At 36.6% G+C, this 57,671-nt stretch carries 48 protein-coding genes and 1 pseudogene (1 of these 49 running past the window's edge); 21 read left to right on the top strand and 28 right to left on the bottom strand.

The window, feature by feature from the left end; translation table 11 throughout:
• A protein-coding gene (locus tag LUA91_RS05210; protein WP_231424970.1) for a transposase crosses the window boundary here: on the bottom strand, nt 1-709 show its 5' portion. It extends 329 nt beyond the left edge of the window; the window shows 709 of its 1,038 coding nt (coding positions 1-709); its start codon is at nt 707-709; the stop codon falls past the left edge of the window.
• A 1,382-nt stretch (nt 710-2,091) separates the two neighbouring features.
• Nucleotides 2,092-2,301, bottom strand: a pseudogene (locus LUA91_RS05215) (EVE domain-containing protein); the annotation flags it as partial.
• Nucleotides 2,302-2,550: 249 nt separating this feature from the next.
• Here LUA91_RS05215 and LUA91_RS05220 point away from each other — a divergent pair.
• Complete coding sequence (locus LUA91_RS05220) at nt 2,551-2,991, top strand: hypothetical protein (RefSeq protein ID WP_231424971.1); 441 nt, start codon at nt 2,551-2,553, stop codon at nt 2,989-2,991.
• Between the two features lie 103 nt (nt 2,992-3,094).
• On the opposite strand, the gene LUA91_RS05225 is transcribed toward LUA91_RS05220, so the two are convergent.
• From LUA91_RS05225 to holA, 3 genes are all read right to left on the bottom strand, one after another.
• The gene (locus tag LUA91_RS05225; protein ID WP_231424972.1) at nt 3,095-5,659 is read right to left on the bottom strand and encodes a zinc-dependent metalloprotease; all 2,565 of its coding nucleotides are present in this window, start codon (nt 5,657-5,659) and stop codon (nt 3,095-3,097) included.
• Nucleotides 5,660-5,787: 128 nt separating this feature from the next.
• Nucleotides 5,788-6,147 (bottom strand): VOC family protein, encoded by a 360-nt coding sequence (locus LUA91_RS05230; protein WP_231424973.1) that lies wholly within the window; start codon nt 6,145-6,147, stop codon nt 5,788-5,790.
• A gap of 105 nt (nt 6,148-6,252) precedes the next feature.
• On the bottom strand, nt 6,253-7,275 hold the full coding sequence (holA, locus tag LUA91_RS05235) for a DNA polymerase III subunit delta (RefSeq protein WP_231424974.1): 1,023 nt from the start codon (nt 7,273-7,275) through the stop codon (nt 6,253-6,255).
• A gap of 120 nt (nt 7,276-7,395) precedes the next feature.
• Between holA and LUA91_RS05240 the strand changes: the two genes are divergently transcribed.
• Nucleotides 7,396-7,854, top strand: coding sequence for a type I restriction enzyme HsdR N-terminal domain-containing protein (locus LUA91_RS05240; protein ID WP_231424975.1), 459 nt, complete (start codon nt 7,396-7,398; stop codon nt 7,852-7,854).
• Nucleotides 7,855-7,977: 123 nt separating this feature from the next.
• Here LUA91_RS05240 and LUA91_RS05245 read toward each other — a convergent pair whose 3' ends face one another.
• The 6 genes from LUA91_RS05245 to LUA91_RS05270 form a co-directional block, all read right to left on the bottom strand.
• Complete coding sequence (locus LUA91_RS05245) at nt 7,978-9,171, bottom strand: Gfo/Idh/MocA family protein (RefSeq protein ID WP_231424976.1); 1,194 nt, start codon at nt 9,169-9,171, stop codon at nt 7,978-7,980.
• On the bottom strand, nt 9,172-10,536 hold the full coding sequence (locus LUA91_RS05250) for a DUF1080 domain-containing protein (protein WP_231424977.1): 1,365 nt from the start codon (nt 10,534-10,536) through the stop codon (nt 9,172-9,174). It abuts the gene before it with no gap.
• A 111-nt stretch (nt 10,537-10,647) separates the two neighbouring features.
• On the bottom strand, nt 10,648-12,003 hold the full coding sequence (locus tag LUA91_RS05255; protein ID WP_231424978.1) for a Gfo/Idh/MocA family protein: 1,356 nt from the start codon (nt 12,001-12,003) through the stop codon (nt 10,648-10,650).
• Between the two features lie 218 nt (nt 12,004-12,221).
• Complete coding sequence (locus LUA91_RS05260) at nt 12,222-14,942, bottom strand: valine--tRNA ligase (RefSeq protein ID WP_231424979.1); 2,721 nt, start codon at nt 14,940-14,942, stop codon at nt 12,222-12,224.
• Nucleotides 14,943-15,320: 378 nt separating this feature from the next.
• Nucleotides 15,321-15,953 (bottom strand): Uma2 family endonuclease, encoded by a 633-nt coding sequence (locus LUA91_RS05265; RefSeq protein WP_231424980.1) that lies wholly within the window; start codon nt 15,951-15,953, stop codon nt 15,321-15,323.
• Between the two features lie 28 nt (nt 15,954-15,981).
• Entirely contained in the window at nt 15,982-17,955 is a 1,974-nt protein-coding gene (locus LUA91_RS05270; RefSeq protein WP_231424981.1) for a heavy metal translocating P-type ATPase, read from the bottom strand.
• A 548-nt stretch (nt 17,956-18,503) separates the two neighbouring features.
• On the opposite strand from LUA91_RS05270, the gene LUA91_RS05275 reads away from it, so the two are divergent.
• Both LUA91_RS05275 and LUA91_RS05280 read left to right on the top strand, forming a co-directional pair.
• A complete protein-coding gene (locus LUA91_RS05275) occupies nt 18,504-20,540 on the top strand; it encodes a M13 family metallopeptidase (protein WP_231424982.1) in 2,037 nt (678 codons plus the stop codon).
• A 179-nt stretch (nt 20,541-20,719) separates the two neighbouring features.
• Nucleotides 20,720-21,496 carry a DUF2625 family protein gene (locus tag LUA91_RS05280; protein ID WP_231424983.1) on the top strand — a complete coding sequence of 259 codons (777 nt, stop codon included), beginning with the start codon at nt 20,720-20,722 and terminating at the stop codon, nt 21,494-21,496.
• 36 nt (nt 21,497-21,532) lie between these two features.
• Here the strand turns inward: LUA91_RS05280 and LUA91_RS05285 are convergent, their stop codons facing one another.
• On the bottom strand, nt 21,533-21,871 hold the full coding sequence (locus tag LUA91_RS05285) for an MmcQ/YjbR family DNA-binding protein (RefSeq protein ID WP_231424984.1): 339 nt from the start codon (nt 21,869-21,871) through the stop codon (nt 21,533-21,535).
• A 204-nt stretch (nt 21,872-22,075) separates the two neighbouring features.
• On the opposite strand from LUA91_RS05285, the gene mnmD reads away from it, so the two are divergent.
• The 6 genes from mnmD to LUA91_RS05315 all read left to right on the top strand — a co-directional run bounded on the left by mnmD (nt 22,076) and on the right by LUA91_RS05315 (nt 27,036).
• Nucleotides 22,076-22,744, top strand: a complete 669-nt coding sequence (gene mnmD, locus LUA91_RS05290) for a tRNA (5-methylaminomethyl-2-thiouridine)(34)-methyltransferase MnmD (protein WP_231424985.1) — start codon at nt 22,076-22,078, stop codon at nt 22,742-22,744.
• A 271-nt stretch (nt 22,745-23,015) separates the two neighbouring features.
• Nucleotides 23,016-23,963, top strand: a complete 948-nt coding sequence (locus tag LUA91_RS05295; protein WP_231424986.1) for an aldo/keto reductase — start codon at nt 23,016-23,018, stop codon at nt 23,961-23,963.
• Between the two features lie 78 nt (nt 23,964-24,041).
• Complete coding sequence (locus LUA91_RS05300) at nt 24,042-25,151, top strand: AI-2E family transporter (RefSeq protein WP_231424987.1); 1,110 nt, start codon at nt 24,042-24,044, stop codon at nt 25,149-25,151.
• A gap of 1 nt (nt 25,152) precedes the next feature.
• Nucleotides 25,153-25,449, top strand: a complete 297-nt coding sequence (locus LUA91_RS05305) for a hypothetical protein (RefSeq protein ID WP_231424988.1) — start codon at nt 25,153-25,155, stop codon at nt 25,447-25,449.
• Nucleotides 25,450-25,828: 379 nt separating this feature from the next.
• The gene (gene mazG, locus LUA91_RS05310) at nt 25,829-26,635 is read left to right on the top strand and encodes a nucleoside triphosphate pyrophosphohydrolase (RefSeq protein ID WP_231424989.1); all 807 of its coding nucleotides are present in this window, start codon (nt 25,829-25,831) and stop codon (nt 26,633-26,635) included.
• 2 nt (nt 26,636-26,637) lie between these two features.
• Nucleotides 26,638-27,036 carry a hypothetical protein gene (locus LUA91_RS05315; RefSeq protein ID WP_231424990.1) on the top strand — a complete coding sequence of 133 codons (399 nt, stop codon included), beginning with the start codon at nt 26,638-26,640 and terminating at the stop codon, nt 27,034-27,036.
• On the opposite strand, the gene LUA91_RS05320 is transcribed toward LUA91_RS05315, so the two are convergent.
• Entirely contained in the window at nt 27,033-27,404 is a 372-nt protein-coding gene (locus LUA91_RS05320) for a YchJ family protein (protein ID WP_231424991.1), read from the bottom strand. The genes LUA91_RS05315 and LUA91_RS05320 overlap by 4 nt on opposite strands.
• Before the next feature lie 81 nt (nt 27,405-27,485).
• Here LUA91_RS05320 and LUA91_RS05325 point away from each other — a divergent pair, with 81 nt between their 5' ends.
• Both LUA91_RS05325 and LUA91_RS05330 read left to right on the top strand, forming a co-directional pair.
• Nucleotides 27,486-28,286, top strand: coding sequence for a tRNA pseudouridine(38-40) synthase TruA (locus tag LUA91_RS05325; RefSeq protein ID WP_231424992.1), 801 nt, complete (start codon nt 27,486-27,488; stop codon nt 28,284-28,286).
• 54 nt (nt 28,287-28,340) lie between these two features.
• Nucleotides 28,341-28,751 carry a hypothetical protein gene (locus tag LUA91_RS05330; protein WP_231424993.1) on the top strand — a complete coding sequence of 137 codons (411 nt, stop codon included), beginning with the start codon at nt 28,341-28,343 and terminating at the stop codon, nt 28,749-28,751.
• A gap of 84 nt (nt 28,752-28,835) precedes the next feature.
• Here the strand turns inward: LUA91_RS05330 and gyrB are convergent, their stop codons facing one another.
• On the bottom strand, nt 28,836-30,794 hold the full coding sequence (gyrB, locus tag LUA91_RS05335; protein WP_231424994.1) for a DNA topoisomerase (ATP-hydrolyzing) subunit B: 1,959 nt from the start codon (nt 30,792-30,794) through the stop codon (nt 28,836-28,838).
• Nucleotides 30,795-31,391: 597 nt separating this feature from the next.
• Between gyrB and LUA91_RS05340 the strand changes: the two genes are divergently transcribed.
• On the top strand, nt 31,392-31,991 hold the full coding sequence (locus tag LUA91_RS05340; RefSeq protein WP_231424995.1) for an OmpH family outer membrane protein: 600 nt from the start codon (nt 31,392-31,394) through the stop codon (nt 31,989-31,991).
• A gap of 66 nt (nt 31,992-32,057) precedes the next feature.
• Nucleotides 32,058-32,540, top strand: coding sequence for a nucleoside deaminase (locus tag LUA91_RS05345; protein WP_231424996.1), 483 nt, complete (start codon nt 32,058-32,060; stop codon nt 32,538-32,540).
• 38 nt (nt 32,541-32,578) lie between these two features.
• On the opposite strand, the gene LUA91_RS05350 is transcribed toward LUA91_RS05345, so the two are convergent.
• Nucleotides 32,579-34,498, bottom strand: coding sequence for a redoxin domain-containing protein (locus LUA91_RS05350; protein ID WP_231424997.1), 1,920 nt, complete (start codon nt 34,496-34,498; stop codon nt 32,579-32,581).
• A gap of 108 nt (nt 34,499-34,606) precedes the next feature.
• Between LUA91_RS05350 and LUA91_RS05355 the strand changes: the two genes are divergently transcribed.
• Entirely contained in the window at nt 34,607-35,374 is a 768-nt protein-coding gene (locus LUA91_RS05355; protein WP_231424998.1) for an EcsC family protein, read from the top strand.
• On the opposite strand, the gene LUA91_RS05360 is transcribed toward LUA91_RS05355, so the two are convergent.
• The gene (locus LUA91_RS05360) at nt 35,375-35,776 is read right to left on the bottom strand and encodes an RNA-binding S4 domain-containing protein (protein WP_231424999.1); all 402 of its coding nucleotides are present in this window, start codon (nt 35,774-35,776) and stop codon (nt 35,375-35,377) included.
• 193 nt (nt 35,777-35,969) lie between these two features.
• Here LUA91_RS05360 and LUA91_RS05365 point away from each other — a divergent pair, with 193 nt between their 5' ends.
• Nucleotides 35,970-36,788 (top strand): 2,3,4,5-tetrahydropyridine-2,6-dicarboxylate N-succinyltransferase, encoded by an 819-nt coding sequence (locus tag LUA91_RS05365; RefSeq protein ID WP_231425000.1) that lies wholly within the window; start codon nt 35,970-35,972, stop codon nt 36,786-36,788.
• Between the two features lie 20 nt (nt 36,789-36,808).
• On the top strand, nt 36,809-38,008 hold the full coding sequence (locus LUA91_RS05370) for a glycosyltransferase family 1 protein (protein WP_231425001.1): 1,200 nt from the start codon (nt 36,809-36,811) through the stop codon (nt 38,006-38,008).
• Here LUA91_RS05370 and LUA91_RS05375 read toward each other — a convergent pair whose 3' ends face one another.
• A complete protein-coding gene (locus LUA91_RS05375) occupies nt 38,009-38,584 on the bottom strand; it encodes a DUF4136 domain-containing protein (protein ID WP_231425002.1) in 576 nt (191 codons plus the stop codon). It abuts the gene before it with no gap.
• Nucleotides 38,585-38,779: 195 nt separating this feature from the next.
• Here LUA91_RS05375 and LUA91_RS05380 point away from each other — a divergent pair, with 195 nt between their 5' ends.
• The 4 genes from LUA91_RS05380 to miaA all read left to right on the top strand — a co-directional run bounded on the left by LUA91_RS05380 (nt 38,780) and on the right by miaA (nt 42,598).
• The gene (locus tag LUA91_RS05380; protein WP_231425003.1) at nt 38,780-39,346 is read left to right on the top strand and encodes an L-threonylcarbamoyladenylate synthase; all 567 of its coding nucleotides are present in this window, start codon (nt 38,780-38,782) and stop codon (nt 39,344-39,346) included.
• Between the two features lie 115 nt (nt 39,347-39,461).
• Nucleotides 39,462-40,868, top strand: a complete 1,407-nt coding sequence (locus LUA91_RS05385; RefSeq protein ID WP_231425004.1) for a CCA tRNA nucleotidyltransferase — start codon at nt 39,462-39,464, stop codon at nt 40,866-40,868.
• A 102-nt stretch (nt 40,869-40,970) separates the two neighbouring features.
• On the top strand, nt 40,971-41,615 hold the full coding sequence (locus LUA91_RS05390) for a plasmid pRiA4b ORF-3 family protein (protein WP_231425005.1): 645 nt from the start codon (nt 40,971-40,973) through the stop codon (nt 41,613-41,615).
• Between the two features lie 77 nt (nt 41,616-41,692).
• The gene (gene miaA / locus LUA91_RS05395; protein WP_231425006.1) at nt 41,693-42,598 is read left to right on the top strand and encodes a tRNA (adenosine(37)-N6)-dimethylallyltransferase MiaA; all 906 of its coding nucleotides are present in this window, start codon (nt 41,693-41,695) and stop codon (nt 42,596-42,598) included.
• Nucleotides 42,599-42,650: 52 nt separating this feature from the next.
• Here miaA and LUA91_RS05400 read toward each other — a convergent pair whose 3' ends face one another.
• From LUA91_RS05400 to secE, 11 genes are all read right to left on the bottom strand, one after another.
• Entirely contained in the window at nt 42,651-43,928 is a 1,278-nt protein-coding gene (locus LUA91_RS05400; RefSeq protein ID WP_231425007.1) for an SGNH/GDSL hydrolase family protein, read from the bottom strand.
• An 11-nt stretch (nt 43,929-43,939) separates the two neighbouring features.
• Entirely contained in the window at nt 43,940-45,163 is a 1,224-nt protein-coding gene (locus tag LUA91_RS05405; protein ID WP_231425008.1) for an OmpP1/FadL family transporter, read from the bottom strand.
• Nucleotides 45,164-45,254: 91 nt separating this feature from the next.
• Nucleotides 45,255-45,566: a DUF3467 domain-containing protein gene (locus LUA91_RS05410; protein ID WP_231425009.1), complete on the bottom strand. Its 312-nt coding sequence runs from the start codon at nt 45,564-45,566 to the stop codon at nt 45,255-45,257.
• Nucleotides 45,567-45,983: 417 nt separating this feature from the next.
• Nucleotides 45,984-50,270 carry a DNA-directed RNA polymerase subunit beta' gene (gene rpoC / locus LUA91_RS05415; protein WP_231425010.1) on the bottom strand — a complete coding sequence of 1,429 codons (4,287 nt, stop codon included), beginning with the start codon at nt 50,268-50,270 and terminating at the stop codon, nt 45,984-45,986.
• A 77-nt stretch (nt 50,271-50,347) separates the two neighbouring features.
• Nucleotides 50,348-54,151 carry a DNA-directed RNA polymerase subunit beta gene (gene rpoB, locus LUA91_RS05420; RefSeq protein WP_231425011.1) on the bottom strand — a complete coding sequence of 1,268 codons (3,804 nt, stop codon included), beginning with the start codon at nt 54,149-54,151 and terminating at the stop codon, nt 50,348-50,350.
• Between the two features lie 157 nt (nt 54,152-54,308).
• Nucleotides 54,309-54,686, bottom strand: coding sequence for a 50S ribosomal protein L7/L12 (gene rplL, locus LUA91_RS05425; protein WP_231425012.1), 378 nt, complete (start codon nt 54,684-54,686; stop codon nt 54,309-54,311).
• Between the two features lie 66 nt (nt 54,687-54,752).
• Nucleotides 54,753-55,274, bottom strand: coding sequence for a 50S ribosomal protein L10 (rplJ, locus tag LUA91_RS05430; protein WP_010601096.1), 522 nt, complete (start codon nt 55,272-55,274; stop codon nt 54,753-54,755).
• Nucleotides 55,275-55,276: 2 nt separating this feature from the next.
• The gene (gene rplA, locus LUA91_RS05435) at nt 55,277-55,975 is read right to left on the bottom strand and encodes a 50S ribosomal protein L1 (RefSeq protein ID WP_025143259.1); all 699 of its coding nucleotides are present in this window, start codon (nt 55,973-55,975) and stop codon (nt 55,277-55,279) included.
• Between the two features lie 20 nt (nt 55,976-55,995).
• The gene (rplK, locus tag LUA91_RS05440; protein ID WP_010601094.1) at nt 55,996-56,439 is read right to left on the bottom strand and encodes a 50S ribosomal protein L11; all 444 of its coding nucleotides are present in this window, start codon (nt 56,437-56,439) and stop codon (nt 55,996-55,998) included.
• A 457-nt stretch (nt 56,440-56,896) separates the two neighbouring features.
• Complete coding sequence (nusG, locus tag LUA91_RS05445) at nt 56,897-57,436, bottom strand: transcription termination/antitermination protein NusG (RefSeq protein WP_010601093.1); 540 nt, start codon at nt 57,434-57,436, stop codon at nt 56,897-56,899.
• Between the two features lie 9 nt (nt 57,437-57,445).
• Entirely contained in the window at nt 57,446-57,643 is a 198-nt protein-coding gene (gene secE, locus LUA91_RS05450) for a preprotein translocase subunit SecE (protein ID WP_010601092.1), read from the bottom strand.
• Nucleotides 57,644-57,671 lie beyond the last annotated feature (28 nt).

The raw sequence follows: 57,671 nt of genomic DNA on the forward strand, positions 1-57,671 counted from the left end.
ATTTAAATTCATTGGTATGAATAAGGATCTGTAGTGCAGTAACATCACCAATACCCATAACAGAAAGCATGATTTGCATCAGCCTGTTACAGTGAACATCGTTTTTCCATAGGATCTTGATACGATCATCAATTTGGGGAACTAGATCGTTTATATGATTTATCGAGGGTTGACAAAGATCAATATTTGATTTGGAAATAGATGGGTCAATAAATCCATCATCTTCCTCTAATGGAGTGACCATTATTGTTCTAACTTTAACAATACGTTCACGCAATGTTGATAAACTACTAAGCTCGTCGATAATTTTTCTGCGTGGCACCCATAGTTTTAATTCTTGCAGGTTTTTAATTAAGTATCTGGCAATACGTGCAGCATCTAATTTATCATTTTTACCTCTGATAATACCAAGAGAATTTTTGATGCGTAATGCTGGTTCCACAACAACTTTAGCTTTCATTTTTGCTAAAGTTTTTATGAGAATTAAACCATAAACGCCTGTTACTTCCATTCCAAAAACTGTATACCTAAGTTTAAAGTTAGGAACTTGCTTCAAACCAGATATAAATTCTGTTATTGATTCCACATTATTGCCAACTTTCCCGTTAAAAACATTACCACCACCATATCTTAAGCAATAGTTGAAAGTAGCTTTCGAGATATCAACACCAATAAAAAATTTAATTCTTGATAGCTTGTTTGACCCCATAATCTCAGATAAGAATCAAATCACTCTAAAGTCCTTAAATCTTTTATAGGTTTCACTAAGTTTGTAGAAAGGTCGCTTCTTCCATCATTAAGTAATCATCTTAGGGCTTAATATTGACAATAAATCTATTTTTAAACTATAATATAAGTCGCTCCCCAAAACAACCTTTATGATTGGTTGAGTGATTTGATAGTTTAAGATACGAAAAATCTATGAATACTTTAATAGGCAACAGTTATGATTATCATTAGAAATAACAAACTGTTTAAAATCAAAACGTAACCTGTTAAATAAACAAATAATTGAATTTTGAATATTACCTGATCAAAAGCGCCAATTTCCCGGGCAACATTCGAAATTTGGGTAGCAGTTGCATCCTTCCGCATTAATAAAAAATTAATATCTTGCACTATACTCATTCCCGAAGCCTAGTTATCAGAACCATGGAAAACAATCAAGTTAAGAACAAAATAAAGGAACAGAAAATAGCAGCAATGTATTTAATTTCCTTACCAATCTTCTTATTGGTTTATAATTCTGGGAAACTAGGATCTAAATTTAACAGCACAACTAACTATATTCTAATTGGGTCACTCATAGTTTTAATGACTTGTGGGATCATTAGTCTAATTAATAGTTTTCGTAAGCAAGCGAAAAGTTGAATTCAAAACAAAGATTGTGTTAAATATTAGTACAGTCTTTAACTATGAGAATTCGATCGATTAAACGACAAATTTATGACGATAAATAACTATGTAAAAAGACGAAATATCATGGATTTTTCGTACCTTCATGCGAAGCATTCCGAGTCAATAAGCATGTTGTATCCCTCGTCTTTTTGCTTTCTCCAAACTTCTTCTCGGCTGTTTCCCCTCTTAAAGCTAAAGGAACAAGTTCATCAATAATTTTTCTGAAAATTCGCAAAATTTCTGCTGCAAATGCACTCAAAATCCATTAAATTTTATCTATCTGTTAATTATCCTTTAATTAAAGGGAAGTGACCTTGAAATGGTTCATTGACAGTTTAAATATCTTTCTCCTTTCCTTTTACGAGGTTAATCTTCCAAATAATTTCATTAAATAATGAATATCCAAAACTTAAACTTGCCCCTTAAATAAAGTAATAAGCTTAAATTTTGGATATGTGAAGATAAAAAACTGTTAATAAAATATTTTGATGTTAGTCGGTAATAAAGCTATTATTGTGTGAACATAATTTTTAATTACGTTACCAAAGTCAGCAGGCTTTAGAGTTCTTTAAATAGCGAATACAAATGATTTCAAATGTGAATTTTGTCGACAAAAGAGCCGACAAATAAGCCGACAAAAGGCAGTAAAATAAGTTGATTTAACCTTAAAAAGGGTAAAATTTTGAGTTAAGCTTGATAAAACTCTTTAACCACCTTCGCAATTCCCACCACGTTTTTACCTTCATTACTATGATAAAATAAGACCAGATCACCTTCTTTCATGGCTTTTAAATTATTTCTTGCCTGATAATTGCGAACGCCATCCCAGAATGTTCGTCCATCTTCATTAAATTTTTCCCAACTGTATTTAAAAGGCTCTGATTTGACTAACCAATGATTCATTTATTATCTTTATTTAAATAGCTTTAAAGGCATATTGTTAATTCAATTTTTGGATTGGCAATAAAAAATCTATTAACCATACCGAAAACATTTACAGGCTCAAATATGCCAATTGTTTATTTCTTTTATCCAATACCCAAAACTAGCAAAACCGAGTTAATTTGAAGATACATTTCGTATCAGATGCTGAAATTTTATTTCCTAATGATATATTTATATTTCAGACATGGTAAATTAAATCCTATTGATATGAACCCTAAATGGAGACTCCTTGTAATATCATCAATAACAGTGTTCTTAATTGTAACTTTTTATATATTAACAAAGGACAAATCAGGAGAAGACAGGTTTAAAAAGGGAGTTGAAATTGATTTACCAAATTCATTTAATGTTATAAGGGAGAAATATTATGACATGGGTCAGGATGATATTTTTAATTATGATATAAAACTTGATAAAAAAAGAATGGAGAGTTTTGTTGAAAATATTAAGAAATCAAGATTTTATTTTAAAGACTCTATCGATAATCCTGAATGGGAAAGAAGTTTATATTATAAGAAGCCTTTGAAAGCGATATGGATAAAAACACCAAAGGGATATTTTTTTAAAAGGATCGGGAACCTTGCTTTTTATTCCTTACGTGTTGATACCGTAACAAACGTTTTAAATTTCCAGGAGTCTTTAAATTAATATTAAGCTATTTGCAATAACATTTCTCATTGTTTTGAATTTATTTTTCATAAAAAAAGGCGTTCCTGTTAAAGAAACGCCTTCGATCAAATATTGATTTTAATTAATCTTTCTTCATATCCAATGCAGTTTTGATACGATCAGATAAATCTTGCAAGTGATATTTATTTAAACTAGTTGCCGAAGTTGCACCTGTATCTATCATAGTCCCCAATTCTTTTAATTGACCTTTCACTACAGACAGCACATCAGTTTGAGCAGGTGTTAAACCTTCCTGGTCCGATCTTCCTCTTGTCATCATGGCTGCTGCCGCTGAAGAAATTACTGGTGCTGGTTTTAAAATAGAGATGAGTTTATCTACATATAATTTTTGAAGATTTCTTCTGTATACATCAATTGCTTGATTTGTTTTTAACTCGGTAAAAATCGACTGATTTAAATCGCTAAACAAGTCAGTAATTTTATAAGCCGATTCGCCATCCAAGGCTTCTGCTGAAATTAATTTCCCCAAGGTATTATTACTCAATAATCTATTGATCGTAGAGGTTTGTAAACGACTCAATACCTGTAAGCCATTTTGATCGATATTATCCAAAATTGGCTTATCTAACATCCAAGTTGGCGTTTTAAATAATTGCGTATCTAGAAATGCCATCGCTTCTTTTTGAGTAGCCGCAGGCGTACGTTCATAAACTGATCCTACCTGCTCAACTGTTTTCGGATTTTCATAAATACCGCCAATGTTTTTAGCTACATGACCCATGTAACGACCGAATTGAGTAGTAAGCTGACCATACATATTAGACAGGTTATCGTATCCATCTGCTGGTTCTTTAGTCCATTCCGGCAATCCCTTTAAAATAACTTTTAAGTTTTTAATCCCATAAGTACTTGCTTTCATGGCATTATCCGATAAATCTTCATTTTGCGAATGCGGATCATCAGCATTGGTTTCCGTTCCGAACCATAACCTACGGTTTTTCGCAGATTCGATCGTCATTTTATTTAAAATTGGAACTTCTTGTTGTGCATTTTTAGTTTCAGGAAAATATTTGTAACCCCACTCAATGGCCCATTTATCGTAATCGCCGATGCGAGGGTACAAACCTTTTGCCGAAATTTTATCTTCAGGTTGTGCTACATAATTAAAACGGGCATAATCCATGATGGAAGGTGTATGTCCGTTTGCTTCAACCCATTTTTTATCTCTTAATAATTCTACCGGAACTGTAGAACTAGAGCCATAATTGTGACGCAATCCTAAAGTGTGGCCAACCTCGTGAGAAGAAACGAAGCGAATTAAATCGCCCATCAGCTCATCACTGAAAGTCATTTTTCGTGCTCTTGGATCTACCGCAGCTGTTTGGATCATATACCAATCATGAACCAACTTTTGAACGTTGTGAAACCAGTTGATGTGACTTTCCATTATCTCGCCACTTCTTGGATCAGAAATACTTGGTCCGCTGGCATTTGCAATTTCTGATGGTTTGTAAACAATTGCCGAGTTGCGGGCATCATCAATACTCCATGTAGAATCCTGTTTGTAAGTTGGAGCTTCTTTGGCCATAATGGCATTCTTGAAACCTGCTTTTTCAAAAGCCTTTGCCCAATCATCTACACCTGCTTTTAAATAAGGTACCCATTTTTTAGGTGTCGCCGGATCAATATAAAATACGATTGGCTTGGTTGGTTCTACCAATTCACCACGTTTATATTTGGCCATATCTTGCGGTTTTGGCTCTAATCTCCAGCGTTTTATCAATTCAATTTCTTTTACACCTTGAGGATTTAAATCAAAATCGGTATAACCAACTGCAAAATATCCCACACGAGGATCAAAATAACGGGCTTTCATTGGCACTTTCGGAAGAATAACCAACGAAGTGTTCAATTCGATTGTTGAAGAACCAGCGGAAGCCGCTCCACCACCCATTGTTGGCATCGAAGCTCCAAACGGTGATTGAGCCGCAGTTAAACTATATGTTTTAACAGTGCTAATTTCTACATTGGTAGGAAAACTACGGATGTTTTGAATGTAACTTCTATCTGCCTGCTGTGTGCCCAACCTAAAACGTGTTTTAGCCATTGGTGAACTGAAATAGAAGATATCATTATCACTATTTAAGTAATCTGTAATATCGATAACACTTCCTTTTTTATCAGGTGTGTAAGCAGCAATGTTAAAAGAAGCTGCAATGGCTTGTATATTCGAGTTTCTTAAGGACTGATACATAGAAGCTGTGCTATCAGCGCCATAGGTACGGAAGCTAACTTTACGCATAAAAATCCGGTTGTTAGGTCCTTTTTCAAAACGAATAACAGCACTACCAATTTGATCGCCGGCATATCCTTGTGCAGCCCTAACCTCGGCACCAGATTTTGAAATGCGACTCACCACTAAAATATCCCTACCTAAAGTAGTGTCAGAAATTTCGAAGAAATATTTATCCTCCAGTTTGTGTGTGGTAATCATCCCTTTTCTGGTGGTAGCCTTATTGGTAATTACCTGATCGTAAGGCTTTGGTTGAGCCCTCACACCCGAACCTAGCGCAGCACCAGCTGCACGGCGGGTAGAATCTGCTGGCTGACCGCCAGACCGCACTTGCGCTAGAGCAAAGGAAATAGTGGAAACAGCAATAAAAATACTGAGTAGTGTTCTTTTCATAATAAGTTGAGTTGATTTACCCGTAAATATATGCCTTGCTATGGCTTTGGGATAATTAAAGCAATAACTTTTAGGTTACAATTGATTTTATTCAAAACAGGAATAAAACAACCTACTTATTAAATGGTTTATCCTCCAAATACAGGATTTTCAATCAATCCAATTACATTTCCAAATGGATCGAAAATACTACCTACCCAAACCGGTCCACCTACATTTTTGGGCTCTTCATGAATCTCAACTTCTAATTCCTTCAACCTTTCGAAAACACTTTTTATATCACTAACGCCCCAATAGGTAGTGGAGTGATTACCATTGCTAAAGCCCGAATCATCTGGATCTAAGCCAAGTTCGAAACCACCAATATTGTAGCCCACATAATAAGGTTCATCGAAATACGGTTCAATTTCAAAAACCTTTTTATACCATTCTTTTGCAGCAGTTAAATCGCCAACATAATAAACTATTGTTCTTAATCCTTGTAGCATAGGGTTTAGGGTTTAGGGTTTAGGGTTTAGGGTTTAGGGTTTAGGGTTTAGGGTTTAGGGGCAACTTTGCACATTAAAAATTGTTAATTAAAAGTTTCAAATTGATTAATGAATGATCTTAAAAACAAGCTCCTTTAAAAGCTCTCCGTCATTTACATTTCCAGAACTATTCAGGCCTTTACTTTTTAAATCATATTCGCGAAGTAAACTTATTACCTGGAAAACTTTTCCTGTGTTATAGTTTCTGGCAGCAACCTCATAGTCTTTGATAAAGAAAGGAGGAACGCCTAATGCTGATGCTGCATCTGCCTTGTTCGGAACATAATGATATTTTAAAAGCTTGGTAAAATAGCCACCCAAATTGGCCATAACCATAACGATAGGATTTGCTTTCGGATTGCTGGCAAAATAATTAATAATTTTATTGCACTTCATTACATCGCGTATAGCTAATGCTTTTTGAAGTTCGAATACATTATATTCCTTACTAATGCCAATGTTTTTTTGTACCAAATCTGTATTTATGGTAACATCTTTCGATACATTAAGCATTAGTTTTTCTATTTCATTGGCAATTTTAGAAAGGTCTGTACCTAAATATTCGGCCATTAAGGCTGATGCCTGCTGATCGATATTATACCCTTTCTCTTTAATAAAATCCTCAATCCACGGAACCAACTTATAATCCCGAACTGGGTCCGACTGAAAGATCAGTCCACTTTTGCTGATGGCTTTGTAAATTTTTTTGCGTTTATCAAAATTGGCGTATTTAAAGGCTAAAACCAAAATGGTACTTGGTAATGGTTTCTCAAAGTAATTCAACACAAATTCTGCCTCCTTACTACCTCCATCATCTTTTCCCCATTTTAAATCCTGTGCTTCCTTTACAATTACAACCTGAAAATCCGACATCATAGGGTAACGTTTTGCCGCACCTAAAACTGTAGCCATATCGGTATCTTTTCCATACAAAACCGTTTGGTTAAAGCCCTTTTCGGCATCACTCAACAATTTATCTTCAATATAATCAGTTACCTGATCGATATAATATGATTCCTCGCCATGCAACAAGTAAACAGGTTTAAACTTTCGGGCCTTGATATCTTTAATAATTTCGGAAGCAGTCATTGCAGTAAAATTACAATTTAGCTTTTATCATTTAAGCATATGTTTATAAACAATATTAACTTTGGCCGCTGTTGTATAATTGTTCAAATAGTTAATTATTTAAATTGCAACGCCAAAAAAATGTTTAACCCTACTCCACTTAATCTTCCGCCTTACCCATTTAAAATCACCAGGAAGGATGATGTAATTTTTATTTTTGATGAGTTGCGCAAAAAACATTTGGTGCTATCGCCTGAAGAATGGGTTCGTCAGCATTTTATTCAGCATTTAATTACTAGCAAAAAATTCCCGAAAACATTTATTCAAATTGAAGGCGGTTTGGTATTGAATCAATTGCAAAAGCGAAGCGATATTTTAGTTTATAATGCTGCTGGTGAAAAGCTGATGCTTATTGAGTGTAAAGCACCAAAAGTTAAAATAACAAGGTCGGTTTTTGAGCAGGCATCGCGATACAATTCATTTCACCAAGCTAAATGGATTGTTTTAACCAATGGATTGCAGCATGTTTATGCAAAAATGGATTTAGAAAAAGGCAGTTTTATATTTACTGAGGAAATGCCAGATTATTTGGCGTTGTAAGGAAGTCGTCATTGCGAGAGAGTTTTTCACGATCGCAATGACGAAATATATAAATTTCAGTGATAGTAACAAAGGATCTGCCTACAATGAAAAAGATCCTTCAGGTTTCAGGATGACAATAACTTACAAATCGTAATCCCGTTTCCACAATTGTTTATTACCAGAATAAATCGCTTCGTTACACATGGCTACACAAATGGAAGCTTGAGTACCTGTAGCGATATTGGAAACCGGCAAAACATTATTGATGATCGATTTATAAAATTCATCTAAAGCATAATTAGTTCCATCTTGTGTAGCTTTGTCTAAAATCGGAATACCTCCATCCAGATTCATAACGATTTTAGTTGCTCCTGTTACACCATCAACAATTCCCAACTCTTTTTTGGTAGCCTCTTCAGGATAAAACAAGCCTGTGCTGGTTAACAATGATACTGAACCTTTCGTTCCCTTAATTTTAAACAAATAACCGTCGCGAGCATTGCCACAAGTAGCTCCAAAGTTTCCAATCATGCCTTTATCGTTGTACCTCAGCGTAGCCTGAATGTTATCATACGTTTCTCTACCATCTTTAAAAACATCAATGCCACCTGTCCCGGTAATTTCATCAGGTTGTGTTTCAAATGCCCAATTGATAAAATCTATTTGATGTGATAACAGTTCTGCCGCTAAACCTCCAGAATACGCTTTGTACATCCGCCAATTGATTTGTTTTTCCAGTGATGGGTCAGCTACTGCCCTACGCCAGTTCCAATTTCTATCCCAACGGCAATCGATTTGTGATACTTTACCCAGATAGCCACTTTGAATCATGTCCTTAACTTTAAAATAAAGCGGTGAATAACGATACTGATAACCTACCTGGAAAACCTGTTTTGGATATTGCTTTACCAATTTCTTCAATTCCAATGCCTGGGCAATGTTATAAGTCATCGTTTTTTCTACATAAACATGCTTTCCTGCAAGTACAGCATCTTTGGCGATTTTAAAATGTTCGCTTAAAGGTGTTGCTATAAAAACGGCATCAATCGTTTTATCATCCAGTATTTTTCGATAATCTTTAATTGGTTTAGCCGACGCAGGGACGAATTTTTCGGTCTCTTTCAGGCGAAAATCGAGTAAATCACAATAGGCTATTGTTGCAAATTTTGTAGGCATTGAATTGATAACCGACAAAACACCTTTTCCACGGTCACCACAACCGATCATTGCGATATTTAATACCTGATCAGCTGAAAATGCACCCAAAACTTCTTGACCAATTAATAAACTAGAACCCAGCAAAGCTGACTGTTTGACAAAATACCTTCGATGCATTTATAACTGCTTAATTTTTATGGTTCTAAAATCTACTTTGTTGCCATGATCCTGAAGCAGGATATGTCCTTTCTGTGCTTCACCAAAGTTTTTCCAATCTTTGTATTTACTGATAGCAACCAGTTTTTTAAACTCTTCTGAACCACGAACATACTCTAAAACTTTAACACCATTTAAATAATGTTCTACCTTATTATTTGGATAAACAACCAGGCGGGCATTGTTCCAGCTGCCAATCGACCGTAAATAACGGGCTTCTTTTTTTGCTGTTATTAAATCGTATAGTGAGGCTAACGTGCGGTTTCCATCTCTTCCTAACTTTGCATCAGGATGTAATTCATCATCTAAAACCTGGTATTCCAGGCCAATAGCCGATCCTGTATTTTTTTCGCTCAGGGTTACAAAATACTTTACACCACTATTTGCACCTGGGCTAAGTTTAAATTCGAACGATAGATCAAATGCAGCAAACTCTTCCTTGGTTACAATATCGCCGCCATTGGTCGATTCTCCGCCACTTGATGGTTCTACGCTAATTACACCGTTTGCAATTTTCCAGCCCTTTTCAGGAAAAGTTGTTTTATAGGCACCTATCCAGCCGTTGTTGGTTTTCCCATCAAAAAGCAGCTTATAACCTTCTGATTTTTCGTAAGCTGATAAGGTATTTGGCATTAAATTAACATTGTAAATTCCTTTTGGAAAGGCTTTTGGCTTCAAGCCTTCCGTTTGAATATTGATATTTTTGAAGTAAACTTTTTTACCATCATTTTCTAATACATTGCCAATTCCATGAACCTGTAAACCAATAAATCCAGATTGATCCAAGGTATCGATTACATAAGCTACAGGACTTCCGTTTACCCAGGTTTTAAGTTCGTTACCAATATTTTCTATGCGATAATGATTAAATTCATTCTTTTTATATAACGGTTTTGCCGCTGAATTTAATTCTAAGGGATATAGCCACAATCTCCTGGCTTCATCATAAATACCACCTGTCCAGGCCCTCGCTGTAGGATCGATTTCGACTTGTCTGCCAAAAACCAAACCTTTACCGTTATTGCCTTCTGGCTTTAAATGGCTTCTGGTTTGAATGCCCGAATTGGTACTTTCACCTTCTAATTTCACATCTAATTCGAGAATAAAATCTCCATACTCTTTTTCGGTGATTAAAAAGGAGTTTGGCATTCCTTTAGTCATGGTGCCAACAATTACACCATCTTCTACTTTATATGGTGCGGCACCAGCAACGGCTTTCCAACCGTTTAAGGTTTTACCATCGAAAAGTGGCTTTGATTTTTGCGCAAAGGCAGAAAAACTAATTAATGACAGGGTTAAAATACTGTATTTTTTGAGGTTGAACATGGTTTTGAGTTTGTCGTCATTGCGAAGAATGAAGCAATCTTAATGCTTTGGGTTTAGATAGCGATCATTTTATGATTGCTTCGTACCTCGCAATGACGATGGATTGAATGATTAATATTTAAATACTTTTCCGTTTGCGATTACTTCTTGTCTGCTTTCATCAAAAATTGATTTTGCTCCGGTACGCACCGCGGCGTTCGTCATGATGTTAGCAATTGAATGCGAATAACCTGCCTCAACCGGGGCATTTGGTGTTTTGCGACTACGAACGCATTCCATCCAGTTTCGCATGTGACCAGAAGTTAAAGCATCGCCACCCATATTTGCTCCAGTGGCTGTTTTGATTTCGGTTTTACTTAAATCAAATTCTGGCAAAAGATTGGCCTTCATACCCATTGCAGCGGCTTCTTTTTCTTTTAAACCACCTTTTGGAGAAACTTTATTGGTAATCAAATTTAATTCTCCACCGTTCGAATAGTACACTTCACCTACATCGCCAACACTATTCTGCATTCTCGAGGTAAAAGTTACCTGAAATCCATCTTGGGTATTCGGCTGACCATAATCAAAAACTGCAACCATAGAATCCCAGTTTTTACGACCATCTTTCCAGGTGTAAATTCCACCATTGGCCACCACACTTCTTGGATGTTTTAAACCTGTGAACCAGTGTACGGTATCAATTTGGTGCGACATCCACTGACCAGGCATCCCGGAGGAATACGGCCAGAACAAACGATATTCTAAATATTTCCTTGGATCGAAAGCTTCGTTCGGGCGATTCAATAAAAACCTTTTCCAATCTATATCTTCTTCTTTAAGCTTTGCAACTAAGTCTGGCCTGCGCCATCTACCTGGTTGATTAACATTCCAAACCAAATCTACCGCAGTGATTGGTCCGAATTTTCCCTCCTGAATAAATTTTGCTGCATTAGCATAGTTTTCGCCACTTCTACGCTGAGATCCAATCTGTACAATTCTATCCGTTGCTTTTACAGCTTTTAATGCGGCTTTTGCATCATCCATGGTTTCAGCAAAAGGTTTTTCTACATAAGCATCGCAATTGGCTTTTACCGCTTCAATAGTATGTAAGGCATGTTGAAAATCGGCGGTGCTAATAATAACCGCATCCAAATCTTTCATGGCATACAGCTCTTCATTATTACGGCAAGCTTTGATATCGTGTCCGAATTTATCTTTTAGGTGTGCTATTCCTAAATCTCTTCGGTAGTTCCAAAGATCTGAAAGCCCCACAATATCAAAGTTTAGTTCTTTATTGTGATTTAAGAAACAAGGCAGTAAAGTATCCTTAAACCGATCAGAAAATCCAACTGCACCAACACGAACCCGATCGTTTGCACCAATAATTCGTCCATAGCTTTTTGCACTCATTCCCATTGTTCCAGCATAAGTTGCCGCAGCGAAAATGGCAGATTGTTTAATAAATTTTCTTCTGGAATTTTCCATAGAATAAAATAGGTTTAGATTTAGGTTAGATTGTCACATAACATTAAATAACAAAGCCATTTAATAGCATACAAAATAGGATTTTTAACTTACAGACAAGGTGCGGAATCGTAACAATTTAGAAACGGTTAAAACAGAGTAAAAAACACTTCAAAATAAAAAAGCCCTTTAGAAACTTAATTCTAAAGGGCCGCTTCAAACCACAGGGTTGAAATATTTTATCCTAACATCGCCAAGCTTTCTTCAATAATCTGAATTTTAGCTTCCGCATCTGCTTTTTTATTACGTTCGTTGGTAATAATTTCTGGTTTTGCATTTTGCACAAAACGCTCGTTACTCAATTTTGCATCTACTGATTTTAAGAAACCTTGTAAGTAAATCAAATCAGCATTTAAGCGAACGCGTTCTGCATCAACATCAATATTTTCAGTTAGCGGAATAAAAAACTCATCTTTTCCAGCCATGAAAGCCGTTGCACCAGCAATTTTATCGTTTACAATTTCCGCTTCAGAAACATTAGCCAACTTGAACACAATGTTTAACCACTTTTCGTAATCTATATCAGAATTTACCTTTAAACTTAATGGCAAAGCCTCTTTAGGCGAAATTTGTTTCTGGTTACGAACGTTTCTAATCTCTGCTACAACCGTTTTAATTACCTCTGCATCTTTCAACAATTTCTCATCGATTGCGCCACCTTTCGGGAATTCGGCAACAATACAGCAATCCATTTCGCCACGTTCTGCAAACAGATCATCATGCCATAATTCTTCGGTTAAGAAAGGCATATTTGGGTGCAATAATTTGATAATCTGCTCAAAGAAACCAACCGTAGCTTTATAACTTTCGGCATCAATTGGTTGTTGGTAAGCAGGTTTAACCATTTCTAAATACCAGGCACAGAAATCATCCCAAACCAATTTATAAGTTGTGGTTAACGCTTCCGATAAACGGTATTGTTTAAAGTTTGCTTCAATTTCTACCAAAGCCTCGTTAAAACGGTTTTCGAACCAGCAAATGGCTTGTTTATTCGGATTTTCTAAGCTTTCATCAACTTCCCAACCTTTAACCAGGCGGAATGCGTTCCATATTTTCGAAGCGAAATTACGCCCTTGTTCGCAGTAACTTTCATCGAACATTAAATCATTCCCTGCAGGCGATGACATCAACATCCCAACGCGAACCGCATCAGCACCATATTTCTCAATCAATCCAATCGGATCGGGAGAATTACCTAAAGATTTAGACATTTTACGACCTAACTTATCGCGAACAATACCAGTTAAATAAACATTTGTAAATGGTTTTTTGCCCATAAACTCATGTCCGGCCATAATCATACGTGCCACCCAGAAAAACATAATTTCTGGTGCGGTAACCAAATCATTTGTTGGGTAGTAGTAATTAATATCTTTATTATTTGGGTCTTTAAAACCATCGAAAACAGAAATTGGCCATAACCACGATGAAAACCAGGTATCCATTACATCTTCGTCTTGCCTTAAGAAAGGCTCTAACTGGTGTTTAAATCCAGTTTTCTCACTTTCGTTGGCACTTTCATCCAGATGTTTTTTCTTCCAGAATTCTTCTAAAGCTTCATCTTTGGTTTTAGCAACAACCCAGTTTCCTTTATCATCGTACCAGGCTGGAATACGTTGTCCCCACCAAAGCTGACGAGAAATATTCCAATCGCGAACATTTTCCATCCAATGTTTGTAGGTATTCTCAAACTTGTTAGGAATGAGGTTTACGTCGCCATTTAAAACATCATCCAAAGCAGGTTGCGCCATCTCTTTCATCTTCACAAACCACTGCATCGAAAGTTTTGGTTCAATAGCCGCATCCGTACGCTCAGAGAAACCAACCTGCGATTTATAATCTTCAACCTTATCTAAATGACCAGCTTCTTCAAGCATTTTGGCAATCTTTTTACGGGCAACAAACCTGTCTTCACCCACCAAAATAACCGCCAATTCGTTTAAAGTTCCATCATCATTTAAAATATCGGTAACTGGTAAATTGTGTTTAACGCCCAATTCATAATCGTTCAAATCATGTGCTGGTGTAACTTTTAAACAACCTGTACCAAATTCAATATCAACATATTCATCCTCAATAACAGGAATTTCGTGATTAACCAACGGCACAAAAACCTTTTTACCTTTTAAATGAGCAAACCGTTCATCGTTCGGGTTAATACAAATTGCAGCATCGGCCATTATCGTCTCCGGACGCGTAGTTGCAACCACAAGGTAGTCAGGAGTCTGAAGTCCGGAGTCCGAAGATTTGGCGTCTATATCATCCGACTTTCCGACTTTCGGACTAACAATATTATACCTAATGTAATACAACTTTTGGTTTACCTCCTTACGGATTACCTCCTCATCAGAAACCGCCGTTTTACCAGCAGGATCCCAATTTACCATACGAATACCGCGATAAATCCATCCTTTTTTATACAGATGAATAAATGAATCGATCACGGCTTCAGAAAGATCTTCCTCCATCGTAAAACGGGTACGGTCCCAATCGCAACTTGCACCCAGTTTCTTCAACTGCTCTAAAATAATACCACCATATTTCTCTTTCCACTCCCAGGCATATTTTAAAAAATCTTCACGGGAAAGGTCTTTTTTATTGATGCCTTGCTCCTTTAACATCGCTACAACTTTCGCTTCGGTAGCGATTGATGCATGGTCAGTTCCCGGAACCCAGCATGCATTTTTACCTTGCATACGGGCTTTACGAATCAAAACATCTTGAATGGTATTGTTAAGCATATGCCCCATGTGCAGCACTCCAGTAACATTTGGCGGTGGAATTACAATAGTGTAAGGCTCACGCTCATCAGGTTCTGAGTGAAAAAACTTTTTCGATAGCCAATAGCTATACCATTTATCTTCGGTTTCTGCAGGATTGTACTTGGTGGAAATGCTCATGAATTATAATAAAAGCCCAAAAATAGCTAATTAAGCTGAAAGACTAAAGCGCAAAGCTAAAAGTTTGGTACAATACGATTACACTCTCTTTGAGAGGTACCTGCAAGTTAGGAAGCGAATGTTTTTGATTCAGTTGGTGAGGACACCAACCGATAATGTCCGTGCTATTTTTAAACAATAAATTTTTGAATGATGTAGAAGAAAAGTTTATTGAAATCTATTGGTTGGTGTCGTCATCAACCGAAATGCATAAGCCTACTTATAAATTAAAACATAATATCTATAGATTGTCTTCCTGGCTAAATAGCAATCTATTAGCAAAACAACTTACTTGCTAAAGATGAGATATGCTGCATTTCACAATAATGAATATCAGAGTTAATCCAAATCATCAAACACATCATCAAGCAATAATTCAAAACCTGGCAAAACCGATGATGTAATTGTTTCGCTTAGGGTGAAAATTTTTGATGGTTGGAATTTGCCTGAATCATTTAAGGTATAAATTAAAATACTTTGATCACTTTGGCTAACCACCCAGTATTCTCTTACACCAAACTCTTCATAAACCTGGTATTTATTCAGCAACTCTTTTCTATTGTTACCTGGAGATAAAATTTCGATCACAATATCTGGCGCACCAATGCAGCCACGATAATCTAATTTACTCTTATCACAAATTACACAAATATCGGGTTGTAACACTGTAAACACATCCTTATCTGCTTTACTTTCTTTTGGAAAACGAACATCAAAAGGGGCGGAATAAACCTTACAATGTTGACCTTTCAAAAAATTACCAATTTTTATAAAAATGTTTCTTGAAATCTCCTGATGTACCCTCGAGGCAGCAGGACTCATCTTAAAGATTTTACCCTTAATAAGCTCCACACGATCTTCAAAAAGCCAGTTTAGATAATTTGCATAACTATAAGTTAAAGTTGCATCGATTTCGCTGAATTCCCTAACGGGCTCATTAAGTAATTGAGGATATGGAAGTGGCTCTGACATAATCAAATTTACTAATTTTTATAGTCATTTAAAACTTCATTTTTTGAATTCTAACTGCATTCAATATAGCCAGCAAAGCAACACCAACATCGGCAAAAACGGCTTCCCACATAGTAGCCAAGCCACCCGCTCCCAAAATTAAAACAAGTGCTTTTACGGCAAAGGCTAGAACAATATTTTGAATAACCACGCTTTTGGTTGCCTTACCAATTTTAATCGCGGTTGCAATTTTCGAAGGTTGGTCGGTTTGAATCACTACATCTGCTGTTTCGATGGCGGCATCGCTACCCATTGCACCCATTGCAATTCCGATATCGCTTATGGCCAAAACCGGAGTATCGTTTATCCCGTCGCCCACAAAAGCCACCACTTTGCTTTTATCTTTTTTAATCTCTTCGAGTTTTGTCACTTTATCTTCTGGTAGCAAATCGCCGAAATAAGAATCGATTCCTAAAATCCCCGCAACTTTTTTCACAATAGAAGTTTTATCGCCACTTAGCATCACCACTTGTTTTACGCCATTGGCATGCAGTTGATTTATCGCGTCGGTTGCGTCCTCTTTTATTTCATCGGCAATTAAAACATAACCAACATATTTCCCATCAACCGCTACAACCACAATACTTTCTTCTATATCTTTTATTTTAACATCGAAATCAATTTTAAATTTTTCTAAAAGCTTAACATTTCCAGCAAGAACTTCTTTGCCATTCACGGTTCCTTTCAAACCCATTCCCGCGATTTCTTCAATGTTTTCTGCAGGATGTACTTCTTTTTCTCCAACATGCGCAACAATGGCTTTTGCAATTGGATGCGTAGATTTTGCCTCAACCGCAGCAAGCAAATTCAAAAATTCGCTTTCATCAATGCTACTTTCTATTTTTTGAACCTTAAAAACACCTTTTGTAAGTGTTCCAGTTTTATCCATTACCACCACATTCAGCTTGGTAATTAAATCCAGAAAGTTAGAGCCTTTAAACAAAATTCCGTGTGATGATGCAGCACCGATTCCACCGAAATAACCCAGCGGAATGGAAATTACCAAAGCGCAGGGACAGGAAATTACCAGAAAAACCAAAGAACGGTATAACCAGGTTTGGAAATGATAGTCGTTCCCTAAAAATAAAATTGGCAAGGTAACCAAGGCCAATGCTAAAAAGAAAACGATTGGCGTATAAACTTTTGCAAACTTTCGGATAAACAATTCCGTTTTTGCCTTACGCGTGGTGGCATTCTGAACCATCTCCAAAATGCGTGAAAGTGCGCTATCGGCAAAAGCTTTCGTAACTTTTATCTCAATCACTTTATCTAAATTTAGCATTCCTGCTAAAACATTTTCGCCTTTATTAATGGTTTTTGGCTTACTCTCACCAGTTAATGCCGCTGTGTTAAAACTGCTTTTTTCGGATAACATTTTGCCATCCAACGGAATTTTTTCACCAGCCTTAATTTGAATGGTTTCTCCAATTTCTACTTTCTCCGGGTTTACACTTTCGTATTTGCCATTTCTCAAAACATAGGCTTCATCAGCACGAACATCAAGCAAAGCAGAAATATTTCTTTTCGCCCGGTTAACCGCAGCCATTTGAAAAAGTTCGCCAATGGTATAAAAAAGCATTACTGTTACGCCTTCGGGATATTCGCCAATGGCAAAAGCACCAATGGTTGCGATAGACATCAACGAAAACTCGGTAAAAAAGTCTTTAGCTTTGAAGGTTTCCCATACTTCTTTTAAAACCGGAATTCCTACTGGCAAATAAGCTACGATATACCAGTACGGACGAATAGATTTAAAAGCTTCTACCTTAAAAATATTATCGAAAGCAATGCCAATAAGCAGCATGCTTAGAGTAACTATTGCAGGCAAGTAAGTTTTAAATGCTGATGGATCGCCACCATGGTCGTGGTCGTGCTCGTCGCCATCTTCGTGCTGATGTTCATGTTGGTGTTGGTGCGCCTTAGTGCTGCAACAGCTATCTTCTTTATCGTGCGAATGACTCATTTATTTATTATTTTCTATTGAAAGCAATACCTGCCGGCTTAGGTTTCTTTGCTCCCGCCATCGCTGCAAATCCTCGGCCAAAGAAAAATTGGCCTTCGGGTTTTACGCTTTGTTGGGTTTAGGTGGCTTAAATAGTAGTACTATCAAAAGTAAGTTAAACCCGATTGCCGCGAAAACCAAAAGCCTTTTCTGCTTTTGTTGTAGCAAAAAGCGGGGCTAAATATTCCGATAAAATACTAACCGTTCTTTTCCAAATCCTGTAAAGCTACACATGCAATCTCTCAAAAATAATGCTTTATTCTGATTCATTCTTAATAATGAAAATTATTACAACCACACAATAAATTATGTTAAAAAATGTTAATAGTGTAATAAGATTCAAAAATCATGAAATCCCTAAAATTCCATTTCTCGCCAGCTGAATTTATTAGACGCCTCGGTTTAGCAAAAATTTACTATTGGTTTAACAAGTAATATTCTTGGTATATTAACCTACTATTAATTAGTATTTCCTAAATTTCGCTGTTATAACTAACTTAATTAAGCGAATGAAATACCAAAATTTGAAAAGATACTTCGCGGCACTGGGCATAGTTGCTGCCGGCTTTTCTGCAAATGCACAAACCACCAAAAAATTTATCGACCCTGCAAACATGGATTTATCTGTTAAGCCGGGCGATGATTTCTACACTTACGCAAGTGGTACATGGATTAAAAACAATCCTGTTCCAGCTAAAGAAACCCGTTGGGGATCTTTTAATGAACTTCGCGATTTCAACATTAATGCGGTAAAATCTCTGGTAGAAGAAGCTGCTGCTGATAAATCGGCACCTGCCGGATCGGTAAAACGCCGTGTTGGAGATTTCTTTGCTGCAGCAATGGATACTGTAGCGATTGAAAAATTAGGCTACACGCCTATCAAAGCTGATTTAGAAAAAATTAAGCAGATAAAAGATATTCAAGGTGTTTTAGACCAGGTGGCTTATATGCGTGTAAGCGGAATTGGCAGCCCAATGTTTGGTTTGGGTGTAGGCCAGGATCGTAAAAACGTAAATAAATACATGGTAAATATTGGTCAGGGTGGTACAACTTTGCCAGATCGTGATTATTATTTAAAAGACGATGCCCGCAGTGTGAAAATTCGTGAGGCATATAATACATACATCACTACTTTATTTTCTTTAACCGGAAGTACTGCGGAAGAAGCTAAACAAAAGGCAGCAACTGTTTTCAAAATTGAAAAGCAATTTGCAGAAGCACAAATGAGCCGTTTGGAAATGCGTGATCCTTATGCAACCTACAACAAACTTACTGTGGGTGAATTGAGTAGTAAAACGCCAGGAATTAACTGGGCAACTTATTTAACGAAATTCAAAATTAAAGGTCAGGATACGTTATTGGTTTCTTCTCCGAAATTTATGAGCAGCCTTGATGGCATGTTGAAATCGGTTTCGGTAGCTGATTGGAAAACTTACTTAGAATGGAACGTATTAAAAAGTTCAGCAGGCAGCTTAAGTTCTCCTTTTGTTAAGGCAAGTTTTGCTTTTACACAGGCACAAACTGGACAAAAAGTTCAAACACCTCGTTGGCAGCGCATGTCATCGTTAACAGATGGCACTATTGGCGAATTGCTAGGTCAATTATATGTAGCTAAATATTTTAAACCTGAAGCGAAAGCACGCATGGACGCCATGATTGTTAACCTGCGCAAAGCTTTTGAAATCAGAATTAAAGGTTTAGAATGGATGAGCGATGAAACCAAGAAAAAAGCTTTGGAAAAACTTGCTGCCTTCGAACCAAAAGTGGGTTATACCACAAAATGGGAAACTTATACAGGCTTAAACATCAACAAGGCTACATATTTTCAAAATTTGCGTAATGCAAGCGTTTGGGGTTACAATGAAAATGTTGGTAGATTAGGTAAACCGGTAGACCGTACCAAATTCGGTATGACGCCACCAACGGTAAATGCTTCTTACAGCCCAACGATGAATTCGATTACGTTCCCTGCAGGAATTTTGCAATTCCCTTTCTTTGATCCAAATGCAGATGATGCCTTAAATTATGGTGGAATTGGTGCAGTAATCGGCCATGAAATGAGCCATGGTTTCGATGATAGTGGTAGCCAGTATGATGCAAAAGGTAATTTAAAAAACTGGTGGACAGCTGAAGACCGTAAAAAGTTTGAAGAAAAAACCAAAGCTTTGGGCGAGCAATTTGATGCTTACACCGTTTTGGATACGGTTCATGTAATTGGCAAATTAACAATGGGTGAAAACATAGGCGATTTAGGCGGATTAAATGCAGCTTACACGGCTTTTAAAATGACTAAACAAGGTCAGAGCAATGAGAAAATTGATGGTTTTACGCCAGACCAACGTTTCTTCTTGGCTTGGGCACAAGTTTGGAGAGGTAATATTTTACCAGAAAGCGCAGCCCAGTTAATTAAAACTGACCCGCACTCTCCAGGCCCGTACCGTACCATTGGTGCCCCTGTTAATATGGATGCATGGTACACCGCATTCGATGTAAAACCTGGTGATAAATTATATAAAAAACCGGAAGACAGAATTAGAATGTGGTAGTTATGAAGTTGAGGCTTTAAAAATTTAGGGCGAAAGGTCTGATTTAAATCTTCGAATTTCAAAAACATAATTTAAACGTCCCGAAAAAATCGGGACGTTTTTTTTTGATCAAATTAAACACCAGCATTTCGAAAATTCTTAATTATCATTCTATCTTTGAAAAACATAAGCGGTCAATCATGAAAAGCATTTTTAAAACTTTTATTGCTCTTACTTTAACCTTATTCTCTTTAACAACATTTGCGCAGGATAATTTAATAAGTTTAGATGCGCTAATTAATAAAACTGATCCGGCATGGCCATTGGTAAAAAAATGGATTGATTCAGCAAAAAACAAAGTTGAAATTTTACCTGTAGATTCTGCCAAAGCAAAACAAACATTATATAATGCCCAGGTTTCTACATATGCAACCCTGGGTTCGGTAATTTACAATACCGGTGGAATTATGGTTGACAATGGATGGATTAGAATTCTAGGATCGGGAAGTGAACGTTTAAGCAGAGACATTGCTACCTGGAACAAAGAAAAAACGATTAAAGAATACGGTGATAAAATTCCTTATCTGCTAATCGCCGATGATGCCATTGGAGGTTTTTTTGCGATTAATTATGGCGGTTTGGGTCCGGATATTAAAAATGTTTACTACTTAGAGCCGAATACTTTAACCTGGCAACCGCTTGGAGCAGGTTATGGCGAATTTTTAGTTTTTTGCTTTGATAGCGATCTGAATAAATTCTACAAAGGTTTACGCTGGAGCACCTGGAGTCAATTTATCGGTAATCTTGATGGAACCAAAACTTACAGTTTCCGACCCTACTTATGGGAAAAAGATACTGATATTGAAAAGTGCGCCAGAAAGCTTGTAGACATTGAAGCCATGTATCGTTTCAATATTCTAAAATCGAAAGAGCTTAATGCCGATGCCGGGATTAAAAAAGATGATTCTAAACAGTAAAAATATTCTTACAACTTATTAAGTTAAATTAAAGAGTCAGGCATATTTTGATTGTGTTTTCTTTGGCAGTTTAGCCAATACCAATGATCTGGATTCCGCTACTCTAGCTTTTAATTCTTTATCATTTAAAACATCAAGATTTTGTACTTGAATCCATTGTCGTTTAGCCAAATGGTAAGCTTGTGCAATTCCATCTCTGGCTGTTAAAGCATCAAACTCATCCGGATTACATTTGATAGAAAAGCTACTTCCAGTATCAACATCTGCAATAACAAATATTTTTTCTTCTATCATAAAACATAAATGATCCCATTTCATGCCTTCGGTTGTGCCCGGCAGACTTAAACAATATTCTCTGAAAGATTCGATATCCATTTAGGGTTTAGGGTTTAGGGTTTAGGGTTTAGGGTTTAGGGTTTAGGGTTTAGGGTTTAGGGTTTAGGGTTTAGGGTTTAGGGTAAACAATGCCTAATTTTATTATGTTTGCACCAATTATAATTCTAAAACGAAAATAGTAATTCTTCACAAGAATCTTAAAATCCCATCATCTTATTAATCCTGGTCAAAACCCCTTTGCAAATGAATATTATTACTCCAACGGCCGATGGTTCTAACACACTTTACAACGAAACCATCGGAGAACATTACCATAGCAAACACGGCGCTTTACAAGAAAGCAAACATGTATTTATTGATGCAGGATTAAAATTCTCATCTGAAGGTAAATCTGAAATTTCGGTTTTGGAAGTAGGTTTTGGAACGGGCTTAAACTTTATTTTGAGTTTCGAATATTGCACTGAAAATAACATTAAGCTAAATTATACCAGTATCGAAGCCTTTCCACTCACTATTGAAGTAATTAATCAAACGGGTTATTCAAAATATGTTTCATCAGAAATCTGGGGTGATTTTATTGCTAGTTATGATAAAAGTTTAAACGCTAATCAAACTTTATCCTCACTTTGCGATCTTGAAATTCCGCATACCACACTTGCAGATTTTAATACCTATAAGCAATTTGATTTGATTTATTACGATGCTTTTTCAGTACAACACCAGCCCGAAATGTGGAGCGATGAAATAATAGCGCATGCCTGCAGTTTCCTGAAACCTGGCGGAACATTTGTAACCTACGCCATTACAGGCAAACTTAAGCGAGCAGTTAAAGCCAATGGCTTTACCATTGAAAAACTTCCGGGAGCACCTGGTAAAAGAGAAATGTTAAGGGCGGTAAAGGCATTAGATTAACAGTTAATGGAATCTTATACGCTATGCCGGGAAAACTTACATAGTAGCTAAAACTAGTGTATTTAAACCCGGGTGTAGCGGCACCCTTTTAACAATAATCATGGGCTTCAGCGAAAGATAGTTAAAAGGTATAGCGAAACACGGGACTGACGCAAAGATGGAACAGTGAGTTGCTTTCCAAACTTTTTTAATTATTTCTGACAAAAAACATACTGCTTGTAAAAAACCAGGCTTTACTTTGAATTGTTAAACCATGAATAAATTTCATATCATGGAAAAACGAATTTTAGGGAAAACAGATTTAAATATTGCGCCCATTGTATTTGGAGGAAACGTTTTCGGTTGGACAATCGACGAACAAAAATCATTTGAAATATTAGATCACTTTGTTGAAAGTGGCTTCAACTTTATCGATACTGCTGATGTTTATTCGCGGTGGGTACCCGGAAACAAAGGCGGCGAATCAGAAATCATTATTGGTAATTGGCTAAAAAAAAACAATAAGCGACAGGAAGTAATTATTGCAACCAAAGTTGGTTCAGATATGGGCAGCGGCAAATCGCTTAGAAAAGATTATATCATTAACGCTGTTGAACATTCATTATCCAGACTGCAAACCGATTATATCGATTTATATTTTTCTCACTTCGATGATGAAGTAACGCCCGTTGATGAAACTTTGAGCGCTTACGAAACGCTGATTAAGGATGGAAAAATCAGATGGATTGGTGCTTCGAACTTTTCTGCCGATCGGTTAAGGGAGTCGTTAATCTATTCAACAAAAAACAACCTGCCTCGCTACGAGGTGTGCCAACCAGGCTACAATTTATTCGATCGCGAAGAATTTGAAAAGGAACATGAAAAAATTTGCACCGATTACGGCCTGGGCGTTGTAACCTACTATTCACTGGCAAGCGGTTTTTTAACAGGAAAATACCGCAGCGAGGATGATTTAAATAAAAGTCAGCGTGGTGGTGGCGTAAAGAAATTTTTAAATGAAAGAGGTTTTAAAATTTTAGCTGCGCTTGATGAAGTTTCAGCAAAATACGGTGTAGAGCAAGCTTCTGTAGCATTGGCGTGGTTAATTTATCATCCATCCGTTACCGCTCCAATTGCAAGTGTTACTGATATAAGTCAGCTGAAATCTTTTACCGAGGCTGCCAATTTAAAATTATCTTCTGAAGATATTTCACTTTTAGATAAAGCAAGCATCTATTAAAATAATCCATTATATTTAAATGCCCGATTAAATGAAACAATTAATCGGGCATTTTGTATTTAACAGGATTAAAATACCATGAGAGAAAAACTTACCTTCCTGCCAAAGTTAGCGCTTGTACTTTTTTGTTTAATTAGCCTAACATATATTGCCATTTTAGGGCATTCGCTTTTAGCGCCATTACTCTTCTCATTCTTAATGGCCATCCTCTTGCTTCCCGTAGGCAATTTTTTAGAACGGCGTTTTAATTTTAAGAGAAGTTTATCTACCATTTTTGCCGTAATACTGATGATTGCTGTAATCGGAGGAATTGTTTATTTCTTCGGAAATCAATTGAGTGATTTGTGGGCTGATTGGCCATTGTTAAAAGAAAAAGCCAATGTTTCCTACCATGAATTGCAAAAGTGGATCTCAACTACGTTCCACGTAAATACCGAAAAGCAATTAGCCTATTTAAATGATAGTACTGAAAAAGCATTGGCCACAAGTGCAACCATTGTTGCTACCACCTTAGCTACATTGTCTTCTACCCTATTATTTTTAGGTTTTACGCTACTTTTCACTTTCTTCATTTTAAATTACCGAAGAGTTCTTTTTACTTTCTTAACGTCTGTTTTCAAAGAAGAGCACAAAGCGAAGGTTACAGAAATTGTTAGTCAGATTCAGTATATCATTAAAAAATACATCATCGGTTTATTTTTACAAATGTTGATAGTTACTGTTTTGATGATTGCCATTTTAAGTTTGCTCGGTGTAAAATATGCTGTTTTATTAGGTCTAGTGGCTGGTATCTTCAACGTAGTACCATATCTGGGTATATTTTTCGCACTGTTGGTGAGTTGCTTAATTACTTTTGCCACTGCTGGCGCTGGAAAAGTTTTACTTGTTTTGGTTGCCTTTATAGGGGTACATGCCATTGATGGAAATATTCTTATGCCTTTGGTAGTAGGCTCTAAAGTAAAAATCAATGCACTTTTTGCCTTCATTGGTATTGTAGTTGGCGAAATGATTTGGGGCATTTCGGGTATGTTTTTATGTATTCCGTATTTAGCCATGCTTAAGATTATATTCGACAGGGTGGATACGCTTAAACCTTGGGGCATTTTGATGGGCGAAGAGCATAAACCTGATAAAAAGAAACGTGTATACCGAATCACAAAAAAGATTAAATTAGAGGAAAAAGATTAGAATGCCCGAAAATAGATCGCCTCATATTTTAAGTACTTCAGCCAATTTATTGGGAATTTGCTTCATCGTATTAACTTCTTTAAAAAAACTAAACCTGGTCGATGATTCGATAATCGATGAGTTTGCAGTAGTAGCCGTAATGCTTTTCATGACCAGTTGCATACTCTCCTTTATTTCAATGAGAAGGGAAAGAAATGAGAGCCAAAAATTAGAGAAAATAGCCGATATTGTATTTTTATCTGGTTTGGTAGTGCTTTTTGTTGCAACAATTTTAATTGCTTTTAATTTGATAAAATAGACCTCTCCTATTATTCCTCTCTCCTTAAAATGGAGGCGAAAAGCAGAAAGAACCAAAAAGCAGATTTAAGATTGGCTTCAATCAGCGAATCATTGTTTCCCTCTTCAATGAGATTGACTGCACAATAGAAAAATTATGATTAGGTTAAGGTTTCGGAAAGCAATCAACAAACATTTGTTATCGTTATTCCTGCTTTCCGCTAAATCTTTTGGTGATTATTTACATAAAAACGAATGTAAGTAGAGCCAAAAGTATACCGCTACAAGCAGGTTTATTAAACTTGGGTAAGTGTAAGGAAAACAAATTTTTGGTAAAGCTTTTCACATCATTCCGTTTTAAGTTAACAACTCGTACTTTAGCATTTAATAAATAATAAAACATGCCGAACAATCCGATTCCTGCAACTGGAAATAATCCTGCCGATGCTTTTAACCGTTTACTTACTGTTTTAGATACCTTACGCACTCAATGTCCGTGGGATAAAAAGCAAACCATGGAAACCCTGCGCCATTTAACCATCGAAGAAACTTACGAGCTAAGCGATGCCATTTTAGAGGGCGATTTGGATGAGATTAAAAAGGAACTTGGCGATGTAATGATGCACCTGGTTTTTTATTCCAGAATTGCTTCGGAAACCAATGATTTCAATATTGTTGATGTTTTAAATGGCGTTTGCGATAAGCTGGTTAACCGCCATCCGCATATTTACGGTGATGTTGAAATACAAGATGAGGAAGATGTTAAACGCAACTGGGAACAAATCAAATTAAAAGAGGGTAACAAATCCGTTTTAGCAGGCGTTCCAGGTTCTTTGCCAGCATTAGTTAAGGCTTCCCGTATTCAAGAGAAAGCTCGTGGAGTTGGTTTCGACTGGGAGGATAAAAATCAGGTTTGGGAAAAAGTTGAAGAGGAATTACAGGAATTTAAAGCAGAGTTTAACGTGGCTGATAATACTGCAATTGATATAGAAAAGGCCGAATCTGAGTTTGGTGATGTGCTATTTTCATTGATCAACTATGCCCGTTTCATTAATATCAATCCCGAAAATGCTTTGGAGAAAACCAACAAAAAGTTTATCAAGCGATTTCAATATCTGGAAAACAAAGCCAAAGAAAATGGTAAGGCATTGGCTGATATGACCCTTAGTGAAATGGACATTTATTGGAACGAAGCGAAGAAATTATAAACATGACTGCTGAAGAAAATCAATCGCCAAGAAATCTGGTTAATATCATTACTTTTAATGTTAGGGCAACAAAAACCGTTGGCGATGAGGGCATTATACCATGGATAAATATTGCTCGTGCAAACGAAGAAATTTTAAATTTAGTCGATGCAAACGAAACGGTAATTAAGGAACAAACAGTAGTGATTTCGATCGACTATCCGTTTGAAAATCGTGGAACATATTGGTTAACATCAGATATTGGTTATACCAGGGCAGGACTTTTAATCGCCATTAGAGATATATTTTTAGAACTTTCTAAAAAGCAAGGTATCAATATTGATGCTTTGGATTTGGTTGCCTTAGATGTTTATAAAACAGATTCGGGCATGTTAGAAGTTACTTTAGATATTGATCTTTAGTAAAAAATACCATCAACATAATACCATTTGCCATCTTCTAATTTGAAATTAGATTTTTCATGCAGTACTTCTGTTTGAAATTTATTGTTCAGATAAAAAGCTTTAAATTCTACAGTATCAAATGTTGCTGAAACAATTTCAAGCTTCAGCCATTTGGTATTCCTGGCGCTTTTTAAATAAGCATCTTTTGAACTTCCTTTGCGTTTGCTTACATGTGTGGTTTCAGCAAGATAATCTCCGTCAGCAACCACAAATGCGGAATACCTGGAACGCATTAATGCTTCGGCAGTTGTTGCAATTTGGATTTTTAAATGGTATGGCCGACAGCAATTTTCATATTGCAAACCTGTTCCGCAGGGACAAATCATTTTTTAGTATTTTTTTCAAAGGAACAAATTTAGGATTAAATATTTCCTCTGCTAAAATTTGCGTAAAATTGCAGTCGAAAAATGAGGTATTTCTTTCACATCGCATATCAGGGTCAGTATTTTAGTGGATGGCAAAAACAGCCCGGTGTAAAAAGTGTTCAAGAAGTTATTGAGCAAACATTATCTAAAATATTAAAGGTTCCAATGGCCATCAATGGTTGCGGAAGAACGGATGCACATGTTCATGCCAGTCAGTTTTTCTTTCATGCAGACATTGAAAATCCAATTGACTTCGATTTACTTTATATTCTAAATAAAGCACTTCCATATAATATTGCTGTTTTCGACATTATCAAAATGGAGGGCAAGCCTCATGCCCGTTTCGATGCCGTTCAACGTAAATATGATTATTTTGTTCACACCTACAAAGATCCTTTTTTTAGCACTCAAAGTTCTTTTTATCAGTTTAACAACCTCAATTTCGATAAGATGAAGGCTGTGGTAAAGTTATTGCCTCAATATAAAGATTATCGGGCTTTCTGTACACATCCAGATAAATACGAACACACCATTTGCAATGTGATGGAAGCCGATTTATTTGTGAACCCAAAGGGAGATCGATTTAGATTTCACATTGCAAGCAACCGGTTTTTAGGCAAAATGATCCGCATCACCATGGGTAAAATTTTAATGGTTGGTAAAAATGAATTAAGTGTAGATGAATTTGAAAATGATCTGATTACCCTTCAGGCTTCAAAATTATCTCTACCAGCACATCCCACAGGATTGTATTTATCTAAGGTTACTTATCCTTATTTAAACCTCGAACCAAGAACTGAATTTATTAGCGCAGCACAGGGTACTGAGTGGATTTCAGTTTAGTTGTAGCATTTCTATTAGGAGCTTCGTTTTATTAGAAAATCAAATTCAAACATTATGAAAATCTTTAGCATCATTCTCTACTTTACACTATTAACCGCATTTGGTTGCAAAAAGAAAAATCTTGAAAACCAAGAAAATACAGAGTTCACATTGAACAAACCGCAGGTAATTAATTCGGCAACATTTACTGTTACCAATATTACTGATAACCGTTGCCCTATAAATGCTGATTGCATTACTGCTGGTAAAGCTGAAACCTTTATTACCGTAAAATTAAAAGGAGAAACCAAAGATTTCATTTTATGCATTGGCGGCGATTGCAATATGGCAGGCATAGCGGATCAACAAACTTTTAGCATATCAAATGTTAATTATACGGTTAAATTAATTGAAGTTAACCCTTACAACAATTTCGAAAAAGCCACTACACCGAAAACGCTGAAATTGAAGATAATAAAAATGTAATTTTCGATTAAAAAAAACCCTCTTTACGTTTTAAACTCAAAGAGGGTTTCATTTATTTAAAGTCCCCTTCAGGGGATTTAGGGGTTAAGCATCAATCTTCGCATACTTTGCATTACGCTCGATAAATTCTCTACGTGGAGCAACCTCATCGCCCATTAACATAGAGAAAGTATGGTCGCATTCTGCAGCGCTTTCAATTGTAGCTTGTAATAAAGTACGTGTAGCTGGATTAAGGGTAGTATCCCAAAGTTGTTCAGCATTCATTTCACCCAAACCTTTGTAGCGTTGAATATGTACACTATCCTCTTTACCATTACCTTTAATCCGTTGTACAGCCGCATCGCGTTGTACATCATTCCAGCAGTATTCAAATTCCTTACCTTTTTTAACCTGATAAAGTGGTGGCGATGCAATATAAACATAACCTGCCTCAATCAATGCCCTCATATAACGGTAGAAGAAAGTTAAAATTAAGGTAGTAATGTGCGAACCATCAATATCCGCATCCGTCATGATTACGATTTTGTGGTAACGAAGTTTCGTCATGTTCAAAGCCTTATCATCTTCGGGTGTACCGATACTTACGCCAATGGCAGTAAACATATTCTTAATCTCGTCGTTCTCGTAGATTTTATGCTCCATTGCTTTTTCCACATTCAAAATCTTACCTTTTAAAGGTAAAATCGCCTGAATATTTCGATCACGACCTTGCTTCGCTGTACCACCTGCCGAGTCTCCCTCTACCAGATAAATTTCGCATTTTTCAGGATCACTGTCAGAGCAATCTGCAAGTTTACCTGGCAAGCCAGAACCACCCATTACACTCTTGCGCTGAACCATTTCACGAGCCTTACGGGCCGCGGCACGAGCTGTAGCTGCCAAAATAACCTTGTTAACAATCATTTTAGCTTCCTTTGGATTTTCCTCCAAATAAGCACCCAATGCCTCACCAACTGCAATATCAACCGCTCCCATTACTTCGGTATTACCAAGTTTTGTTTTGGTTTGACCTTCAAATTGGGGCTCTTGAACTTTAACAGAAACTACAGCAGTTAAACCTTCTCTAAAGTCATCACCAGTAATTTCCATTTTCAGGTTTTTCAGCAACCCAGATTTATCAGCATAACTCTTTAACGTTCGTGTTAAACCTCTACGGAAACCTGCAATGTGCGTTCCACCCTCGTGTGTATTAATGTTATTTACATAAGAGTGAACATTTTCAGAATAACTGTCGTTATATTGAAAAGCCAACTCAACAGGAACTCCGTTTTTAATACCATCAATGTATATCGGTTCAGGTAAGAACGATGCTCTTGTACCATCTAAAAAAGTAACAAACTCTTTTAATCCACCTTCTGATTGGAATACTTCTGATAAAAATGAACCATCCTCTAAAGTTTCACGTTCATCGGTAAGCGTTAATTTTATGCCTTTGTTAAGAAAAGCCAATTCGCGTAAACGACTGGCCAGCGTATCGTATTTGTATTCTGTTGTTTGTGTAAAAATGGTAGCATCCGGACTAAAAGTTACAATCGTACCACGTTTATCGGTCGTTCCAACCTCTTTAACATCATACTGCGGAACACCAATTTTGTACTCCTGCATCCAGATTTTTCCTTCGCGATGTACCTCAGCCTTTAAATCGGTAGATAATGCATTTACGCAACTTACCCCAACACCGTGTAAACCACCAGAAACTTTGTAAGTATCCTTATCAAATTTACCACCTGCGTGTAAAACCGTCATAACGATTTCAAGCGCCGATTTATTTTCTTTCTTATTAATACCGGTTGGAATTCCACGACCGTTATCTTCAACCCTAATCGAGTTTCCTTCTAAAATCCTAACGTCAATTGTATCTGCGTGACCGGCCAAAGCCTCATCAATCGAGTTATCTACAACCTCGTAAACCAAATGGTGCAAACCTTTTACACCAGTATCACCTATATACATCGAAGGGCGCTTACGCACCGCTTCCAAACCTTCTAAAACCTGTATATTATCTGCCGAATAATTTGACTTTAAATCTTGTTCTTCGCTCATATTTTATTTAAAACTATAATCATCAAAAATACGCATTTTTTGGTACATAAACTAATATGTGGATAAGTTTTAGCTTGTTGAAACATCCGAGATTTAATGCCTTTAAAGCGGTTTAAATAGGCTTTTGAAAAGCAAACCTGTGTTTTGCTGATGCGTTAGTATTGCTTTTTATTCCTCCCATGAAATCGGAATCCATTTCAATCGGGTTTAATCTTCAAAAAGCATGGTTCTTTTGCTGATTTGCACCCTACAACCGCCAATTTTAGTACAACTTTTGCCAGCTAAACCCGAAATTAGCGGAAATACTTTTTGCTGTTATAAACCCTGAAATTGCTGTTATGCTGAGGAACGAAGCATTGCAACCAATGAAACAGATGCTTCGTTCCTCAGCAGGACAAAACCCCAGCAAAAAGATTGCAGCAATTAGCGGGAACAAACCTAAAAATGGAATACTATCATTGCTTTCCCAATAATATTCAATGGTTAAACTTCGTTAAACAAAATTATAAACGATTAGGATTGAAAAGTTTATGAACGAAAACAATTATTGCATACTTAATTATCATTTTTATCTTTGCTGAAATTTATTAAACAATAATGGAAAGAAGAACCTTTAAAACCTTTGGTTTATTTGCAACAGCTGCCTTAATTACAGCATTTTCTGCATGTCAAAACAAAGACGCTAAAACAACTGAAACAAAAAAAACAGATAGCACCACAGCAGCAGTAGCGCCAAGCGAAAAAATTGTTTACGTGAACTCTGATTCGTTATTAACCAAATACGAATATTTCAAAGATTTAAAAGTAAAATTTGAAGGTAAAACCAAAAATGCTCAGGCAGATATGCAGGCAAAAGGTCAGGCTTTTCAAAGAGAATTGGCTCAATACCAACAATCTGCACAAACTTTATCAGCCGATCAACGTAAATCTACCGAAGAGCGTTTAGGCCGTAAACAACAAGAATTGCAAGCTTACCAACAAAATGCAGGTGCAGCATTACAAAATGAGCAGGCTGCCGAAAACGAAAAACTTTATGATAAAGTGGCCGATTATTTGAAAGGTTATGCGAAAGAAAAAGGTTATAAAATGGTTTTAACTTATTCTAAAGGCAATAGCGCAATTTTATTTGCTGATGAAACTTTAGATGTAACATCAGAAGTGATTAAAGGTCTGAATGCGCAATACACCAAAAAATAAATACTAATTAAAAATACGAATGAATGCCTCGTTAATCGGGGCATTTTTTTTGCTCTAAATTTTACTATGGAGAACAATACAAGACATGAAGAATTTATGCGCATGGCCATCGCCTTATCGGTACAAAATGTTACTGAAAGTATTGGTGGTCCATTTGGCGCTATAATTGTTAAAGATGGGGAATTTGTTGCGGGATCGGCAAATAAGGTAACTTCTAGCAATGATCCTACTGCACACGCAGAGGTTTCGGCAATTCGTTTGGCCTGCAAAGAATTAAACACTTTCGATTTAAGTGGCTGTGTGGTTTACACCAGTTGCGAGCCTTGCCCAATGTGTTTGGGAGCCATTTATTGGGCTCGGATTGAAACCATTTATTATGCCAACACTAAAGTTGATGCTGAAAATATTGGCTTTAGCGATAAATTTATTTACGATGAACTGGATAAGCCTATGGAAAAACGGACCTTACCAGTTGTGCAAATGATGCGGGATGAAGCAATGGAAGCATTTAAATTGTGGGGCAACTCTGCAATGAGAATTGATTATTAATAAGAAGGGTTCAGCAATTAAACTGAACCCTTTCTATATTATTTACTATTTTCTTTTGGCAGCAATAAACTTACCATCGAATCTATTTCTTTTACCACGCCATCATCTGAACCCGAAAAGCCAACAGCTTTAAACCTGATATTTCCCTCACCATCAATAATAAATTTTGTCGGAATACCTTCCACTTTGTATGCGCTAACCACGTCGAATTTAGATGGATCTTTAGCATTTTTAGTATCATATAAAATATTAAAATTTAATTTCTTCTCTGCTACAAAATCAGTAACTACCTTTTCTCTGTTATCTTCATTCTGCCAGGTATTAACAAACAAGAATACTACATTCGGGTTGCTCGAATATTTAGCCAGTGCCTTTTGCATTCCAGGGAAAGATGCCACACATGGCCCACACCAGGTTGCCCAATAATCTAGAATAACTACTTTACCCTTAAAATCGGCAAGACTTACTTTTTCACCTTTTAAATTTACCAACGAAAATGCTGGTGCTGGTAAACTGATCATTTTTTTCGTCCATTCTGCTTTTGATTTTTCTAAAGCCAATTTCTCCAGATTTGCGATGTAAGTTTCATAAGTTCCAGGTTTTTTTAATTTACCATAAAGCATTCTAAATTCTGTTTTTAAAGAATCAGATGCCTTTCCATCCTTAATTAACTTCTCTGCTTCAACATATGCTTTCTCATCTTGTCCATTTTTAATTAGATAAGTTACCAAACGCCCTGATCCATCAGGCGAAGGACCTGATAATGCTATTGCTTTTTCTTGGAGTGATAATGCTTCCTTAAAATTACCTTGATGATATTGCAATAATGCATAAGTATCGGCATACATGCCCCAGGTTTTATCCAATGCTTTTAAATATTCATCTTTGGTATTGTAAAAAACGGGCTTCTCTTCATTTTTTGCTTGATCTACCAAATCCAATGATTCTTTGGAAAGTTTTGTGGCAAGGGCCAGGTTTTCATTTTTTTCTGCCGATGGCCATGCAAATGAATTATATAAACCAGCTCTTGAAAGTTTGCTATCAATTTGATTGGCATAAAGCTCAAACTTATCAAAACTCTTAGCCTTGATTGCGGCTCCGGCTAAAATGTTGCTAATGGAATTCAGTTTATTTTTATCAGCCTTTTTTGCAGGATCAAGTTTATACTTTGCCAACATTTCGGTTGCCTTTTGCTCCTGTTGTGCAAAATCTTTTGTAGCATACAATGCATTCATATCCTGACCAAAAGCATAATTACCTGTAGAAAACTTACTTAAGGTAATGGCTTTTACAGAATCTGCCTGTGCTTTTTGCTTCAGCAAATTATATAAACCAATAGAAGCAACTAAATCTTCTTCCTTTGGATCTTTAACTTTGGCTAAGCTTAAAATATTTTCTTTAATCAATTTCGTTCCGATTTCTTTATCTGCCTTATATTCCATAGAAAGATAGGAATTCAAGTTTTTCTTTCTTAATTCGGGTTTTAAAGCAAAAGCTTGTTTGTAAAGTGATGCTGCTTTTTCTGGATCAAGTGTTAAACCTAAATAGTAGTTACCGGCCAAACCATACAAAAAAGCCTCGTTAATATAAGTTTCAGGCGTAATTTTTCCGGCTTTAGTGTATGGCAGCACATAACCTGCAGGCGCTTCATCTTTCTGATCGCCAGACGAAAACGCCAATCCTACCAAAGTTGTACTATCAGGAGCGTTAATTTCTCCTTTGTATACATCGCCATCTTTAATCAAATCGATTTTACCGGCTTTTGGATTTGCTGTGGAGAAGAAGGTATAACTTGAGCATTTAATATCGGTTAGGTTTTGCAAATTCGTACCCTTTGGTTGATAGATAAAGGTCACTTTGCTGCCCGCGACAGGTTTTTCGGGAGAAAATTTTACCCCTTGTGCGCTTACAGTTACCGCAGAAATCACAAATAGAAAGAGAAATTTTAAGGTTTTCATAATGAATGATTTAAATGAGAATTGAGATAACTAAATGTATAGTTTAAATTTCAAAAAATCAATAATTAATTAAAAAAATAAGGAACAATTTTTGTACTCAATCAGAATATGAATTACGAACAAAAAATAACAAGTGAGGTTGATTTCTGGAAGTTTAAAATTTTGCAAAAGCCATCGCTATTAAACAAGGTTACTGATTCTGTTCAGAAAAAAATCAATAGTTATATTCCTGATAAAATTCACAGCGCCATTACCACTGCAATAAAACAAATGGTAAAAGCGGTATTGTTTGGTTCTACTTTTACAACAGCCAAACCACTTACCCATTTAACCCTGATGCATCGCGAAGCATTGATTAAGCAAAAAATTGAAAGTTATAAAAAAACCGGTGCAGCTGAAGGTGGAATAACCGGTGCCGGTGGTTTCTTAATGAGCTTAGCCGATTTCCCTTTGTTGCTTGGCATTAAAATGAAAATGCTTTTTGATATTGCTGCCGTTTATGGTTACGATGTTAAAGATTACCGCGAACGTTTGTTTATCCTTCACATTTTCCAATTGGCATTTTCGAGCAAAGAAGAAAGCCAGAATGTTTTTGTTAAAATGCAAGATTGGGATAATAAAGCACATCAACTTCCAACCAATATAGATGAGTTTGATTGGCTGACTTTTCAGCAGCAGTACAGAGATTATATTGATTTAGCAAAGCTTGCACAAATGCTGCCCTTTGTTGGTGCGGCAGTTGGTGCGGTTGCCAATTATAAATTGATAGATAAACTTGGAAAAACGGCCATGATGAGCTACCGGATGCGCTACTTTAGTTTGCAATATGCAAGTATCACTACCGATGAACCTTGTAACCGAATGCTTGGAAACTAATTAATCCTCCTCCTCGAATAAACCGCTAATCAAATCGTCTGTTTCTCTTCTATCTTTTTTGGTCGGACGGCCTGTACCGCGGTCTCTCTTCAAATTAGGAGAATGAAATGCTGATTTAAATGCATGCGTTTCTTCAACTGGTGTTAAATCTTTGTATTTGGTTAAGGCTGTTGGAGAATCGGTTCTATTGTACGAAAATTCTATAACCTCTATTATTTTTTTTTCTATTCCTTTTGATACCTGATAAACATCACCAATTTTTACGATGGAAGATGGCTTTATATTTTGCCCCTTTAATTTCACGCGACCAGCTTTGCAGGCATCAGTAGCCAAACTCCGGGTTTTAAAAAGCCTGATTGCCCACAAATATTTGTCAATTCTTAATTTTTCTGCTTCTGCCATAAAAGTCAAAAATAGGTTAAATTGATGAATTGTTAAATGGTTAAATTGATATGGAGTTTATTTATTTAAAGGTTTAAGTGGATTTTTGGATTCTATAAGCAATAATGCAATGCAAAAATTCAACAATATTTATCAAATGAAATCATCAGTTATAGATTAATTTCATTTATTTTGCGTAAAATTTAAAAACATCATGTATTCAGATTTAAAGAAATTAATTGAAGCCGCTTGGGAAGACAGAACTCTTTTAAAGTACAGCAACTATTGCGAAGCCATTGAAACCGTAATTTTAGGATTAGATAAAGGCGAAATTCGTGTTGCTGAACCAGTTTTAAACTCTTGGGGCATTAATGAATGGGTAAAGAAAGCGGTAATTTTGTACTTTCCAATTCGCGAGATGAAGGAAATTAAAAGCGGCCCATTTGTTTATCATGATAAAATGGATTTAAAAACCGATTACAAAGCAACTGGTGTTCGCGTAGTGCCAATGGCAAGTGCACGTTATGGTTCATTCTTAGCAAAAGGTGTAATTATGATGCCTTCATACGTAAATATTGGTGCTTATGTTGATGAAGGTACTATGGTTGATACTTGGGCTACCGTAGGTTCATGTGCTCAAATTGGAAAACGTGTTCACTTAAGTGGTGGTGTAGGTATTGGTGGAGTTTTAGAACCGGTACAAGCTGCACCGGTAATTATTGAAGATGATTGTTTCTTGGGCTCGAGAGCTATTGTGGTAGAAGGTGTTAAATTAGAGAAAGAAGTGGTTTTAGGTGCAAATGTGGTTTTAACCGCATCAACCAAAATTATTGATGTAACTGGTTCAACGCCAGTTGAATATAAAGGTGTAGTTCCTGCTCGTTCGGTAGTTATTCCAGGTAGTTATACTAAAAAATTCCCTTCTGGCGATTACCAGGTTCCTTGTGCTTTAATTATCGGTAAACGTAAAGAAAGCACAGATAAAAAAACATCCCTTAATGATGCGTTAAGAGAAAATAATGTAGCGGTATAGTCATCAGTAAAAAGTTGAAAGTGGAAGGTAGCATAGCGCATGAGAGTTTAGTAAATTTAAATTCCCAGCAAGAAAACCCTCAACTTTCAACTTTTAACCCTAAACTCAAAATTGGTTACGACGGTAAACGGGCCGCAAACAATTTAACTGGTTTAGGCAATTACAGCCGATCATTAATTGAAGCTTTATCTAAACAGTTCCCTGAAAACCAATACCTGGTTTATTCGCCCAAAGTTAAATCTGCCATACAGATTGATGCCTTTTTTGAACAAGAAAACATCCAATTAAAACTGCCAGTAAATGGCACCTTTTTGTGGCGTACGCTAAATATTTTAAAAGATTTATCCAGAGATCAGGTTCGAATATTCCACGGGCTAAGTCATGAAATCCCTTTCGCTATCCAGCACACAAAAATTAAATCAGTTGTTACCATTCACGATTTAATTTTTTTACGTTTCCCCGAATACTATAAATTTATCGATCGAAAATTGTACGAATGGAAAAGTAGATCTGCTTGTAAAAGAGCTGATAAAATTATTGCCATCAGCGAAAAAACAAAACAAGACATTATTGAGCTTTATGAAATAGATCCAAATAAAATCGAGGTGATTTATCAGAGTTGCGATGATAGCTTTAAAACGCCATTTTCTGACACCACACTCAATAAAATTAGGAGCGGTTACAATTTACCCAATAAATATATTCTAAATGTTGGAACGATTGAAAAGCGTAAAAATCTAAAACTAATTATTCAAGCCCTTAAAGATGTAAATGAGGAATATAAGTTAGTGGTTATTGGAAAAAAAACACACTACTTTGAAGAAGTTGAAAAGGAAATAGAATTTTTGGGATTAAAAAATCGAATCGTATTTCTTAAAAATATTCCCTTTGCCGACCTTCCTGGCATTTATCAAATGGCAGCTGTCTTTGTTTATCCCTCTTTTTATGAAGGTTTTGGCATCCCAATAATCGAAGCCCTTTACTCGGGTGTACCAACAATTGCTGCCACAGGCTCTTGTTTAGAAGAAGCTGGCGGAGCAAACAGCATTTATGTATCGCCGAATAACGCGAATGAACTTGCAACTTCAATCAACAAAATTTTAGCTGATGTTTCGCTCCAAAAAGAGATGAAAGAAAAAGGGCTGGAATTTGTTCAAAAATTCAACAGCCCTTTGGTAACACAGCAATTGATGAATTGCTATATCAATATTGTAAGCTAATTATTTAGCTGCAATTGCGTTTGGTGGATATTGAGCCAAAATCTCTCTCACACCGGTATACAATTTTTCTTCTCTCTTATTTAAATTGTCAAGGTTAAAGCCAGAACCTCTGCCATGCCAGAATAATATCTTTTTACCTGGATCTAAGAAATCAATAATGATGGTGCCTTCAATGTATTGGTTAACATAGGTTGGTCCTCCCCAACCCCAGCCGCCCCAGCCACCACGCCAGCCCCAGCCGCCTCCCCAACCAAAGCCTCCGCCCCAACCGCCGAAGCCATTGTTGTAAACGTCGGTTTTTTCTCTTCCTACCACAACAAGGTTCACCAACATATCAGGTTTTTCAGCTTTAACAAAGCCTTTTGCATTCATTTCAGCTTCAACAGCAGCCATTAATCTGCGTTTATCTAAATTATTGAGCCTCACCCTCGAAATACCTTTGTCGTAAAAATTATAGGTTCTATACGTGCTAAAGTCTACGTTCTTATCGTAGTCGGATGCAGTCCGTAGACTCGAACATCCAGTTAATGCCAATACAACTGTAAATAGCATTAATAGTGTTTTTACTGTTTTCATTTGTGCGTTGTTTTATTTGAATAACCTGTAATAAATATAATGATTTTGTATGTACAATCCTACCACTTAAAATAATTTTACAATTTTATAGTTAAATGAAAAACGAATAAAAATTAAATTAGTTTTAGCATATAGCCCTTTGGTTTAGCATATTATGAAAATTTAACATTTCACAGAAAAAGTTAACTTTGCGCTATGCTTAAAGATGAAATTAATAAAGCTTTAGAAGTACTTAAAAACGGAGGCGTAATTCTTTACCCTACTGATACCATTTGGGGACTTGGCTGCGACGCCACCAATCCTGATGCGGTAGATAAACTTTTAAAAATCAAAAAACGCCCTGCCGAAAAAAGTCTAATTGTGCTTTTAGATGTGGATAGCAAATTGCAAAGTTACATTAAAGAAATTCCTGAAGTAGCTTATGATTTAATTGAATACGCAGAACATCCATTAACCATCATTTTTTCTGATGCAAAAAATTTAGCGCATAGCGTTGTTAATGCAGATGGTAGCGTGGGCATTCGTATAATAAAGCACGACTTTTGCACACCACTCATTCAAAGATTCAGAAAACCAATCGTTTCAACCTCAGCTAATATAAGTGGCAACCCCTCCCCAAAATTTTTTGACGATATCGATCCTGAAATTATCGAAGCCGTTGATTACGTTGTAGATTTTGAACAAGAAAATCGAAGCATCAAAAAACCATCAACCATAATGAAACTTACCCCAAGTGGTCAGTTTGAATTTATCCGCAAGTAAATTTTACTACTTTTGTAAAATCTAATAACCCAGCCGTCGCCCAGATTAAATCTTGGTCTTACAGCGAGAGGTGCTGATCACGAATGGTCGGGAACAGCATGACGACTCCATAACTATGCAACAACACCTACAACACCCAATATTTAAAACGTTATCAACAATTGCTGATAAAAGCAATACCGAAGCTTATGTTATTGGTGGCTTTGTAAGAGATTTATTTCTCCACCGCCCATCAAAAGATATTGATGTAGTAGTGGTAGGCAGCGGAATTGAATATGCTGAAGCTGTTGGACGAAAACTTAATACTAAAGTTGCCGTTTTTAAAAATTTCGGCACTGCGAATATCAAATATCAGGATTTAGAAGTGGAGTTTGTTGGCGCCAGAAAAGAATCTTACCGTTCTGATTCCCGAAAACCGATTGTAGAAGATGGAACACTGGAAGATGATCAGCTTCGCAGAGATTTTACAATCAACGCATTGGCGATAAATCTAAATGCAGAACATTTTGGGGAATTACTCGATCCTTTCAACGGTTTAAAGGATTTAGAAAACAAACTGATCCGGACGCCACTAGATCCTGAAGTTACCTTTTCTGATGATCCTTTACGGATGATGAGGGCAATACGCTTTGCTGCTCAACTTAACTTTACCATAGACGAGGCTGCTTTAAAAGCAATTAAAGCGCAAAAAAAACGAATCAGCATCGTATCTAAAGAACGAATCACTGATGAGATGAATAAAATCATTTTATCACCTGTTCCATCAATCGGCTTTAAACATCTTTTTGATACTGGATTATTGGAAATTATATTCCCTCAAATGGCACAGCTTTATGGTGTAGAAATCGTTAAAGGCAAAGGACATAAAGATAATTTTTACCATACTCTGGAAGTTTTAGATAATATTTGCGCCAATACTGATGATTTATGGTTACGTTGGGCAGCCATTTTGCACGACATTGCCAAGCCAGCTACAAAACGATTTGAGGAAGGCCATGGCTGGACATTTCATGGCCATGAAGATCGCGGAGCGAGAATGGTTCCAAAAATCTTTGCTCAATTAAAATTACCCCTGAACGAAAAAATGAAATTTGTTCAAAAGCTGGTTCAATTGCATTTACGCCCGATTGTTTTAGCGCAGGAAACAGTAACAGATTCTGCTGTTCGCCGACTTCTATTTGATGCAGGAGAAGAAATTGAAAGCTTGATGATGCTCTGCAATGCTGATGTAACCACTAAAAATGAATATAAAAAAACCAAATACCGTAGAAATTTTGAGCTGGTTAAAATCAAACTAAAAGATGTAGAGGAGCGTGACCAAATTCGTAACTGGCAACCCCCTATTACCGGTAACGACATTATGGTAACGTTTGATTTACCAGCAGGAAAAGAAGTGGGTTTGATTAAAAATGCAATCCGTGAGGCAATACTCGAGGGTGAAATAAAAAACGATTACGAAGAAGCATATGTCTTTATGCTCAATCAGGCAAAACAAATGGGATTAAATCCTGTTAATAAATAATTTAATTGCTTAATCCCATCAAATTAAGACCCGTCTTTTATAATAATTTGATGTTTGTGGTAACATAAATTAACTTTATTTTTACGGTTCCAAAATACAATAATGGCTATTTATAAGTTTAGAATTACTTTCGAAGATTTTGATGATGTTGTGAGAGAGATCGACATTAAATCAAACCAAACATTTGAAGACCTCCATAAGGCAATCCATAAATCAACAGGCTACAATGCCGAAAAACCTTCATCATTTTATGTAAGCACTGATAATTGGTTAAAAGGCGATGAAATTGCTTACTTGCCAAATGAAAGAAAGAAAGACCGCGTGGTTTTGATGGAAAATTCTAAATTGAGTGGCTTTATTGAAGATCCACATCAAAAATTTTATTATATCTATAATTTTGATCGCCCATATGATTTCCATGTGGAACTGGTAAAAATTATTTTAGATGCTGATCCAAGTATCGAATATCCATTTTTAGCGAAAAGTAGCGGTGATGCACCAAAAATTATGGAGCAAAATGGACCACAATCTGTCGATCCTCGTGGTGCTATCGCATCAGCCAGTGAATTTGATTTCTTAAATGAAATGAATTTTGTTCCGGAAGATACCGATGAGCTGGAAGCGATGGGCGAAATGGGCATTAATGAAAAAGAAAGAGATGATGATGAGGAAAGTGAAGACGATGAATTTGGAGATGAATTTTCTGACGGAGACAATTTTGAAGATGATCAAAAAGATGATTATTAATCTATAACATATTAAAAAGAAGGTTAGAAGCTGTCAAATATTTAAATTTGACAGCTTTTATTTTTATACGTAAATCCATGCCGAATAAAAAAACATTGATATCGATCGTTGGTCCTACCGCTATTGGAAAAACGGCTTTGGCCATTAAAGTTGCTCAGCGTTTTAATACTGAAATTATCTCGGCAGATTCCCGTCAGTTTTTTCGTGAAATGGAAATTGGAACAGCAAAGCCAACTCCTGATGAATTAGCGGCAGCCAAGCATCATTTCATCAATTCGCATTCTGTTACCCAATTGTTTAGCACCGGCGATTTTGAAGTGCAGGGCTTAAAAAAATTGGATGAAATTTTTGAGCACCATGATCTCGCCATCATGGTGGGCGGATCTGGCTTGTATATTAACGCATTGCTAAATGGATTGGATGAAATGCCTGAAATTGACCTTTCCATCAGAGAAAAACTAAATAATCAATTTGAAACCGAAGGCCTTTCCAGTATTCAACAGGAACTATCGCAATTGGATCCTGAATATTTTGATAAGGTTGATCAGAACAATCCTCAAAGAATGATCAGAGGGCTGGAAGTATTTTTATCAACCGGAAAAAAACTTTCATCAATGCTTTCTGCTACAAAAAAAGTTCGCCCATTCAATATTATTAAAATAGGATTAAATACCGATCGAGCTGTTTTATATGATCGGATCAACCATCGTGTTGATCAAATGATCGCTTCAGGACTATTAAACGAAGTAAAATCCCTTCATCAATTTAGAAAATATAATGCTTTAAATACTGTTGGGTATAGTGAGATTTTTGATTATCTGGATCAAAAAATTACTTTGGAGGAAGCCATTGTTGCAATTAAACAAAATACACGTCGTTTTGCAAAAAGGCAACTTACCTGGTTTAGACGGGATGAAGAAATAATCTGGTTCGAACCAAATGAAGAAGAAAACGTCATCAATTATTTGGAGAAAAAACTGTAAACAGAAAAGGATTCACATTTGCGAATCCTTTTCTGTTTACAGTTTGTAAGCATTATTTATCTGGGAATTTCACTCCTCTATATTTTGTAATATCAATGGTAGGAATGGTTGAACTGTACTTACTATTTATAGCATCAATAAAAACATTAGCAATTACAGCATTTCCACGTGGCGTAAGGTGAACACCATCAAGTGAAAATGCACCGCCAGTTATAAAAGCTGAATTAATATTAATACCCTGAATGGCAATACCTGCTTTAACCATATTTAAATAAGTATATGTATCGGCCACGGCCAAACCTTTACTGTTTGCCAGCGATTTGATGGAACTATTATAACTGTTCACGTAATCTTTAACACGAATAATCTCATCTTTGTCCAACACCCAATTATTTGCAATTGGATTTCTGGGATCTAACCCATATGGAATTGCACCTGTACCAAACAATCCTGCAGATTGAAAAGGCAAACGAATTAAATCTTCACTTGTAGCTGCTCTTACACCAGCTCCAGTTTGAATAAATACGGCAACAGCAGCTGGGTTTATTGCTTTTGCAGCTGCTAATAATGCAGAAACTGTAACGGTGTTAAAATAAGGAACAGCCGTAACATCAGGAATGGTACCAACCACGCCTTTTTGCCCTCCGGCTGTTAGCGCATTTATAAGGTTAGAATACAACATAGAGAAAGTTGCTTTATCTGTTAGAACATTAGTAGCATCGCTGGTTACGCCACCGTTAGTTGCCCAACCAAGCGCATCATTATTGCCTAACCATAGAGAGAAAAAACTATGGTTTCTTCCTTGTATAAATTGAAAATAGGTTGTCGTACCAACTTGAGTATCTGTTAATAAACGTTCGAAATAAGGATTTGCAGCACTATATGGAGCAGCAAATGCTAAATCAACACGCATTCCTGGTATACCTAAATTCTGAACTTCACCAGAATATTTAGTTAAAAACACACTCGAGCCCTGGCGAAAAGCATTTCCTGCTACTGGTGTTAAGGTTGGACTTCCATTTACCAATGCTGATAAATTTAAATAACCTGATCCATTAGCCTGAGCATCAGCAAAAAACGGTGAGGTAAATGCGCCACCTCCTACTGTTGACATTTGTGCTGCCAATAAATTTGGATATGCCACTTTCTGTCCGTCGAGATAAAGTCCCCCATCGGCAAAACCAGCAGTTAATGAGTTACCAACTGCAATATATTTGCTAAAATTTGCTTGCCCTGCTGATGTACCAGCTGGCGTTTCAATCTCTGGCTTACACGATGCTGCAAACAATATGGTAGCAGCAATAAAACTATTCAATATATATTTTTTCATATTTATTTCTCCTACCATTTATAAGTTAATGAAAGACCAGGTGCATAAACCAATGTTTTAAAAGTACCATCTAAACCTGTTTCGATATTTTTCTGCTTACGCGATTGAACATCTTCAAAAAAGAACGAAGCATTAACTTCAAAACGGCTTGTAGGTGCATAACCAATACCAGCACTTAAGATATAACGATTAGCATCCGGAGCCTCTGGTGTAACATATCCATCCTGTACAGGTGAAAATGCATAGCCAACACCAGCCCTTAACGACACTTTTTCAGATGCTTTATGATTAACTCCTAATTTAAACGAAGATCCATCACGATAATTGCGGGCAGATTTTGTATCGGCCAAAGCTGGTGTATTAACAGCATAATCAAATGCCAATTCCTTGTAAATCCTCCATTGTACCCAGCTTGCATCAAAAGCCAAAGTAGTGCTTTTTGATAAAGGGATCCCAATTCCTAAAGTTGTGGTAGAAGGCAATGGTAATTCTGCATTAAAAGTATTTCCTGCCGGGAATGATGATCTTAAAGATTCTGGAACATCAAAAGTTGCTGTACCACCTTCAAGTTTGGTTACCACTTTTGATTTATGAACAACTGCGAAAGTTACATTGCTTAATGTGTTGATGTACAATCCGGCATTCCATCCATAACCGCTTCCTGTACCTTCTAAAGTTGCATGGCCAGAACGACCATCAGGATAGTTAACAGGTAAAGCACGCTGTAAGTTTACATCTCCATGGTTATAAACAAAACCAGCACCAATACCTATGCGGTCGGTAATTTTAACACTTAAGGTTGGTTGGAAATAGATTGCTTTTAAGTTTAATGAAGTTAACGCATATCTCCCAGACCAATCATTTCCCCAGTCTACCAATCCGCCAAAGGGTGTATAAACACCTAGTCCCAATTTCCATTTATTGGATTTTGGTCCCCAAACGGCGTAAGCTTCGAAAGGAGGCGCAATTTTATTTTTAACGTTTTCGGTAATGTTTGAGCCATTTTGCTTAAAAGCAGACTTAAAAAGTAATGGATTAACACCAGCGGAAATGGAATTTTTTTCAAGAAATGTTACCGCACCAGGGTTAAAAAATACTGATGCTTCGTCTAACGCCAATGCCGATCCGGCACCAGCCATTCCAATTTGTTTTTGTCCTTGTAAATTTACCTGGAAACCTTGTCCCAGCACCCAAAGGGGAGCAGAAAGTAATAAGCTTAATAAAAGTTTTCTCATAATGATGTATATGGTTATGGCAAAAATAGCCTAAAAAGCTAACAGAATATGCTAAAATTTGTTTTTAGGGTTTATTTACTTAATTCAATGATTAAGCTTGAGCTGTCGGTCCGCCAAAACCCATAGGAAAAGGTGGCTCTTCCTGGGTTTTAATCCTACCGTTTACAGCTTCAAATTTTTGAATATTATCATCCAAAGCAGTAAGCAATCTTTTAGCGTGCTCTGGAGTCAAAATGATTCTGGATTTTACTTTTGCCTTTGGAACTCCAGGCATCACACGAATAAAATCCAATACGAATTCGGTATTTGAATGGGTGATAATGGCAAGATTTGAAAAAATTCCTTCGGCAATTTCTTCTGATAGCTCTATATTTAATTGATTCTCGTTTTGTTGTTCTTCCATAATGATTCAAAAATAAAAAATTCCGCTGCTTAATGGCGGAATAATATTTAATATTTAATAAAAGTCAAAGTCTTTGGTTAGCTATTTTTTGATAAACGTTAAAATTATACCAACTGTAACTGCTATCTGACCAATCCAAAAAATAAACATCCATTTAATGATATCTGCTTTTGAATTTGCCAGATCTTCCTTGGTAGCCAAAATTTCACATTTATTATCGAATTCAGCTTTCACTTCAGTTTTTACAAAAGAAACCAACTCCTCTGCTTCTTATTCGCCAAGCTTGGCCTTTAGAATTTGAAAAAGTTGTATTTCAGTAACACTCATGTATTTATTTTTAAATAAAACTACAAAATCTATTCCAAACAAAAAAGTCCCCCACTATTAGTGGAGGACTTAGTTTAAAATATTTAAATTTTATGCTTCTACTTCTTCTTGTTTCGAAGCTAACAATTTATCGTATTCTTCTTGAGAACCAACAATGATTCTTTCGTAACCACGTACACCAGTACCTGAAGGGATTAAGTGACCAACGATCACGTTTTCTTTCAAGCCTAACATATTATCGCGTTTACCTGCAATTGCCGCTTCATTTAATACTTTCGTAGTTTCCTGGAACGAAGCCGCAGAAATGAACGATTTAGTACCTAACGATGCTCTTGTAATACCTTGTAAGATAGAACTTGCAGTTGCTGGTCTTGCATCTCTAACCGTAATCTGTTTTAAATCTTTACGTTTCAATTGAGAATTTTCATCTCTTAACCTACGTAATGAAACAATCTGACCTGGTTTTAAATCATTAGAATCACCTGCATCTTCAACAACTTTCTTGTCGTACATTGCATCATTCTCGTCAGCAAAATCCCAACGGTCAACAGCGTTATTTTCTAAGAAAATAGTATCACCTGGATCTTCGATGTGAACTTTCTGCATCATCTGGTGAACAATTACCTCGAAGTGCTTATCATTAATTTTCACACCTTGCAAACGGTAAACCTCTTGAATACCATTTACTAAGTATTCTTGAACCGCTGCTGGTCCTTTAATTGATAAGATATCCGCAGGAGAAATTGAACCATCTGATAAAGGCATACCTGCTTTCACAAAGTCATTATCCTGTACAAGGATGTGTTTAGACAATGGAACCAGATATTTTTTAACTTCACCATCTTTCGATTCGATTGTAATCTCACGGTTACCACGTTTAACACCACCTAAAGTTACTACACCATCAATCTCAGTTACTACAGCTGGGTTTGAAGGATTACGAGCCTCAAATAACTCCGTTACACGAGGCAAACCACCGGTAATATCTCGGGTTTTACCAGTTGCACGAGGAATTTTAGCGATAATCTGTCCAGTTTGAATGGCTTCGCCTTCCTCAACAGAAACGTGAGCACCAACCGGAATGTTATAACCTTTAATGAATTCACCTTTCTTATCAACAATTTGAACAGAAGGGTTTTTAGTTTTATCACGTGTATCGATAATTACTTTTTCACGGTGACCAGTTTGCTCATCTGATTCTTCACGGAAGGTAACACCCTCAATGATCGCATCAAACTGCGCTTTACCGGCAAATTCTGAAAGAATAACCGCGTTGTATGGATCCCATGAACAAATTTTATCACCTTTAGATAACTTATCTCCTTCTTTAACAAATAAGAAAGCACCATAAGGAATGTTATTGGTTACAATAATACGTCCAGTTCCTGGTTCTACAATTTTAAACTCTCCTGAACGACCCAATACAACTTGTACTGTTCCTTCTTCAGTTTGAGTATCAACTGTACGGATATTTTCGAATTCAATCACACCATCAAACTTAGCTACGATGTTTGATTCTGCAGCAATGTTTGATGCAGTACCACCCACGTGGAAAGTACGAAGTGTTAACTGTGTACCCGGCTCTCCGATTGATTGCGCTGCAATTACACCAACTGCCTCACCTCTTTGAACGCGTTTACCAGATGCCAGGTTACGACCATAACATAATGCACAAACACCGCGTTTAGCTTCGCAAGTTAATACTGAACGAATTTCAATACCTTCTAAAGGCGATTCTTCGATCAACTTAGCAACTTCTTCATTAATATCCTCGCCAGCACCTACTAACAATGTATTATCCAAAGGATTGTATACATCGTGTAATGAAGTACGACCTAAAATTCTATCAAATAATGGTTCAACGATATCTTCCTGATCTTTCAAGGCAGTAGTATACATACCTCTTAAAGTACCACAGTCATTATCATTAACGATCATATCCTGAGCAACATCATGTAAACGACGGGTTAAGTAACCCGCATCTGCTGTTTTTAATGCCGTATCCGCCAAACCTTTACGGGCACCGTGAGTAGAGATAAAGTACTCTAATACTGATAAACCTTCTTTAAAGTTTGATAAGATCGGGTTTTCAATGATATCACCACCTGAACCTGATTTTTGAGGTTTAGCCATCAAACCACGCATCCCGCAAAGCTGACGAATCTGCTCTTTAGATCCACGTGCACCCGAATCAAGCATCATGTACACCGAGTTGAAACCTTGGTTATCTGAAGATAACTGGTTCATTACGAATGTAGTTAATCTGTTATTGATACGAGTCCAGATATCGATAATCTGGTTGTAACGTTCGTTGTTCGTAATGAAACCCATGTTGTAGTTGTTTCTTACTTCTTCAACTTCGTTTGCAGCCTGCTCTAATAAAGTATGTTTTTCTACCGGAATGTTTACGTCTTGTAAATTGAATGATAAACCTCCCTGGAAAGCCATACGGAAACCTAATTCTTTGATATCATCTAAGAACTGAGATGAACGGGCCATACCAGTCATTTTAACTACCTCACCGATAATATCTCTTAACGATTTTTTAGTTAATAATTCATTGATATAACCAACCTCATCAGGAACCATTTGGTTAAATAATACTCTCCCTACAGTGGTTTCAGTTAATTTATTAACGATAGAACCATCAGCTTGCTTCACATTTACCCTTACTTTGATAAATGCATGTAAATCTAATTCCTTTTCGTTATAGGCGATAATAACTTCTTCCGGAGAATAGAAATTAGAATCTTGACCCTTTACAACTCTGCTATCATCAGTTCTACGGCCTTTAGTAATGTAATAAAGACCCAAAACCATATCCTGAGAAGGTACTGTAATTGGTGTACCGTTTGCAGGGTTTAAGATATTGTGCGCTGCCAACATTAATACTTGGGCTTCCAAAATTGCTGCGTTACCTAACGGTAAGTGGACAGCCATCTGGTCACCATCAAAATCGGCGTTGAATGCAGTACACACTAATGGGTGTAATTGGATTGCTTTTCCTTCAATTAATTTTGGCTGGAAAGCCTGAATACCTAGTCTGTGTAAGGTAGGTGCACGGTTTAATAATACCGGGTGACCTTTCAATACATTTTCTAAGATATCCCAAACTAATGGATCTTTTCTATCAACGATTTTCTTAGCAGATTTAACTGTTTTTACCACACCACGCTCAATCATCTTACGAATAATGAACGGTTTGTAAAGCTCAGCAGCCATATCTTTAGGAATACCACACTCGTGTAATTTAAGGCTAGGCCCTACAACAATTACCGAACGAGCTGAATAATCCACACGTTTACCTAATAAATTCTGACGGAAACGACCTTGTTTACCTTTCAAAATATCTGAAAGTGATTTCAAGGCACGGTTACCTTCAGTTTTAACCGCATTAACTTTACGTGAGTTATCGAATAACGAATCTACAGCTTCCTGCAACATACGTTTCTCGTTACGTAAAATTACCTCTGGTGCTTTAATCTCGATCAAACGTTTTAAACGGTTGTTACGGATAATTACACGACGGTATAAATCATTTAAATCTGAAGTAGCGAAACGACCACCTTCTAATGGAACTAAAGGACGTAATTCTGGTGGAATAACCGGAACGATTTTAACAATCATCCACTCCGGGCGATTCTCAATACGTGTATTAGCACCACGGAAAGCTTCAACAACCTGAAGACGTTTTAAGGCCTCATTTTTACGTTGCTGAGAAGTTTCGTTAGCAGCCTGGTGACGTAAATCATAAGATAAAGTATCTAAATCAATACGTTTTAATAAATCTTCTAATGCTTCAGCACCCATTTTGGCGATGAATTTATTAGGATCTTTATCATCTAAGTATTGGTTTTCTTTAGGTAATTTATCTAAGATATCTAAATATTCTTCTTCAGTTAAGAAGTCCATATAATTGATACCTTCTTCAGCCATTAAGCCTGATTGAATAACTACGTAACGCTCGTAATAGATAATTAAATCTAATTTTTTAGTAGGCAAACCTAATAAATAACCGATTTTGTTTGGCAATGAACGGAAATACCAGATGTGTGCAACAGGAACCACCAAAGCGATGTGTCCCATACGCTCACGACGTACTTTCTTTTCAGTTACCTCAACACCACAACGATCACAAACAATACCTTTATAACGGATACGTTTGTATTTACCGCAATGACATTCGTAATCTTTTACCGGACCAAAAATACGCTCGCAAAACAAACCATCACGTTCAGGTTTGTAAGTACGGTAGTTAATGGTTTCCGGTTTCAACACCTCACCGCTCGAACGTTCCAAAATAATTTCCGGAGACGATAAGCTAATCGTGATTGATGTGAAATTGCTTTTTAATTTATTATCCTTTTTGTAAGACATATCTCTTTCTTAAGTTTTAAGTTTTAAGTTTTACGTGATAAGTTAACTTATAACTTACCACGTATCACCTATAACTTTTAGTCTAACGTAATATCTAAACCTAAACCACGTAACTCATGTACCAATACGTTAAACGATTCTGGTACACCTGGAGTTGGTAGGTTTTCACCTTTAACAATGGCTTCGTAAGTTTTGGCTCTTCCGATAACATCATCCGATTTAACGGTTAAAATTTCCTGAAGAATATTAGCAGCACCGAATGCCTCTAATGCCCAAACCTCCATCTCACCAAAACGCTGACCACCAAATTGAGCTTTACCGCCCAATGGCTGTTGTGTAATTAATGAGTATGGTCCGATTGAACGGGCGTGCATCTTATCATCAACCATGTGACCTAGTTTCAGCATGTACATAATACCCACTGTTGTAGTCTGATCGAAACGCTCACCTGTTAAACCATTATATAAGTAGGTTTTTCCTGAAGCAGGAACACCCGCTTTAGCAATCCACTCTTCTACCTCATCATGAGTAGCACCATCGAAAATAGGAGTTGCAAATTTAACGCCTAATTCCTGACCAGCCCATGCCAAAATAGTTTCGTAGATCTGACCAAGGTTCATACGTGAAGGTACACCCAGTGGGTTCAACACGATATCAACCGGAGTACCATCAGCTAAGAAAGGCATATCTTCATCACGTACAATACGTGCAACAATACCTTTGTTACCGTGGCGACCCGCCATTTTATCACCTACTTTTAATTTACGTTTTTTAGCAACATAAACTTTTGCCATCTGCACAATTCCCGATGGAAGCTCATCACCTACACTAATCGCGAATTTATCGCGTTTGTAGGCACCAAGTTCTTCGTTAACACGGATACCGTAGTTGTGAAGCAATAATTTAATCATCTCATTTTTGTCATCATCAGTAGTCCATTTGTTAGGGCTGATGTGAGCAAATTCAAGATCTGCTAAAATTTTCTGAGTGAATTTAGCACCTTTAGCAACCAATAATTCTTTGTAAATATTGAATACACCTTGTGATGTTTTTCCGTTTACAATGGTGAATAATTTGTCTACTAATTCTGCTTTTAATTTCTCAGTGATATTGTTATATCCTTTGTCTAATTTCTCAATTGCCGATTTTTCTTCAGCTTTTGTAGTTTTCTTAGCACGGCTGAATAACTTAGTATCAATTACTACACCTTGAATAGAAGGAGGAGTTTTTAAAGACGCATCTTTAACATCACCTGCTTTATCACCAAAAATTGCACGTAGTAATTTCTCTTCTGGTGATGGATCAGATTCTCCTTTTGGAGTAATCTTACCAATTAAAATATCACCTTCTTTTACATCAGCACCAACACGGATAATACCGTTTTCATCAAGGTCTTTTGTAGCCTCTTCAGAAACGTTCGGGATATCTGGTGTTAATTCCTCTTCTCCACGTTTAGTATCACGCACTTCTAATTCAAACTCTTCAATATGCAATGAAGTGAAAACGTCATCACGAACAATACGCTCGTTGATTACAATCGCATCCTCAAAGTTGAAACCTTGCCAAGGCATGAATGCCACTTTCAGGTTTCTACCCAATGCCAACTCGCCATTTTCAGTTGCATAACCTTCACAAAGTACTTGTCCTTTAGTAACTTTCTGACCTTTCTTAACGATTGGTTTCAAGTTAATACAAGTATTCTGATTGGTTTTTTTGAACTTAATTAAACGGTAAGTTTTGCTATCACCTTCAAATGACACTAAACGATCATCTTCGTTACGCTCATATTTAATAGTGATTTCGTTAGCATCTACATATTCTACAACACCGTTACCTTCAGCATTGATCAAAGTTCTTGAGTCACGGGCAACGCGACCTTCCAAACCTGTACCAACGATTGGCGCTTCAGGACGTAACAATGGTACGGCCTGACGTTGCATGTTCGATCCCATCAAAGCCCTGTTCGCATCATCATGTTCCAAGAATGGAATTAACGAAGCAGCAATTGAAGTAATCTGGTTAGGTGCAACATCCATTAAGTCTAATTTCTCAGGCTCAATAATAGGGAAGTCACCCTCATAACGTGCTTTTACGCGTGGTGTAATAAAGTTACCTTTATCATCATATTCTGCATTGGCCTGAGCAATGGTTTTACCATCTTCATCTTCTGCAGATAAATAAATAACGTCTGAATCAACCACTACCTTACCATCTTCAACACGTTTGTATGGTGTTTCAATGAAACCTAAATTATTGATTTTTGCATGCACACAAAGTGATGAAATCAAACCAATGTTTGGTCCCTCAGGTGTTTCAATAGTACATAAACGACCGTAGTGCGTGTAGTGAACGTCACGTACCTCGAAACCAGCTCTTTCACGTGATAAACCACCTGGGCCTAAAGCTGATAAACGGCGTTTGTGCGTAATCTCTGCCAATGGATTCGTTTGATCCATGAACTGAGACAACTGATTTGTACCAAAGAAAGAGTTGATCACTGATGATAACGTACGGGCGTTAATCAAATCAGTTGGTGTAAACACCTCATTATCGCGAATGTTCATACGCTCACGGATGGTTCTGGCCATACGGGCTAAACCAACACCGAACTGTGCGTACAATTGCTCACCTACAGTACGTACACGACGGTTTGATAAGTGATCAATATCATCCACTTCTTCTTTTGAGTTGATCAATTTGATCAAATATTTAACAATCGCAATAATATCTGCTTTTGTTAAAACTTTAACCTCATCAGGGGTATTCATTTTTAACTTACGGTTGATGCGGTAACGACCAACATCTCCTAAATCGTAACGTTTATCTGAGAAGAATAAACGATCAATGATACCACGAGCAGTTTCCTCATCAGGTGGTTCTGCGTTACGCAAAGCCCTATAGATGTTTTCAACAGCTTCTTTCTCTGAGTTAGAGGTATCTTTTTGTAATGTATTATAAATAATGGTATAATCAGCCTGACTAGCGCCATCTTCTTTAGATAAGATAATGCTTTTTACGCCCGCTTCGATAACCATATCAATGTGTTCGTCTTCTAAAACGGTTTCTCTTTCAAGAATCACTTCATTACGGTCGATAGAAACTACCTCACCTGTATCTTCATCTACAAAATCTTCAACCCATTTCTTTAAAACTCTTGCAGCCAGTTTACGACCGATATATTTCTTTAAACCTGATTTACTAACTTTTACTTCGTCAGCAAGATCAAAAAGTTCTAAGATGTCTTTATCAGAATCGTAACCGATAGCACGTAATAAAGTGGTAACCGGGAATTTTTTCTTACGATCGATGTAAGCATACATCACGTTATTCACGTCAGTAGCAAACTCGATCCATGAACCTTTGAAAGGAATAACACGGGCAGAATACAATTTGGTTCCGTTAGTGTGACGGCTTTGGCCGAAGAACACGCCTGGAGAACGGTGTAATTGCGAAACGATAACACGTTCTGCACCGTTGATAACAAATGTACCTTTTGGTGTCATATACGGGATAGTACCTAAATACACATCCTGAATAATGGTTTCAAAATCTTCATGTTCAACATCGTTACAAGAAAGCTTAAGCTTTGCTTTTAATGGAACATTGTAGGTTAATCCACGCTCAATACACTCGTGTATATCGTAACGTGGCGGATCAACAAAATAATCAAGAAACTCCAATACGAAGATATTTCTTGAATCTGTTATTGGAAAGTTTTCAGCAAACACTTTAAACAAACCCTCGCTAGAGCGATCGTCTGATGTGGTATCTATCTGGAAAAATTCTCTGAATGATTGCAATTGCACATCCAGAAAATCCGGATAGTCTATAATGTGCTTACTAGTTGCAAAATTTACTCTTTGTTCGACTGTCTTTGCCAATGGACTAAAAGATTTTAGTTTAAGAATAAACTATTTGTTTGGTTCGGGTTTCAAACATGCTCATTAACCAAACAAAATGAGATGTTTATAAACAGGTAAAGACACCAACATTTTCAGTCGGTGTCTAATACATTTTTAGCTTAGCTAAATTAAGTGATTACTTAATTTCAACTACTGCTCCAGCTTCTTCTAATTGTTTTTTAAGAGCTTCTGCTTCGTCTTTAGCAACACCAGCTTTTAATTCTTTTGGTGCACCATCAACTAAGTCTTTAGCTTCTTTCAAACCTAAACCAGTTAAATCTTTAACCAATTTAACAACTGCTAGTTTAGAACCACCAGCTTCTTTTAAGATTACATCAAAAGATGTTTTTTCTGCAGCAGCAGCAGGTGCATCACCACCAGCAGCAGGACCAGCAACTACAGCAGCAGCTGCAGGCTCGATACCATACTCATCTTTTAAGATTTGAGCTAATTCATTAACTTCTTTTACTGTTAAGTTTACCAATTGCTCAGCAAACGCTTTTAAATCTGCCATTTTATTAAGATTTTAAAAATTTACGTGTGTAATAATTTTGTTTAATTTGCGAACTTAAGGTGTTCGTTAACCTTCTCTTTCTTGAAGAGTTTTAACAATTCCTGCAATTTTGCTACCGCCTGATTGAAGCGCAGATAGAACATTTTTAGCTGGTGATTGTAATAACCCAATAATATCGCCAATAAGCTCTTCTCTCGATTTTAAGCTTACTAAGTTATTTAATTGGTCATCGCCAACGTATACTGATGAATCTATGTATGCCGCTTTAAGCACAGGTTTATCAGAAGTTTTTCTCAAAGTTTTGATCAACTTAGCCGGAGCGTTTGCTGTTTTTGAGAATAATAATGATGATGAACCTTTAAGCGCTTCGTATATCTCAGAAGCATCGCCATCTAAACCTTCAATCGCTTTGCGGATTAAAGAGTTTTTAGCAACCTTCATTACGATATCACCTTCGAAACATTTGCGGCGGATGTTATTGATCTGCTCAACAGAAAGGCTAGAAGTATCAGCAATATAGAAATTGCCAAACTCTTGCATTTGTCCTTGTAGTTCTAAAACTACTTCGTTTTTTTCTTCTCTGTTCATGATTAAATCCCCGCTACTGATTTAGTTTCAATTGCAATCCCAGGACTCATTGTAGAAGACACGTGAATGCTTTTAAAATAAGTTCCTTTTGCAGCAGATGGTTTTAATTTTGAAATTACTTGAATAATCTCAAGTGCATTTTCATAAATTTTGTCTGCTGGGAATGATACTTTTCCTATCGAGGCGTGTATGATACCCGTTTTGTCTACTTTAAAATCGATCTTACCTGCTTTAACCTCAGTTACAGCTTTACCAACTTCGTTAGTTACTGTACCTGATTTTGGATTAGGCATTAAGTTCCTTGGACCTAAAACACGGCCCAATTTACCTACCTTAGCCATACAAGCTGGTGTAGTGATAATAATGTCTACATCGGTCCAACCACCTTCAATTTTAGCAACATACTCGTCTAAACCAACGAAGTCTGCGCCAGCTGCTTTTGCTTCTTCTTCCTTATCAGGAGTTACCAAAGCTAAAACACGTACAGTTTTACCTGTACCGTGAGGTAAAGTAGCAATACCACGTACCATTTGATTGGCTTTACGCGGATCTACTCCTAAAGATACATCAATATCAACCGATGCATCAAATTTAGTAGTAGTGATTTCTTTTACCAAAGCAGCAGCATCCTTCAAAGTATAAGCTTTACCAGCTTCTATTTTAGCATGTGCCTTTTTTTGATTTTTAGTTAATTTCGCCACTGTTGTAAACTGTTTTTTAATTAATTGTTCCAGGGTGCGTCACCAGAAACGGTGATTCCCATACTGCGTGCTGTTCCAGCAACCATACTCATTGCAGATTCGATTGTAAATGCATTTAAATCAGGCATTTTATCTTCAGCAATAACTTTAATCTGGTCCCAGGTCACCGACCCAACTTTTTTACGGTTAGGCTCAGCAGAACCACTCTGTAATTTAGTAGCATCTTTTAACTGGATAGCTACCGGAGGGGTTTTGATGATGAAATCGAATGACTTATCAGCATAAACAGTAATTACAACTGGCAATACTTTACCTGCTTTATCTTGGGTACGAGCGTTGTACTGTTTGCAAAACTCCATAATGTTCACCCCTTTAGCACCTAATGCAGGTCCTACTGGTGGCGATGGATTTGCCGCTCCGCCTTTGATCTGTAATTTGATCATTGCACTGACTTCTTTTGCCATTTTGTGTTTTTTGTTTATTTAAAACTCAATGTTAAATATTGGAAGCATGTAACATTTAATTCCTTATAGTTCCTATAAAACTTAAAGGACTGCAAAGATATGGATAATCTTATAGATACACAATAGATTAGAAGAAATATATTTTATCTTTTCTGCAAGCATTTTAATTTCTTAGTGTAAAAAGACAGATTACTTCAGCGCTCATATTATTAGCTTCATTATGATACTCCAATGTCATCCCCAATCCGCCAGCATCAGGATGGCAAAAAGAGACAACAATCAGTATCCACCTTATAGGATAGCAGCCACATCAAAAAATATATTTTAATTCAATTGCATAATAAGTATTACACTATTTAGATAAAGATGGTTACTAAACAAAAAGCTTTCCCTTTTGAGGAAAGCTTTTGATATCTTACTAAAATCGTAATGCTTAAATCTACAATCGTAAATCTGATTACTCTTTCTCTACTTGCATATAGTTAAGTTCTAATGGTGTTTTACGCCCGAAAATCTTAACCATTACTTTTAGTTTTTTCTTCTCTTCGTTTACCTCTTCGATAATACCTGAGAAACCGTTGAAAGGTCCGTCCATTACTTTGATGTTTTCGCCAACATAATAAGGAACATTCATGGTTTCACCTTGCTCACTCATTTCATCAACCACACCTAAAATACGGTTAACTTCTGCCTGGCGCATTGGAATTGGATTACCGGCTTTATCACCCAGGAAACCGATAACACTATTGATTCCTTTGATGATGTGTTCTAATTCACCATCTAAAGTGGCTTCAATTAAAACATAACCAGGATAAAAGTTACGCTCTTTGGCAATTTTTTTACCGTCTTTCATCTGGTAGTATTTTTCCATTGGTATTAAAACCTGCGGAACCAAATGAGAGAAACCTAAACGGCTGATCTCAGCATCAATGTATTGTTTTACCTTCTTTTCTTTACCGCTAACCGCCCTTACAACGTACCACTTTAGATCGCTCATTAGTAAATATTAATTAGAAAGTGATTTATAAAAAGTATCTAACACAAATGTAGAACCTTTATCCATTGCAAAAATAACCAATGCAATAATTAAAGAAGCTACCAAAACAAGAATCGCAGAGCTTTGCAACTCTCCCCAAGTAGGCCATGTAACCTTACTTGTCATTTCATCGTATGATTCTTTTATAAACTCAACTACTTTAGCCATATTTATTATAATGATTAAATGATTGAGT

Origin of the sequence: Pedobacter sp. Leaf250 (genome assembly GCF_920984735.1) — a bacterium.
Classification (GTDB): domain Bacteria; phylum Bacteroidota; class Bacteroidia; order Sphingobacteriales; family Sphingobacteriaceae; genus Pedobacter.

Excerpts from the sequence above, each read along its gene's own strand:
- LUA91_RS05220 (WP_231424971.1), top strand. The coding sequence starts at position 2,551 with ATGAACCCTAAATGGAGACTCCTTGTAATATCATCAATAACAGTGTTC.
- LUA91_RS05225 (WP_231424972.1), bottom strand. The coding sequence starts at position 5,659 with ATGAAAAGAACACTACTCAGTATTTTTATTGCTGTTTCCACTATTTCC.
- LUA91_RS05230 (WP_231424973.1), bottom strand. The coding sequence starts at position 6,147 with ATGCTACAAGGATTAAGAACAATAGTTTATTATGTTGGCGATTTAACT.
- holA (WP_231424974.1), bottom strand. The coding sequence starts at position 7,275 with ATGACTGCTTCCGAAATTATTAAAGATATCAAGGCCCGAAAGTTTAAA.
- LUA91_RS05240 (WP_231424975.1), top strand. The coding sequence starts at position 7,396 with ATGTTTAACCCTACTCCACTTAATCTTCCGCCTTACCCATTTAAAATC.
- LUA91_RS05245 (WP_231424976.1), bottom strand. The coding sequence starts at position 9,171 with ATGCATCGAAGGTATTTTGTCAAACAGTCAGCTTTGCTGGGTTCTAGT.
- LUA91_RS05250 (WP_231424977.1), bottom strand. The coding sequence starts at position 10,536 with ATGTTCAACCTCAAAAAATACAGTATTTTAACCCTGTCATTAATTAGT.
- LUA91_RS05255 (WP_231424978.1), bottom strand. The coding sequence starts at position 12,003 with ATGGAAAATTCCAGAAGAAAATTTATTAAACAATCTGCCATTTTCGCT.
- LUA91_RS05260 (WP_231424979.1), bottom strand. The coding sequence starts at position 14,942 with ATGAGCATTTCCACCAAGTACAATCCTGCAGAAACCGAAGATAAATGG.
- LUA91_RS05265 (WP_231424980.1), bottom strand. The coding sequence starts at position 15,953 with ATGTCAGAGCCACTTCCATATCCTCAATTACTTAATGAGCCCGTTAGG.
- LUA91_RS05270 (WP_231424981.1), bottom strand. The coding sequence starts at position 17,955 with ATGAGTCATTCGCACGATAAAGAAGATAGCTGTTGCAGCACTAAGGCG.
- LUA91_RS05275 (WP_231424982.1), top strand. The coding sequence starts at position 18,504 with ATGAAATACCAAAATTTGAAAAGATACTTCGCGGCACTGGGCATAGTT.
- LUA91_RS05280 (WP_231424983.1), top strand. The coding sequence starts at position 20,720 with ATGAAAAGCATTTTTAAAACTTTTATTGCTCTTACTTTAACCTTATTC.
- LUA91_RS05285 (WP_231424984.1), bottom strand. The coding sequence starts at position 21,871 with ATGGATATCGAATCTTTCAGAGAATATTGTTTAAGTCTGCCGGGCACA.
- mnmD (WP_231424985.1), top strand. The coding sequence starts at position 22,076 with ATGAATATTATTACTCCAACGGCCGATGGTTCTAACACACTTTACAAC.
- LUA91_RS05295 (WP_231424986.1), top strand. The coding sequence starts at position 23,016 with ATGGAAAAACGAATTTTAGGGAAAACAGATTTAAATATTGCGCCCATT.
- LUA91_RS05300 (WP_231424987.1), top strand. The coding sequence starts at position 24,042 with ATGAGAGAAAAACTTACCTTCCTGCCAAAGTTAGCGCTTGTACTTTTT.
- LUA91_RS05305 (WP_231424988.1), top strand. The coding sequence starts at position 25,153 with ATGCCCGAAAATAGATCGCCTCATATTTTAAGTACTTCAGCCAATTTA.
- mazG (WP_231424989.1), top strand. The coding sequence starts at position 25,829 with ATGCCGAACAATCCGATTCCTGCAACTGGAAATAATCCTGCCGATGCT.
- LUA91_RS05315 (WP_231424990.1), top strand. The coding sequence starts at position 26,638 with ATGACTGCTGAAGAAAATCAATCGCCAAGAAATCTGGTTAATATCATT.
- LUA91_RS05320 (WP_231424991.1), bottom strand. The coding sequence starts at position 27,404 with ATGATTTGTCCCTGCGGAACAGGTTTGCAATATGAAAATTGCTGTCGG.
- LUA91_RS05325 (WP_231424992.1), top strand. The coding sequence starts at position 27,486 with ATGAGGTATTTCTTTCACATCGCATATCAGGGTCAGTATTTTAGTGGA.
- LUA91_RS05330 (WP_231424993.1), top strand. The coding sequence starts at position 28,341 with ATGAAAATCTTTAGCATCATTCTCTACTTTACACTATTAACCGCATTT.
- gyrB (WP_231424994.1), bottom strand. The coding sequence starts at position 30,794 with ATGAGCGAAGAACAAGATTTAAAGTCAAATTATTCGGCAGATAATATA.
- LUA91_RS05340 (WP_231424995.1), top strand. The coding sequence starts at position 31,392 with ATGGAAAGAAGAACCTTTAAAACCTTTGGTTTATTTGCAACAGCTGCC.
- LUA91_RS05345 (WP_231424996.1), top strand. The coding sequence starts at position 32,058 with ATGGAGAACAATACAAGACATGAAGAATTTATGCGCATGGCCATCGCC.
- LUA91_RS05350 (WP_231424997.1), bottom strand. The coding sequence starts at position 34,498 with ATGAAAACCTTAAAATTTCTCTTTCTATTTGTGATTTCTGCGGTAACT.
- LUA91_RS05355 (WP_231424998.1), top strand. The coding sequence starts at position 34,607 with ATGAATTACGAACAAAAAATAACAAGTGAGGTTGATTTCTGGAAGTTT.
- LUA91_RS05360 (WP_231424999.1), bottom strand. The coding sequence starts at position 35,776 with ATGGCAGAAGCAGAAAAATTAAGAATTGACAAATATTTGTGGGCAATC.
- LUA91_RS05365 (WP_231425000.1), top strand. The coding sequence starts at position 35,970 with ATGTATTCAGATTTAAAGAAATTAATTGAAGCCGCTTGGGAAGACAGA.
- LUA91_RS05375 (WP_231425002.1), bottom strand. The coding sequence starts at position 38,584 with ATGAAAACAGTAAAAACACTATTAATGCTATTTACAGTTGTATTGGCA.
- LUA91_RS05380 (WP_231425003.1), top strand. The coding sequence starts at position 38,780 with ATGCTTAAAGATGAAATTAATAAAGCTTTAGAAGTACTTAAAAACGGA.
- LUA91_RS05385 (WP_231425004.1), top strand. The coding sequence starts at position 39,462 with ATGCAACAACACCTACAACACCCAATATTTAAAACGTTATCAACAATT.
- LUA91_RS05390 (WP_231425005.1), top strand. The coding sequence starts at position 40,971 with ATGGCTATTTATAAGTTTAGAATTACTTTCGAAGATTTTGATGATGTT.
- miaA (WP_231425006.1), top strand. The coding sequence starts at position 41,693 with ATGCCGAATAAAAAAACATTGATATCGATCGTTGGTCCTACCGCTATT.
- LUA91_RS05400 (WP_231425007.1), bottom strand. The coding sequence starts at position 43,928 with ATGAAAAAATATATATTGAATAGTTTTATTGCTGCTACCATATTGTTT.
- LUA91_RS05405 (WP_231425008.1), bottom strand. The coding sequence starts at position 45,163 with ATGAGAAAACTTTTATTAAGCTTATTACTTTCTGCTCCCCTTTGGGTG.
- LUA91_RS05410 (WP_231425009.1), bottom strand. The coding sequence starts at position 45,566 with ATGGAAGAACAACAAAACGAGAATCAATTAAATATAGAGCTATCAGAA.
- rpoC (WP_231425010.1), bottom strand. The coding sequence starts at position 50,270 with ATGTCTTACAAAAAGGATAATAAATTAAAAAGCAATTTCACATCAATC.
- rplL (WP_231425012.1), bottom strand. The coding sequence starts at position 54,686 with ATGGCAGATTTAAAAGCGTTTGCTGAGCAATTGGTAAACTTAACAGTA.
- rplJ (WP_010601096.1), bottom strand. The coding sequence starts at position 55,274 with ATGAACAGAGAAGAAAAAAACGAAGTAGTTTTAGAACTACAAGGACAA.
- rplK (WP_010601094.1), bottom strand. The coding sequence starts at position 56,439 with ATGGCAAAAGAAGTCAGTGCAATGATCAAATTACAGATCAAAGGCGGA.
- nusG (WP_010601093.1), bottom strand. The coding sequence starts at position 57,436 with ATGAGCGATCTAAAGTGGTACGTTGTAAGGGCGGTTAGCGGTAAAGAA.
- secE (WP_010601092.1), bottom strand. The coding sequence starts at position 57,643 with ATGGCTAAAGTAGTTGAGTTTATAAAAGAATCATACGATGAAATGACA.